Annotated in this window: 44 protein-coding genes, 3 rRNA genes, 1 pseudogene and 1 riboswitch (1 of these 49 only partly in view); of the genes and pseudogenes, 35 read left to right on the forward strand and 13 right to left on the reverse strand. The window is 38.9% G+C overall.

Going from position 1 to position 57,671, the window contains the following annotated elements; translation table 11 throughout:
* Positions 1–1,011, reverse strand: the 5' portion of a protein-coding gene (locus tag H8S40_RS00460; RefSeq protein WP_186864290.1) for a helix-turn-helix domain-containing protein. The gene continues 39 nt to the left of window position 1, outside the view; only the first 1,011 of its 1,050 coding nucleotides appear in the window; the start codon lies at positions 1,009–1,011; its stop codon lies beyond the left edge, outside the window.
* Between the two features lie 362 nt (positions 1,012–1,373).
* Here H8S40_RS00460 and H8S40_RS00465 point away from each other — a divergent pair, with 362 nt between their 5' ends.
* From H8S40_RS00465 to H8S40_RS00495, 7 genes are all read left to right on the forward strand, one after another.
* Positions 1,374–3,683 (forward strand): family 78 glycoside hydrolase catalytic domain, encoded by a 2,310-nt coding sequence (locus H8S40_RS00465; RefSeq protein WP_186864291.1) that lies wholly within the window; start codon positions 1,374–1,376, stop codon positions 3,681–3,683.
* Between the two features lies 1 nt (position 3,684).
* Positions 3,685–5,070: a family 43 glycosylhydrolase gene (locus H8S40_RS00470; RefSeq protein WP_186864292.1), complete on the forward strand. Its 1,386-nt coding sequence runs from the start codon at positions 3,685–3,687 to the stop codon at positions 5,068–5,070.
* Positions 5,071–5,514: 444 nt separating this feature from the next.
* Positions 5,515–6,423 (forward strand): Rpn family recombination-promoting nuclease/putative transposase, encoded by a 909-nt coding sequence (locus tag H8S40_RS00475; protein ID WP_186864293.1) that lies wholly within the window; start codon positions 5,515–5,517, stop codon positions 6,421–6,423.
* A gap of 377 nt (positions 6,424–6,800) precedes the next feature.
* Positions 6,801–7,049: a type II toxin-antitoxin system HicA family toxin gene (locus tag H8S40_RS00480; protein ID WP_118688460.1), complete on the forward strand. Its 249-nt coding sequence runs from the start codon at positions 6,801–6,803 to the stop codon at positions 7,047–7,049.
* A gap of 2 nt (positions 7,050–7,051) precedes the next feature.
* Complete coding sequence (locus tag H8S40_RS00485; protein WP_117991387.1) at positions 7,052–7,264, forward strand: type II toxin-antitoxin system HicB family antitoxin; 213 nt, start codon at positions 7,052–7,054, stop codon at positions 7,262–7,264.
* Positions 7,265–7,289: 25 nt separating this feature from the next.
* Positions 7,290–7,775 carry a PAS domain-containing protein gene (locus tag H8S40_RS00490; RefSeq protein ID WP_186864294.1) on the forward strand — a complete coding sequence of 162 codons (486 nt, stop codon included), beginning with the start codon at positions 7,290–7,292 and terminating at the stop codon, positions 7,773–7,775.
* Between the two features lie 181 nt (positions 7,776–7,956).
* Complete coding sequence (locus H8S40_RS00495; protein WP_117991393.1) at positions 7,957–9,024, forward strand: family 43 glycosylhydrolase; 1,068 nt, start codon at positions 7,957–7,959, stop codon at positions 9,022–9,024.
* Positions 9,025–9,073: 49 nt separating this feature from the next.
* Here H8S40_RS00495 and H8S40_RS00500 read toward each other — a convergent pair whose 3' ends face one another.
* A complete protein-coding gene (locus tag H8S40_RS00500) occupies positions 9,074–10,153 on the reverse strand; it encodes a helix-turn-helix domain-containing protein (protein WP_186864295.1) in 1,080 nt (359 codons plus the stop codon).
* Positions 10,154–10,318: 165 nt separating this feature from the next.
* Between H8S40_RS00500 and H8S40_RS00505 the strand changes: the two genes are divergently transcribed.
* The 5 genes from H8S40_RS00505 to H8S40_RS00525 all read left to right on the forward strand — a co-directional run bounded on the left by H8S40_RS00505 (position 10,319) and on the right by H8S40_RS00525 (position 16,812).
* Positions 10,319–11,698 (forward strand): MFS transporter, encoded by a 1,380-nt coding sequence (locus H8S40_RS00505; RefSeq protein WP_117991397.1) that lies wholly within the window; start codon positions 10,319–10,321, stop codon positions 11,696–11,698.
* An 83-nt stretch (positions 11,699–11,781) separates the two neighbouring features.
* Positions 11,782–14,061, forward strand: a complete 2,280-nt coding sequence (locus tag H8S40_RS00510) for a family 78 glycoside hydrolase catalytic domain (RefSeq protein WP_186864296.1) — start codon at positions 11,782–11,784, stop codon at positions 14,059–14,061.
* Positions 14,062–14,174: 113 nt separating this feature from the next.
* The gene (locus tag H8S40_RS00515; protein ID WP_117991403.1) at positions 14,175–14,480 is read left to right on the forward strand and encodes an AtuA-related protein; all 306 of its coding nucleotides are present in this window, start codon (positions 14,175–14,177) and stop codon (positions 14,478–14,480) included.
* Entirely contained in the window at positions 14,480–15,856 is a 1,377-nt protein-coding gene (locus H8S40_RS00520) for an acyclic terpene utilization AtuA family protein (protein WP_186864297.1), read from the forward strand. Before H8S40_RS00515 ends, H8S40_RS00520 begins: the two co-directional genes overlap by 1 nt.
* Positions 15,844–16,812: an alpha/beta hydrolase gene (locus H8S40_RS00525; protein ID WP_118738277.1), complete on the forward strand. Its 969-nt coding sequence runs from the start codon at positions 15,844–15,846 to the stop codon at positions 16,810–16,812. The genes H8S40_RS00520 and H8S40_RS00525 overlap by 13 nt, the downstream gene beginning before the upstream one ends.
* A gap of 116 nt (positions 16,813–16,928) precedes the next feature.
* Here H8S40_RS00525 and ftsH read toward each other — a convergent pair whose 3' ends face one another.
* Positions 16,929–18,782, reverse strand: coding sequence for an ATP-dependent zinc metalloprotease FtsH (gene ftsH / locus H8S40_RS00530; protein WP_186864298.1), 1,854 nt, complete (start codon positions 18,780–18,782; stop codon positions 16,929–16,931).
* 290 nt (positions 18,783–19,072) lie between these two features.
* On the opposite strand from ftsH, the gene H8S40_RS00535 reads away from it, so the two are divergent.
* The 3 genes from H8S40_RS00535 to H8S40_RS00545 are packed head-to-tail and all read left to right on the forward strand — an operon-like array spanning position 19,073 to position 24,518.
* A complete protein-coding gene (locus tag H8S40_RS00535) occupies positions 19,073–20,479 on the forward strand; it encodes a Wadjet anti-phage system protein JetA family protein (RefSeq protein WP_186864299.1) in 1,407 nt (468 codons plus the stop codon).
* 12 nt (positions 20,480–20,491) lie between these two features.
* Positions 20,492–21,163 carry a DUF4194 domain-containing protein gene (locus H8S40_RS00540; RefSeq protein ID WP_118724125.1) on the forward strand — a complete coding sequence of 224 codons (672 nt, stop codon included), beginning with the start codon at positions 20,492–20,494 and terminating at the stop codon, positions 21,161–21,163.
* A complete protein-coding gene (locus H8S40_RS00545; protein ID WP_186864300.1) occupies positions 21,141–24,518 on the forward strand; it encodes an ATP-binding protein in 3,378 nt (1,125 codons plus the stop codon). The genes H8S40_RS00540 and H8S40_RS00545 overlap by 23 nt, the downstream gene beginning before the upstream one ends.
* Before the next feature lie 234 nt (positions 24,519–24,752).
* On the opposite strand, the gene H8S40_RS00550 is transcribed toward H8S40_RS00545, so the two are convergent.
* The 3 genes from H8S40_RS00550 to H8S40_RS00560 are packed head-to-tail and all read right to left on the reverse strand — an operon-like array spanning position 24,753 to position 27,398.
* Positions 24,753–25,988 carry a Wadjet anti-phage system protein JetD domain-containing protein gene (locus H8S40_RS00550; RefSeq protein ID WP_186864301.1) on the reverse strand — a complete coding sequence of 412 codons (1,236 nt, stop codon included), beginning with the start codon at positions 25,986–25,988 and terminating at the stop codon, positions 24,753–24,755.
* A gap of 40 nt (positions 25,989–26,028) precedes the next feature.
* Positions 26,029–26,844, reverse strand: a complete 816-nt coding sequence (locus H8S40_RS00555) for a HipA domain-containing protein (protein ID WP_186864302.1) — start codon at positions 26,842–26,844, stop codon at positions 26,029–26,031.
* 5 nt (positions 26,845–26,849) lie between these two features.
* A complete protein-coding gene (locus tag H8S40_RS00560) occupies positions 26,850–27,398 on the reverse strand; it encodes a helix-turn-helix domain-containing protein (protein ID WP_186864303.1) in 549 nt (182 codons plus the stop codon).
* Between the two features lie 281 nt (positions 27,399–27,679).
* On the opposite strand from H8S40_RS00560, the gene H8S40_RS00565 reads away from it, so the two are divergent.
* The 7 genes from H8S40_RS00565 (at position 27,680) to mgtE (ending at position 37,550) form a co-directional block, all read left to right on the forward strand.
* Positions 27,680–28,540, forward strand: a complete 861-nt coding sequence (locus H8S40_RS00565; protein ID WP_186864304.1) for a zinc-ribbon domain-containing protein — start codon at positions 27,680–27,682, stop codon at positions 28,538–28,540.
* 57 nt (positions 28,541–28,597) lie between these two features.
* Positions 28,598–29,167, forward strand: coding sequence for a phosphodiesterase (gene yfcE, locus H8S40_RS00570; RefSeq protein ID WP_117991427.1), 570 nt, complete (start codon positions 28,598–28,600; stop codon positions 29,165–29,167).
* The gene (locus tag H8S40_RS00575; RefSeq protein ID WP_117991430.1) at positions 29,143–30,051 is read left to right on the forward strand and encodes an NYN domain-containing protein; all 909 of its coding nucleotides are present in this window, start codon (positions 29,143–29,145) and stop codon (positions 30,049–30,051) included. The genes yfcE and H8S40_RS00575 overlap by 25 nt, the downstream gene beginning before the upstream one ends.
* 726 nt (positions 30,052–30,777) lie before the next feature.
* Positions 30,778–32,310: ribosomal RNA gene (locus H8S40_RS00580) — 16S ribosomal RNA — on the forward strand.
* A gap of 73 nt (positions 32,311–32,383) precedes the next feature.
* A 5S ribosomal RNA gene (rrf, locus tag H8S40_RS00585) occupies positions 32,384–32,501 on the forward strand.
* Positions 32,502–32,777: 276 nt separating this feature from the next.
* A 23S ribosomal RNA gene (locus H8S40_RS00590) occupies positions 32,778–35,669 on the forward strand.
* The 16S, 23S and 5S rRNA genes sit together here, the layout of an rRNA operon.
* 486 nt (positions 35,670–36,155) lie before the next feature.
* Entirely contained in the window at positions 36,156–37,550 is a 1,395-nt protein-coding gene (mgtE, locus tag H8S40_RS00595) for a magnesium transporter (RefSeq protein WP_186864305.1), read from the forward strand.
* 276 nt (positions 37,551–37,826) lie between these two features.
* Here the strand turns inward: mgtE and H8S40_RS00600 are convergent, their stop codons facing one another.
* On the reverse strand, positions 37,827–38,849 hold the full coding sequence (locus tag H8S40_RS00600) for a sugar kinase (RefSeq protein WP_121056730.1): 1,023 nt from the start codon (positions 38,847–38,849) through the stop codon (positions 37,827–37,829).
* Positions 38,850–38,890: 41 nt separating this feature from the next.
* Complete coding sequence (locus H8S40_RS00605) at positions 38,891–39,529, reverse strand: bifunctional 4-hydroxy-2-oxoglutarate aldolase/2-dehydro-3-deoxy-phosphogluconate aldolase (protein WP_117992034.1); 639 nt, start codon at positions 39,527–39,529, stop codon at positions 38,891–38,893.
* 226 nt (positions 39,530–39,755) lie between these two features.
* On the opposite strand from H8S40_RS00605, the gene H8S40_RS00610 reads away from it, so the two are divergent.
* Positions 39,756–40,568 (forward strand): sugar phosphate isomerase/epimerase family protein, encoded by an 813-nt coding sequence (locus H8S40_RS00610; protein ID WP_186864306.1) that lies wholly within the window; start codon positions 39,756–39,758, stop codon positions 40,566–40,568.
* Between the two features lie 30 nt (positions 40,569–40,598).
* On the opposite strand, the gene H8S40_RS00615 is transcribed toward H8S40_RS00610, so the two are convergent.
* Entirely contained in the window at positions 40,599–41,486 is an 888-nt protein-coding gene (locus H8S40_RS00615; RefSeq protein ID WP_117992036.1) for an AraC family transcriptional regulator, read from the reverse strand.
* Positions 41,487–41,802: 316 nt separating this feature from the next.
* Here H8S40_RS00615 and dctP point away from each other — a divergent pair, with 316 nt between their 5' ends.
* From dctP to H8S40_RS00645, 6 genes are all read left to right on the forward strand, one after another.
* The gene (gene dctP, locus H8S40_RS00620) at positions 41,803–42,825 is read left to right on the forward strand and encodes a TRAP transporter substrate-binding protein DctP (protein WP_186864307.1); all 1,023 of its coding nucleotides are present in this window, start codon (positions 41,803–41,805) and stop codon (positions 42,823–42,825) included.
* A gap of 11 nt (positions 42,826–42,836) precedes the next feature.
* Positions 42,837–43,313, forward strand: coding sequence for a TRAP transporter small permease (locus tag H8S40_RS00625; RefSeq protein ID WP_117992038.1), 477 nt, complete (start codon positions 42,837–42,839; stop codon positions 43,311–43,313).
* The gene (locus H8S40_RS00630) at positions 43,314–44,618 is read left to right on the forward strand and encodes a TRAP transporter large permease (protein ID WP_022074708.1); all 1,305 of its coding nucleotides are present in this window, start codon (positions 43,314–43,316) and stop codon (positions 44,616–44,618) included.
* A 17-nt stretch (positions 44,619–44,635) separates the two neighbouring features.
* Entirely contained in the window at positions 44,636–45,754 is a 1,119-nt protein-coding gene (locus tag H8S40_RS00635) for a glycoside hydrolase family 88/105 protein (RefSeq protein WP_022074707.1), read from the forward strand.
* Between the two features lie 90 nt (positions 45,755–45,844).
* Positions 45,845–46,714 (forward strand): polysaccharide deacetylase family protein, encoded by an 870-nt coding sequence (locus H8S40_RS00640; protein WP_186864308.1) that lies wholly within the window; start codon positions 45,845–45,847, stop codon positions 46,712–46,714.
* A 56-nt stretch (positions 46,715–46,770) separates the two neighbouring features.
* Positions 46,771–47,412 (forward strand): L-rhamnose mutarotase, encoded by a 642-nt coding sequence (locus H8S40_RS00645; protein WP_186864309.1) that lies wholly within the window; start codon positions 46,771–46,773, stop codon positions 47,410–47,412.
* A 34-nt stretch (positions 47,413–47,446) separates the two neighbouring features.
* On the opposite strand, the gene H8S40_RS00650 is transcribed toward H8S40_RS00645, so the two are convergent.
* Positions 47,447–48,316 carry a helix-turn-helix transcriptional regulator gene (locus tag H8S40_RS00650; RefSeq protein WP_022074704.1) on the reverse strand — a complete coding sequence of 290 codons (870 nt, stop codon included), beginning with the start codon at positions 48,314–48,316 and terminating at the stop codon, positions 47,447–47,449.
* Between the two features lie 274 nt (positions 48,317–48,590).
* Here H8S40_RS00650 and kduI point away from each other — a divergent pair, with 274 nt between their 5' ends.
* A complete protein-coding gene (gene kduI, locus H8S40_RS00655) occupies positions 48,591–49,454 on the forward strand; it encodes a 5-dehydro-4-deoxy-D-glucuronate isomerase (protein ID WP_022074703.1) in 864 nt (287 codons plus the stop codon).
* Positions 49,455–49,552: 98 nt separating this feature from the next.
* Positions 49,553–50,347 carry a gluconate 5-dehydrogenase gene (locus tag H8S40_RS00660; protein WP_022074702.1) on the forward strand — a complete coding sequence of 265 codons (795 nt, stop codon included), beginning with the start codon at positions 49,553–49,555 and terminating at the stop codon, positions 50,345–50,347.
* 158 nt (positions 50,348–50,505) lie between these two features.
* Here the strand turns inward: H8S40_RS00660 and thiC are convergent, their stop codons facing one another.
* Both thiC and thiW read right to left on the reverse strand, forming a co-directional pair.
* Positions 50,506–51,816, reverse strand: coding sequence for a phosphomethylpyrimidine synthase ThiC (gene thiC / locus H8S40_RS00665; protein WP_118688953.1), 1,311 nt, complete (start codon positions 51,814–51,816; stop codon positions 50,506–50,508).
* A gap of 304 nt (positions 51,817–52,120) precedes the next feature.
* Positions 52,121–52,627, reverse strand: a complete 507-nt coding sequence (gene thiW, locus H8S40_RS00670; RefSeq protein ID WP_118724943.1) for an energy coupling factor transporter S component ThiW — start codon at positions 52,625–52,627, stop codon at positions 52,121–52,123.
* 141 nt (positions 52,628–52,768) lie between these two features.
* Positions 52,769–52,881, reverse strand: a riboswitch (TPP riboswitch).
* A gap of 177 nt (positions 52,882–53,058) precedes the next feature.
* Here thiW and H8S40_RS00675 point away from each other — a divergent pair.
* Both H8S40_RS00675 and H8S40_RS00680 read left to right on the forward strand, forming a co-directional pair.
* Entirely contained in the window at positions 53,059–53,958 is a 900-nt protein-coding gene (locus H8S40_RS00675) for a hypothetical protein (protein ID WP_186864310.1), read from the forward strand.
* 53 nt (positions 53,959–54,011) lie between these two features.
* A pseudogene (locus tag H8S40_RS00680) lies at positions 54,012–54,158 on the forward strand (MerR family transcriptional regulator); the annotation flags it as partial.
* Between the two features lie 67 nt (positions 54,159–54,225).
* On the opposite strand, the gene H8S40_RS00685 reads toward H8S40_RS00680, so the two are convergent.
* Entirely contained in the window at positions 54,226–55,071 is an 846-nt protein-coding gene (locus H8S40_RS00685; RefSeq protein WP_022074696.1) for a YitT family protein, read from the reverse strand.
* Positions 55,072–55,306: 235 nt separating this feature from the next.
* Between H8S40_RS00685 and H8S40_RS00690 the strand changes: the two genes are divergently transcribed.
* On the forward strand, positions 55,307–56,269 hold the full coding sequence (locus H8S40_RS00690; protein ID WP_186864311.1) for a leucine-rich repeat domain-containing protein: 963 nt from the start codon (positions 55,307–55,309) through the stop codon (positions 56,267–56,269).
* Between the two features lie 17 nt (positions 56,270–56,286).
* On the forward strand, positions 56,287–57,615 hold the full coding sequence (locus tag H8S40_RS00695; protein ID WP_366482101.1) for a vWA domain-containing protein: 1,329 nt from the start codon (positions 56,287–56,289) through the stop codon (positions 57,613–57,615).
* The last annotated feature ends 56 nt before the right edge of the window (positions 57,616–57,671 follow it).

Genomic DNA, 57,671 nt, shown 5'->3' on the forward strand with positions numbered 1-57,671 from the left:
AAAACACTTCTTGAATGCCTGTCTGAAATTACCGATATCTGAATAACCCAATTCCTCTGAAATTACCGCAATTGAAATATCCGGATTGGCGAGCAGGCGGGTAGCCTGGTTCATACGCAATTGCTGGATATTTTCGCTGAAACTCATACCTGTGCTGGATTTGATAATCCTTTGTAATTGTCGTTCGCTGTAATTGAAGAAAGAGGACAATTCTTTCAAAGTAACTGTAGCGAAATGCTCCTGTATATATTTCAAGATGAATATCAGGTTTTCATTCTGGTCATCTTCAGCCAGTGACGGAACGATAACATTTGCACCATGATTGCGAAGCAGTGTAATGAAAAATGCATCGATAATGGAATTGAGCATCCGGTTTTTGTATTGACGGTTTCCAATAAATTCTTCATAAGCATAGCCGACATAATTAAATAATTCGTGATCACCATGTGTACGGAATAGAAGGTAAGGGTGTGTCGGTGAATGATATAACATACGCATGAAAAAATCTGATAATACATCATTTTCCGATAAGGTCCCGAAGAAAGCGGTCTCAAAGGTGCTGGTTCTAAGTATAATATTGAATACGATACAGTCATCGGAAAATACACTGATAGCATGCTGTGTATTTGGTGCAATGATGCAAATATCACCGGACTGCATTTCCAATTTTTGCTCCTGAATATAGTTGGAACAAGACCCATGTAAAACACAGAGTACCTCCAAAAAAGAATGAGAGTGCCAGTTGCATGGAAGGTAACGAAAATGTTTATAGATTTCGCAATCTAAGTTTTTATGAAAAAATAAATCCTCTTCCAGATTGTCAACCAGGAATTTAGGAAATAAACAATCATCTGTGTGACTGGCTTTGACAAAAATATCTCGGCAATCCTTAATATCATGTGGTTTTTCTAAGTGTCGGTCTTGATTTTTGAAATATAAGTCTTTTAATCGTTGCTCTGTCTTACATAAATTTGTATCTATTTCATATTCGTAAGCATCATAAAATCGCATAAGGTATCCTTTCACTGTCCGATAGTGTTAATTTGTTATATCAGATGTGAGATGACTCCCACCTCTGTAGGTGGTGAGTAACAAATCAGTATCAGTGGTGGGAGTCAATCCCCATCTGATATAGCCTCCGGCAGGATTGCAGAGATGCGCAGAAGAAGTATGTCATGCATTGCATGACGCGCATCTCGCAGCAAGAATGCAGAGGCATTCTTGAATTATTATACCAAAGACAAATTTAAAATTCTTTAAAATTCATAGAAATGTCATCTTTGTAATGCAGGAGTGTCTGATTTGCAACTATGTTGTAAAATGAGGGATTGCTATACTATGAAATATAATAAAGCAGAAGGAGAATCTGGATAATGGGAATATTAGGAAATTGGATTACAAATAAAACAGCAAAACCATTTTATGCAAGAAGAATTATAAAAATATGTAAGCAAGTTTTACATGCAGAGGCAAAGGTATGTGGGCTTGGTCAGTTTCATTTTTATATAAATGGATGCAAGGTAGAAGATCATGAGTTGGACCCGGGATGGACGGATTATCACAAACTGATTGAATATGTAACATTTGATGTAACGTCATATTTAAAAGAAGGGGAAAATGTAATTGGAGCGGAGGTCGGAAATGGCTGGTTTTATAAGATGGACGAGCATTATACATTCAAATTTCCGGAGTTTATGCCGCCAAATCCGAATCCATATAAACCATTTGGTGAAGAACTTGTATTGGCAGTAGAATTAATGATTACTTATGTTGATGGAACAGTAGAAGTTATTCATGCAGATGAAGATTTTCTTGTAAAAGAGCATCCGGTTGTAATGAGTAATGTATATGGTTCGGAGACAATTGACGGAAGAAAGAATCCGGATGGATGGTGTACAGCAGAGTTCAATACGACAAGTTGGGAGAATGCTTCGATTGTTACAAAGGAGAAAGAGCCGACTGGCCGGATGATCGACCAGATACAGCCACCAGTGAAGGTGCTCCATTCTTATCAGGGAGAATATTTGAACAATGTACAGAGCAAAGACATCTATGATTTTACACAAAACATGTCCGGAATTTTAGAGTTTGAAGTGAAAGGAAAAGCGGGGGATGAAATTCATCTTTACCCTGCCGAGAAGCTTGCAAAAAATGGTGATGTAGACCAGATGGCAAAAGGCTGGGTAAATTTGGATTCATGTATTACTTATATTATCGGGCAGGACGATGAATGGGAAACATGCAGAATGAAATTTACTTATTTTGCAGGCAGATATGTTGCTGTTGAGAAGCCGGAGAATTGTGAGATGCGTAATCTTACAGCTCATGCAATCAGCAGTGCATATGAGACGGACGGAACATTTACATGTGATGACAAACGTTATGAGCAGATTTACAGTTTGGTGGAAAAAGCAGTTGAGGCAAATATGGTCAGTGTGCATACCGACTGTCCGACAATTGAGCGATTTGCATGGCAGGAGCCGAATCATCTGATGGCACCAGCTATCATGTATATGAAAAATGGATGTAAATTGTGGGAAAAATTCTTGTTGGATATGCGAACAGCGCAACATACAGCACAAGATTATTTTTATGATTTTGAAGAAAATAAAGTCTATCCGGGAGATGGATTGATGCCGTCACAGTGTCCATGTTATATTCCGAATGTACTTCCGGTTCCGGGGATGGGAAGTTTTTATGATATCATCGGTTGGGGAAGCACCTGTATTCTTGGAACATATTGGCATTATATGTTCTATGGGGATAAGAAGATCATTGAAGATAACTACGATGCAGGTATGAGATATCTGGAACATTTAAAAACAAAGGTTACAGAAGAAGGATTTATCAACCATGGCCTGGGTGACTGGGGCAATCCGAAAAATGAACTTGCAAGAGAAAATATCGAGACGGCTTTCTTATATGCAGATGCCGTAACGCTTGCGAAGTTTGCCGAGATTCTTGAGAAACTTGAGGATAAAAAGAAGCTGGAGGCTTATGCAGAGCAGGTAAAGAAAAACTACAATGAAAAGCTGCTTGTCTGGAATGCAGAAAAAGGATATTGGTGTTACCGTACATGGGATCATGCGGACGAGTTATTTATGACGCAGGCAGTAGAAGCGTTACCGCTTTATTGGGGATTAGTACCGGAGGACAAAGAAGTAGATGTTGTGAAAGCATTTTACGATGCTTTGGAAACAGAAGGTGCATTTGTCAGTGGAGAAATCGGACTTCCATATGTAATTCAGACAGCACGCAAATATCAGATGAATAACTTGATCTGTCAATTCATTTTACGAAAAGAGCATCCAAGTTATTATGCATTTGTATTAGATGGAGAGACGACATTGGGTGAATATTGGGAGACCAATCCGAGAAGCCACTGCCACGATATGATGGGACATATCGTAGAGTGGTATTATAATGGTATCGCAGGAATCCAAGCAGAGGAACCGGGATTTAGAAAGATAAAAATATGCCCGTATTTGCCAGAAAGTATACATGAGTTTAAGTGTATTTATCGTTCTGTGGCAGGGGAGATTTCAGTTCAGGTGAAGGAAGAGCAGGATGGAATGGTATTGCAGGTGAAAGTGCCAAAGGGCGTGGAGTATCAGATTGATACAACCAATCTGGAAAGTAGCAGAGAAATCACGGCAGAGAAGATTAAGATAGAGGTAGAATAACATGAGAGAGTTCAGTAACAGACGAAATCCTATATTGCCATTGGAATATCATGTGCCGGACAGCGAGGGACATGTAATGGCGGATGGAAAGTTGTATGTATATGGGAGTTTTGATGACAGAGAAGATGTTTATTGTAGTGAGAAATATCATGTGGTATCGACAGCCGATATGGAGCATTGGACGATTCATGAGGAATCGTTAAACGGTAATCAGATTCCTTGGTTCAATAACCCGGTTGCACCAAAATATTCAGGAATTGATTGGAGCCATCCAACACCATTTATCCAGAAAATGATTCAGCGAGACCTTGAGAATGGTGTCGATATGAAGGCAAAATTTGAAGAGGCAGAAAAAGAAGAAAAGGAAAAGCCGGCACTTCTCTTTGCACCGGATTGTCTGGAACGCAATGGAAAATATTATCTTTACTTTTGCATGCCGGATGACAGTGAAGGAGTTGCAATATCAGACAGACCGGAGGGACCATTTACAAATCCAATACAGCTTCCGTGTGGGGGAATTGATCCGGCAATATTTATTGATGATGATGGACAGGCATATTATTACTGGGGCCAATTATTTTCACATGGAGTAAAACTGAATGAAGATATGATTTCCTTCAATCGAGATGAGATAGTAGATGATCTGGTGACGGAAGAAGAACATTTCTTTCACGAAGGCTCTTCCATGAGAAAAATCGGTGATACTTATTACTATGTATATGCCGATATGGAACGTGGAAAACCAACTTCACTTGGATATTCTACAAGTAAGTCTCCGATGGGACCATTTACTTATCGTGGAATTATCATTGATAATGACGGATGTGATCCGGCGAGCTGGAATAATCATGGATCAATTGAATGTGTAAATGGACAGTGGTATGTATTTTATCATCGCTGCAGCCGAGGAGTACAGCAACACAGAAGACTTTGCATCGAGAAGATAGAGATATTGGAAGATGGTACAATCCCGGAGGTGAAGATGACCTCGCAGGGCATCGGAGAGCCATTTGTACCGAGAGAGGTCATCAAGGGATATCAGGCATGTGAAATGTCCGGTTCCGTGTATATCGGAGTGAATGAAGATGCAGGGAGTGCAGAGGAATATCCAGAGGTACTGATGAATATTTCTGTGGGAGATGAAGTGATGTTTCGCTATGTGAAGAGTGAGCAGGAGTGGAAGGAAATTTTCTTGAAATATCGTGGCAGCGGAAAAGTTAAAGTAAAAATGGATGGAACTTGTGCAGGCGAAATAACACTTACAGATAATAAGGATGTTACAAATACAACAAACCAGGAGATCTGTATGGAAGCTGGGGAATATGAGGTGGAATTGGAAATTGTAGAAGCAGATAAGCTGGAAATTATAGAAATTATGTTGGCATAATAAGGAGAACAAGAGAGGACTGATTTTATAAAAGTTTTCCACAGAATTGCCAACAAAAAAGAAGAGTTATCGACAAGAAACACATTGCGAATGTACAGATGATAGCTTAAGCTATATCTATACTCATTTCTAAAAATTAATCGATTAGTTAAGACTCTTGAAAGTCTAAGGTGCGGGATGAGAATTTTATAAGTTCTCATTCCGTACAGTTATCTATATTCATTTCAGAATATAACATGAGTTTTTTAAAGAACTTGAGTTCAGTAGCAAATCCAAAATGTAAAAATCCGAATAAATATTAATAAAAAACCAAGGATAAGACTGTTAAAATGGAAGTGGAAAATTTATCTTTTACAGAAAAATCAAATGTGATAAAATAAAGAAAAATAGGATTTTCTATTTCTGTTTGACAGATAATTGTCATGAGAAAAAGGAGAAAATTCTATGAAAAAAACAAAAGAATTAAAGGAAAAAGAAAATTTTATAATGTTTCCCACAGTGGATTTTTGTTTCAAAGAATTAATGCAGAATGAGAATGTAAGGAAAGGCATTATTGCAGCTTTATTGAATGTATCACCTGATGAGATTGAATCTACCATCCTTATACAGACAATATTGAGAAAAGAATATGAGGATGATAAGTATGGGATTTTAGATGTGCGTGTAAAATTGAAGAATGGAACACAGATAGATTTTGAAATGCAGGTGGCAGCATATGAATATTGGGATAAACGTTCCATTTTTTATTTGAGCAAAATGTATACAGACCCGATTAAAGAGGGAGAGGGCTATGATACATTAAAAAAATGTATTCATGTCAGTATTTTGAATTCAGTGCATTTCCCGGAGGATGATGTATGCTATCGTCGAATTGCATTTTGTGATACAGAGACGGGGAAAGAATATTCAGATCTTATGGAGATGCATATGTTGGAGTTGGCAAAATTGCCTCCGGAGGCTCAGAATGAAGAAGGCATTATTCTTTGGATGCGTTTCCTAGGTGGAAGGTGTGAGGAGGATTTTAGGCATATGGCAGAAAAAGATAAGTACATAGAAGAAGCATATGATACTTTGAAAAAATTAAGTGCAGATGAAGAGAAACGTCTTGAGTATGAGGCTCGTCAGAAAGTGATTCGGGACCATAATTCATTTATGAAAAGTGCGGAGAAAAGAGGACTGCAGCAAGGAATAGAGAAAGGAATACAGAAAGGAATACAGCAAGGAATACAGCAAGGAATACAGTACACTTTAAAGGCATTGGAATTGAAGAAACAAAATTTGAGTGCGGAGCAGATTGCAGAAGAACTTCAAATTTCATTAAACGATGTGAAAATGATTTTAGGAGAAAAGTAATACCATGCATGAAACCAGTGGGGACGGAGTTTTTGGCTTAATAAATGTCTCCTGTGGATAAGAAGAAACACTGATATATTTGCGAAAAATCTTTCCACAGAATTGCCAACAAAAAAGAAGAGTTATCGACAAGAAACGCATTGCGAATGTACAGATGCTAGCTTAAGCTATATCTATACTCATTTCTAAAAATTAATCGATTAGTTAAGCCGTGTGAAAGTCGGAAGTACGGAATGAGAATTTAAATCTTTTGAATTCTTATTCCGTACATTTATCTATATTCATATCAGGATATAAAATGAGTTTTTCAAAGAATTTAAGTTCAGTAGCAAATCTAAATTTCCAAATAAGAACAATTTAATAAAGGAGAGGATAAATTGTCATCAGTAGATAAAATATTGACTGCGGTAATGTGTGGAACAAGAGATAAAAATATTTTATTTTTGGATCTTCGAAAACTATTGGATGTTTTAGGATTTCGATGTAGAATAAAAGGGGATCATTTTATATATTATAAAGAGGGAGTTAGTGAAATTATTAATATTCAACCGGAAGGAAATAAAGCGAAGGCATATCAAGTTAAGCAAGTAAGGTACATTATATTAAAATATAAAATGGAGGTCTGAAATTGAATAAATATAAACAAATTATTTATTGGTCAGAGGAAGATAATAGATTTATTGTAGAAGTTCCGGAATTACCGGGATGTATGGCAGATGGAACAACGGAAACGGAAGCACTGAAAAATGCAGAGCAGGTTATTTCGGAGTGGATTGAGACAGCAAGAATTTTGGGGAGAGAAATTCCACAGCCTGAGGGACGATTGGTATATATGGGATAGTGAGTGTAAGGAGGACCTGAAAACCATGCACGTGAGAACAATTTTACAGTCATTACAACAAGGCATTCTGATTTGTAACAGAAATGCAAGAATCATATATTTTAATGATGCTTATGGGGAGTTCATTGGGAAGCGCCTTGAAGAAGTTCAAGGAGAGGAGATAACAAAGTATCGAAAGCATGCAATGGTTCCACAGGTGATTCAGTCGCAGATACCAATAGAAGGAATTGTACGTACGGAAGGAAATCAAGAGTATTTTGCAAGTGTCTATCCAATCATGGAGGGGGATATTCCTAATGGAACGATCTCAATTGTAACAACTCTTGCACAGCACCAGTTAAAAGTAAAACAAAAAACAGAGACGCTTGCAGAGAGGGTACGAAAATTTGAACGTGAAGAAATTCTGGCAGAAGTTGCATATTGCGGAGGTGGCGTAGAAGGGAAGAAAAGAGCGGCAGCCCGACTAGGCATATCGTTGGCGACATTGTACAATAAAATAAAAGAAGATTAGGGACGAGCGGTAATTTCTAAAATTTTAGAAATTATCGCTCGTTTTATCTGGGGTATAGCTATAATATAACACGTAACAAAGATGGAAAAATGTCATAAATGAACCTTTGATATGTCAGTTGAAATACTTTGGGCTGTATTTGAATCTTGCTACAATGATAAAAAAACAAGGAGAATGCAGAATGAACAATTCAATTAAACCAGGTCAGGTATGGCTTGATACAGAGGGAAAACGAATTCAGGCACATGGTGGAAGTGTAATCTGTGTGGAAGATACATTTTATTGGTATGGAGAAAACAAAGAAAATACTACTGGACAGGATAAGACATGGCATTGGGGAGTAAGATGTTATTCATCAAAAGATTTATACAACTGGAAAGACGAAGGAATTATCATTCCACCAAATCTGGAAGATGAGACATCACCATTACATCCTACATCGATGATGGACCGCCCTCACATTGTATACAATAAAATGACACAAAAATATGTGGCATGGCTTAAGATTATGAATGAGCCCCCATGTTTTACAGTTTTGACGGCAGACCACATTTTGGGACCATATAAATTGAAGAATGCACGAGTGAATCCGTGTGGAATGGCTGTTGGTGATTTTGATATTGCAGTAGAGCCGGTTGACAATAAAGCTTACTTAATCAGTGAACGTCCACACATTACGTTATATGTTGCGGATCTAAATGATGAGTATACTGATGTGACAGGGAATTACTCAGAACATTTTCCACACACGGCACCGCCGGAAACTCGAGAGGCACCAGCACATTTTGTGAGAAAAGGAATGCATTATTTGATTACATCAGGAACGACAGGATATCATCCGAATCCATCAGAAATAGCAGTGTCAAAATTATGGCATGGACCATATGAGATTCTTGGGAATCCGCATGTGGGGGATACATCAAAAACATCGTTCAACTGTCAAATTTCATCTGTATTTAAGCATCCGATGAAGAAAGATCTTTATATTGCTATTGGAGATCGCTGGCGACCTGAGATTCCAGAACTAGAGGGTGAGAAATTTATAACAGGTGAAGGCTACGAAGAAACAGCGCAAATGTTTCGGACAATTTTTGACCCAGAGGCGGAATTTATATTTGATGAAAATGCATCAAAGAATTTGTTTATAAATGCATCAATTGCAGATTATGTTTGGCTTCCACTTCGCTTTGATGGTGATAATGTTCGAATCGAATGGATGGATGAATGGAAAATAGAAGAATTTGAATAGTAGACTGAAAGGAGCTCAGCGCAGATAATATCTGGTGCGCTAGCTCCTTTTAAATTTCCTTATTTAGAGCTCGATATTCCGCTGGTGTCATTTGGTATTGTTGGATAAAGAGCTTTTTCAGGTGATTCGGATTAGAATATCCGACTCGAGAGGCAATCTGTTTTTGTGAAAGATCCGTTGTTATTAATAATTCAGCGGCATGTTTTAATTTTATCTTTTGAATATTTTGGGAAAAACTTTGCCCTGTATATTCCTTTAGCAGGCGGATCATATGTCTTTCACTGTAATGAAAGAAATGTGCCAGTTCTTGGAGTGTGACATTTTGATATCGCTGTTCCATATATTTGAGTATAAAAATAAAGTTGTTTTCTTCATCTGATCCATTTGGATTTGGAAGACATAAGTCTTTTTCATGATTTCGAAGGAGCAGGGAGAAAAATAATTCTACAAGTTGATTTTTAACTGCATTTTTGTATCTCTTATTATCACATTCCTCTTGATATAAGGCGGTAAGAATCGTAAATACCTCAGAATCAACAGACGTATGAAAGAGAAGGTAAGAGAATTTTTCATTATGATATAATGTGTTTTTGAAAAATTCGCTTAGAATTGTCTGATCTTTCAAAATATAAAAAAAGTTTGAATCAAAAGTATTGGAGCGAATCAAAAGATTTATAATAAGACTATCTTCATTTGTGTCCGAAATTGTGTGCATGGTTCCTGGAGCAATGATTAGAATATCCCCGGCTTGAAGCATATATGTTTGTCCACCAATGGAGTTTGAACAGCTGCCATTTAACACACACATGATTTCAAAAAAATCATGAGAGTGAGGGAAAGCGGGAAGAAATCTGGGGTGCCGTACAAGGAAGACATCATGATCAAAGTTCTTAAAAAAATCTTCAGAAAGAGTTTCCTCCAAGAAAATGTCAACATGAAATTGATTCAGGATTTCTTTGTGTAAAAAGCTACGTATTTCTTCGAGTGCGGAAACGTTGTACAGGTGAGCGTTTTCAGTATCATACTGCAGAAAGCATTCTTTTAGAAAGTCTTCTATTTTCAACATCGTCTCGCCTGAACAGGAAGATATCGTGCTTTTATTGTAGATGGCAGGTGAAAATAATTTCATGAATAGCGTCCCTTTCTCTTTTTATTGCTTGTAAACAGTATAACACAAAATGTCATGAAAAATAATACAGTGTCATTTATTGTTTTCACTATGTCACTTTTCTGACTATTCTACTCACCTACATTTTTTTATAATACATATAAATTTGAAAGGAAGGGTGTAAAGATGAATACGAAAGAAAATGGGAAACTAAAATTATCGGAACGTCTGGCATATGCAATTGGCGGACTTCCAGAGGTTGCAAATTCAATTATCGCGGCATTCTTAACAATGTTCTATACAGATAATATCGGATTGGCAGCAGGAATGGTTGGTACGATGTTCTTCATATCTAAGTTATTTGATGGAATCAGTGATTTAGTTGCAGGAACGATTGTAGACCATACGAGAACAAAATGGGGAAAAGCCAGACCATGGCTTTTATGGCTTTCAGTTCCAACGGGCTTATCACTGGCACTGATTTTCTTTATTCCTCAAAATGGATCAAGCACAATGCAATTGATTTATGCATTTGTTACATATAATTTATATACAACGATTATGTATACAATGACAGGAATCGCTAAAAATGCTTTGATGCCTCTTATGACACAGAATATGCAAGAACGTGGAATTTTATCAACATTCGCAATGTTTGTTGGATTAGGTGGAACAATTTTAGGATGCTCATTTACATTTCCACTTATCTTTTCTCTTGGAGGAGATATAAAAGCATGGCGAACATTGTTTATGATTTACGGAGCATTAGTAACAATTGGTCTTTTGATCGGTTTCTTCTTTACAAAAGAATATGTACAATCGGTTGAAAGTGTAACAAACGAAAAAGCAGAAGCAGTGAGTTTCTTAGAGGGGACAAAGATGTTTGTGAAGAACAAATATCTGGTACTTGCTCTTGTGATGACAGTTGTAGTAAATCTTATGGTACAGCTTGGAACATGTTCACAGACTTATTTTTATACTTATTCAATGGGCGATCCAATGCTTATGACTTCATTGAGTCTGGTTGGTGTTGTTCCAACACTTATTAGTATTGCAGTTCTTACAGGTCCATGCCTGATGAAATTTGGAAAGAAAAAATCAATGTATATAGGCGCAGCGGGACAGATGATAGGAAGTATTATTAAAGCACTTGCAGCGCTGAGCTTAAACGTACCGGTTTTGATCGTTGGAACAGTGATCGGAGGATTAGCAACGGGACCATTATCAGTACCTGTAGCAACATTGGCTTCCGATGGTATTGATTATGGTGAATTCCTTTTCAATAAACGAATTGAAGGTGTCGGATCTGCGATTACAAGTTTTTCGCAGAAACTTAGTTCAGGACTCGCAGCAGCAATGGTTGGATGGGTGCTTGCTTTAACTGGATATGTGGCAAACGGAGTACAGAATCAGGCAACAAACATAGGTATTATTTCACTGTTTGCTATTATACCGGCAGTTTTGGAAATCATCATCATTATTCTGTTAAAAGTATTCTATCATTATGATCAAGAGGCAGATAAAGTATTGGTAGAATTAGAAAGAAGAAAAGAACAAGTTAAATAATAAACGATAAGAATTTATAAATAGGCTGTAAGAAGAACTGCAAGATAAGTTGTTCTTTTTACAGCTTATTTAGGAGGATAAAAATGAACAGCTTAGGAAAATGGATTACAAATGGCAGTGAACGTCCATTTTATACAAGAAAGAATATAGAGATTACAAAAGAGATTACAAATGCAGTTGCATATGTATGTGGATTGGGACAGTTCAACTTTTACATTAACGGAGCGAAGGTTTCGGACCATGTCTTGGATCCGGGATGGACAAACTATGACAAACTGATCCAGTATGTTACATTTGATGTAACAAAGTATTTAAAAGAAGGTGTAAATACAATCGGTGCAGAGATTGGAAATGGATGGTTTATTATGAATAACGATCATTATACGTTCGCATTTCCAGCGTTTATGCCGCCGAATCCAAATCCATATCACGCATATGGCAAAAGTCTTGTATTTGCTATGTGCCTAGAGGTTGAATACAAAGATGGAACCAAGGATGTGATGACAGCAGATGATACATTTAAAGTGGCAGAACATATGGTGACTGTTTCGAATGTATATGGGTCAGAATATATTGATGGGCGAAAAGCACAGATTGGATGGAATACGATAGCATTTGATGATTCTAAGTGGGAAAAAGCGAAGATAGTAGCAGAGGAGGATGAGCCGAAAGGAGAGCTACAAAATCAAACTCAGCCACCAATTAAAGTAATTCATACTTATGAAGGAAAATATCTTCACGATTACGCGGATAAAGAGTCAGGGGAAATTCGTAAAATCTATGATTTTTCGCAGAATATGTCCGGTATGTTAGAAGTAAAGGTCAAAGGAAAAGCAGGAGATGAAATTCATTTTCTTGCAGCAGAGAAACTTTCACCAGAAGGTGATGTAGATCAGATGGCAAAGAACTGGATGATGATAGATAATTGTATTACTTACATTGTTGGAAAAGATGATGAATGGGAAACGTGTAAATTAGTTTTTACGTATTTTGCAGGGAGATTCATGGGTGTTGAAGCAAAATCAGATGCTGTTGAAATTGGTGAAATGAAAGGGCATGCAATTACAAGTGCTTATGAGGAAAGCGGAACATTTGAATGTGATGATGAGAGATATAATCAAATCTATGATATGGTGGAAAAAGCAGTTGAAGCGAATATGATGAGTGTGCATACGGACTGTCCAACGATTGAACGTTTTGCATGGCAGGAGCCAAATCATTTAATGGCACCGGCAATCATGTATATGAAAAACGGGAAAAAACTTTGGGAAAAATTTTTATTAGACATGAGAGTGCAACAGCATACAGCGGATGATTATTTCTATGATTATGAAGGAAATAAATTTTATCCAGGAGATGGACTCATGCCGGGACAGGCGCCATGTTATATTCCAAATGTACTTCCGGTTCCGGGGATGGGAAGCTTTTATGATATTATTCCATGGGGAAGTACTTGTATTATAGGAACGTATTGGCATTACATTTTCTATGGGGATCAGAAAATTATTGAAGATAATTATGATGCGGGAATGAAATATTTCAAATATCTTCAAACGAAAGTGACGGAAGAAGGGTTTATCAATCATGGATTAGGAGATTGGGGAAATCCAAGAAATGAACTTGCAAGAGAAAATATTGAGACTGCCTTTTTCTATGCAGACGCAAAAGTGTTGGCAAGATTTGCAGAGATGCTTGGAAAAGATGAAGATAAAGGAACATTAGAAACATATGCAGATGAAATTAAGAGTAACTATAATGAGAAACTACTTGTACAGAATGAGGAAGGATACTGGTGTTATAAAAACTGGGATCATCCGGATAAATTAGTTATGACACAGGCAAGTCAGGCACTTCCATTATACTGGGGGCTTGTTCCAGAAAATAAGAAAGACGATATAGTAAAGGCTTTCCGTCAGACACTTGTGAATGAGCAGGCTTTTATTGCCGGAGAAGTAGGCCTTCCATATGTAATTCAGACAGCGCGTGAAAATGGAATGAATGATTTGATTGCGCAATTTATATTAAGAGAAGAACACCCAAGTTATTATGCATTTATTTTAGATGGAGAGACAACTTTGGGTGAATATTGGGAAAATAATCCAAGAAGTCATTGTCACGATATGATGGGACATATTATTGAATGGTATTATAATGGTATCGCAGGAATTATTCCAGAGGAACCTGGATTTTCGAAGGTTACAATAAAACCTTATATGCCAAATACGGTGAACTATTTTATATGTACTTTCAATACACCGCAGGGTGAGATTAAGGTATCGGCAAGAAGAAGTGGAAAAGAAGTTGAATTGGATGTGAAGGTTCCAGAAACGATTGAGTATATAGTGGATAGAAGCAATTTATAAAGGAAGATTAGGGACGAGTGATAATTTCTAAAATTTTAGAAATTATCACTCGTTTTATTGTGGAAAGAATGCGAAATGGTAAGATTTGAGTATAAAAAGAAGGAGGCAATGAGATGAAATTGAGAGAAATTGCACACTCAAGAACCGGAGATAAAGGGGATATTTCCAATATTTCTGTAATTCCCTATAATGAGGCAGATTACGAATTTTTAAAAGAAGTATTAACAGAAGAAGTGGTAAAAGAATATTTTCAGGAGATATGCAAAGGAGAAGTTGTTCGATATGAACTGGATGGATTGCATGCTTTGAATTTTGTTCTGGACCATACACTGGGCGGTGGGGTAACACGTTCTCTGGCGATAGACCGACATGGTAAAACATTAGGCATGGCATTATTGGAAATGGAGGTAGAGCGATAATGAAGACGATTCGAATCGGAAGTGGAGCCGGTTATGCGGGAGATCGAATTGAACCGGCGATGGAATTGATTGAGAAAGGAAAGCTGGACTATATTATATTTGAATGTCTGGCAGAAAGAACGGTTGCAATCGGACAGCAGGATAAGGAGAAAGACCCAGAAAAGGGATACAATCAATTACTGGAATATCGTATGAAAAAGATATTGCCTTTGTTAGCAAAAAATCATGTAAAGATGATTACAAATATGGGTGCAGCAAATCCGAAGGCTGCGGCAAAACAGACGAAAAAAATTGCGGAAGAGATAGGCGTTTCAGGATTGAAGATTGCCTGCGTAACAGGGGATGATATAACAGATGAATTGGATAAATATAAGGATCATATAGTTCTGGAAAACGGGAAGCCATTGGAAGAATTAAAAGATTCTTTAATTTCTGCAAATGTATATATGGGTTCGGAAGGAATTCAGGAAGCGTTAAATGAACAGGCAGACATTGTAATAACAGGGCGTGTGTCAGATCCGGCACTCTCCATTGGACCACTGGTACATGAATTTGGATGGGATTTAGAAAACAATCCGGATCAAATGGGACAAGCTGTGCTGGTTGGACATTTGCTTGAATGCGCAGGACAGGTGACTGGCGGATACTATGCAGATACGGGAATCAAAGATGTGCCGGATTTATATAAATTAGGATTCCCTTTGATAGAAGTTCATGAAGACGGCAGCTTTGTCGTAACAAAAGTAGAAGGCTCCGGAGGTCTGGTAAGCGTAGATATCTGCAAAGAGCAGACAATATATGAGATTCATAATCCAAAAGCTTATCTGACACCGGATGCAACAGCAGACTTTTCAAATGTAGTATTTACACAAGTAGGAGAAAACAGAGTACTGGCACATAATGCGATAACGCATGGTCGTCCGGAAACTTTGAAAGTAAGTGTTGGATATAAGGATTGCTTTATCGGAGAAGGTGAGATTTCTTATGGAGGTGAGACTGCATTGGAGAGGGCACGTATGGCTGCTGATATTATAGAGAAAAGAATCAACTTAACAGGAATTCAGTTGGATGAATATCGTGCAGATTTTATAGGATATAATTCTTTGTATGGTGATTTGCTCACATCCAAGATGAATGCTGGAACTCCAACAGAAGTAAGACTTCATGTGAGCGGAAGAACGACAGAACGATTACAGGCAGAATTGCTTGCAAATGAAGTGGAAGCGCTTTATACGAATGGGCCGGCAGGAGGCGGTGGAGCAGAAAAGCGAGTAAAAGAAATCGTTTCAATCTGCTCGATATTTGTTCCGAGACAGGCGGTTCGGTATCAAGTTGAATATTTGGAAAGCGGGGATAAATCAGCATGCGAATTATAAAGAAAAAAATAGGTGAATATGCGGAACTGACGGGGTATCTTCACGAACTGAATGATGAGACGGACAATATTAAGGAGTATCCGGCAATTTTGATATTTCCAGGTGGAGGTTTTAGAACTTGTAGTTTTCTGGAGTCTGAACCGATTGCGTTAGCCTATCTGGCAGAAGGATATCAGGCATTTACATTAAAATATACAACAGTGACAGATAAGGAAAATGCTACAATAGAAGATCCCATGACGGATGCACAAAAAGCATTAGAATGGATTCGGGATTGCAGAGAGGAATACTGTATAGGAAAAGAACAACTAGCACTATTAGGATTTTCCGGAGGAGCACATCTTGCGGCAGCTACAGCAACACATGGACCACAGCGACCGGATGTGCTGTTACTGGGATATCCGGGAATTCTTCACAGTGAGTTACGTGCACTGGAGTGTCCGGATATTATAGAATGTATAGATGAGAAAACGCCACCGACATTTCTGTTTGGAACAAGAGATGATAAGGTGACACCGCCGAAACACATTCTGGTGTTTGCGCAATGTTTGGAACAGAAAAATGTGGAATTTGAAGTTCATATTTTCAGAAAAGGTGAACATGGATTTTCACTTGCAAAGCCATTAACCAGCGTGGGAGATAAAAACAGGGTAAATCCGGATGTGGCGCAATGGTTTCAACTGAGTGTGAGATGGCTGAAGGAAATGTTGGGTGAGTTTACGGTATATGGGGTGAATGATGGACGAATCGGCAAGTACAGTATAGATACAAGAGTATGTGAATTGTTAGAAAGTCCGGAAGCAAAAGAACTGGTTTTAACATATTTGCCGATGCTAAGTGAAGAACTTCCGGTGTTTATAAAGGATTGGATTACGCCGAGAATATTGAATAAAAATCAAAAATCTTTGTCACAGGAGAAGCTGGAAGAACTGGATCAAAAGTTGTTAACATTATAGTTATCAACAGAGCTATAAAAAGAAACCAGTGGGAACACATAATGAGCCGAAAACTCCGTCCCCACTGGTTTATGCCCACTGGTTTAAGCCATATGAAGGAAGCCTAATAAAAAATGCTATGCTTCGTCAGTCTCTTTCGCCGGAATCTCAACCGGTTTATTCAAAATCTCCATAAATTCTTCGCCGGTAATCGTTTCATGTTCATACAGATACTGAGCCAGTTCATGTAATTTACCAACATTATCTTCAAGTATTTTATAAGCTTTTGAATGTTGCAATTTTACAAGATCGCGGACTTTTTTGTCAATTTCGGTTTGCGTTTCGAGTGAACAAGTCATAGAACTGTCACCACCGAGATATTGGTTGGTCATAGTTTCCATTGCAACCATATCGAATTCTTCATTCATACCATAACGGGTAATCATTGCTTTAGCAAGTTTTGTGGCCTGTTCAATATCGTTGGAAGCACCCGTTGTGATTTGATGGAAAATCAGTTCTTCGGCAGCTCGTCCGCCGGTAAATGTTGCAATTTTATTTTCCAGCTCTTCCTTTGTCATGAGGAAATGCTCTCCGTCTTCAACCTGCATCGTATATCCAAGGGCACCGGAAGTTCTTGGAATAATGGTGATTTTGTGTACCGGAGCAGATTCTGTCTGTTTCGCGGCGACAAGTGCGTGACCGACCTCATGATAAGATACAACGAGTTTTTCTTTATTGGAGAGAACCCGGTTTTTCTTTTGATATCCGGCAATAACAACTTCTACACTTTCTTCCATATCTGCCTGTGTGACGAACTTACGATTGTCACGGACAGCACGAAGGGCAGCTTCATTTACAATATTGGCAAGTTCGGCACCGGAGGCACCTGCAGCAGCTTTGGCAACAGCAGCATAATCGACGTTATCTCCAACACGAATTTTCTTGGCATGTACTTTTAAAATATCAATACGTCCTTGCAGATCTGGGAGTTCGACCGGAATACGACGGTCAAAACGTCCTGGACGGAGGAGTGCAGGATCGAGAGAATCTGGTTGGTTTGTTGCGGCAAGAATAACAACTCCCTTAGAGCCGTCGAATCCATCCATCTCAGTAAGCAACTGATTTAAAGTCTGCTCACGTTCATCGTTTCCAGACATTTGTCCGTTACGTTTCTTTCCAATCGCATCAATCTCATCGATAAATACAATACAAGGAGCTTTCTCATTTGCCTGTTTGAACAGGTCACGCACCTTGGCAGCTCCCATACCGACGAACATCTCAACAAATTCAGAACCTGAAATAGAGAAGAACGGAACATTGGCTTCACCGGCAACTGCTTTGGCAAGTAATGTTTTACCCGTTCCAGGAGGGCCTACTAACAGCGCACCTTTTGGCATAGAGGCACCAATCTCACGATATTTTTCCGGGGTGTGTAAATAATCTACTAATTCAGATAAAAGCTCTTTTGCTTCGTCTTCACCGGCAACATCAGAAAATTTAATACCACTGGAAGATTTGACATATACTTTTGCATTACTCTTTCCGCCCATACCAAATTGCATGGAATTCATTCCGCCACCCATCTTAGACAGCATTTTTTTGGACAGCCATTGGCCAAGTGCAATCATGATCAACATTGGAAGAAAGCAGGCCATTAAAAAACTAATAATTGGAGATGTCGGCTCAATGATTTCGGATGAAAATTTAGCACCAGATTCGTGAAGCCGGGTTACGAGATCTGGATCTTCAATAATTCCGGTTTTATATACTGTATCTCCTGATTTATCTGTAAATATGATTTGATTTGATTCGATGTTTACAGAATCGATTTGTTTTTCATCAATCATTGTCATAAATGTGCCGTAATCTACTTCTTTGACCTGACGTTGTTCCAGCGCAGGAAGGAGAAGAAAGTTTATACAAAGAATGGCGACAAGTACAATAATATAATAAAAAATCATAGGTCGTTTTGGTGATTTTACTTCTTGCATAATATGTTTTCAATCCTTTCGTCTTTAGTAAAAGATAGTGTAGTACGAAATGTTAAGGAATTCAAGCGAAAAAGTCTGAAAAAACTAAGGAAATCATGAAATTTTTATAAAATGGAAAGATGAAAAAAATCTGTGTAGAAAATCTGCCGTCTGCTTTATACTGCATTTTTGTAAGCTCTCGTGTTATAATAAAGGGCAAAGTGATGATTGAGAGAAAATAGAAGAAATATAGAGTATATAAGATTCTTTGGACAATCATCCAGATAAGCACGAACAGATAAGGAGATTCTATGCAGTTACGTTTTGAAATTCCAGATAAATTCTGGGGGCTGTTCCGGTCGGTTAACCGGGAGGCTTATATGGAGGCGTTATTGAATATCAATGAAGAATATCAATACAGTAATTATTTCTTAACACGGGAAGTTTGTATTCAAGTGTTAAGTGATATGTATATAAAGAAACATTTTCAGTTAAAACAGGAAGAGGATGAAACAGAGTTCGATTTATTGGAGACACCGGCGAGCAGAACATTGAAATGGCTGCTTCGGACAGGATGGCTAAAAAAACTAGAAGACTATAATACGCTTGCAACCAATATTGTAATTCCGGATTATGCGGCGATTTTTATTGATGCATTTGAACGTTTGGGCTCAGAAGATATGGAAGAGACTGAGATTTATATTCAGAATGTATATGCGACACTATTTTCTTTTAAAAATGATTCCAGAGTAAACTTAAGTATGCTGCGGACTGCATTGGTTAATACAAGAAGATTGAATAAAGCACTGCAGGATATGCTTCATAATATGGATAAATTTTTTGGACGATTATTGGATCAGCAATCTTACCATGATCTGTTAAAAGAACATTTGGAAGGTTATGTAGAAGAAATCGTGCGTAAAAAATATCATATATTGAAGACATCTGATAACTTTTATATTTACAAGACGGATATTAAGAAATGTCTGCGTGACATGAGAGAAAATGAAGAGTGGATAGGGCTGGTCAGAGAGCGTTCTAAGGCAATGGGGGATACGAAGGATGACGTGGTAGACTTGTTGGATATGATTGAGAGAGGATTTGATGATATTGAACATCGGATTTCAAACATGGATAAGGAACATACCAAATATGTAAGAGCGACGGTTACAAGATTGAATTATCTGCTCAGTGGAGAAACAGATACGAAAGGTTTGGTTGTTCAATTGCTTAATCGGATGTCGGCAGCTGTGACAGAAGAACAGAATACACAGGTGGAAAATCGTGGAAATGGTTATTCTTATGAGGAAATGCTGCAGCTTACCGGGGAGCGGATGAATATGTCTCTATTGGAAATGTTGTCGGAGAAATCTTTGTATAAACGGAGAAAGCCAAGGGAAGATTTCATTAGTCAGATGGCAGAGGATGAGACGATAGAGGACTTGAACAGAGAAGATGTATTGAAACTGAACAGAATTTTGCAAAGATACAGCAAGCAGGAAATCGAAGCTTTTATTGAGGAACATATGAAGGATGATGTTATGGATGTAGAGAAATTGAAAATAGCAGATGAAGAGTCCTTCGAGAAACTGATATTGGCATATGACTATAGCACAAGAAGAAACAGCAAATATATTGTGCTTGAAGAGGATACGCCACAGATTGAAAATGGATGTTATAAGTATCCGGCTTTAAAATTTGTGCGAAGAGGAATATAAGAGGAAAAACAAATGATAGAATACTACGAACAATTGCTGCAGGAAGAGCAGGAAGCGATTACCGAAATAATCCAGACGCTTTTTCGTCAGACATTTATATTAGAACAAAAATTTGACCGCCGGGCAGGCCGACTGCAGTATGAAAAAGATTATCGCGTATGTACGCGACATTTCGAATTTCTAAAAGCATACTTTGCGATATCAGGAATTCAGTTATGTGAAAATGTGCACATGGGAATTATTTATATACAAGGCGAAACGCTGTGGGGAGAGAAATTACCGAAGCTGGCAACAATTTATTTATTATTATTGAAATTAATCTATGATGAGCAAATGGCAACGGTTTCATCAAGCAGCCATATTGTTACGACACTTGGGGCAATTAATGGAAAAGCAGGAGAGTTCCGGGTTTTGAAAGGACTGCCATCTCCGACGGAGATGAAACGTACAATAGCAATGCTGAAAAAATATCAGATTGTTGAACCGTTGGATTCATTGGAAGAATTAAACGAAGCTACCAGGGTGGTAATTTATCCAAGCATTCATGCGGTATTGCTAGGGGATGATATCCGCGAACTGCTGACAACATTTGAGGAAGCAAAAGAACTGAAATCCCAGCAAAGCGTTTTTCATAAAGAGGTAGAGAGTGAGGAGGAACATCGTGGAGAAACAACAGCCATTTGAGGCTCTTTCAAAAATATGCCTGAATAACTGGCATTATATAGATAGAAAGATATTGACACTTAGTGAGGGAATCAATTTTTTTACAGGACATTCCGGAAGTGGAAAATCAACAGTGTTGGATGCGATGCAGATAGTGCTTTATGCAGATACGGATGGTCGTCGATTTTTCAATAAAGCAGCGGCAGATGATTCTGACCGCTCACTCATCGAATATCTTCGTGGAATGGTCAATATCAGTGAGAATAATGAATCGCAGTATTTGAGAAATAAAAATTTTTCCAGTACAATAGTTTTGGAATTTGAGCGTACAGATACAAAAGACAAACAATGTGTCGGCGTTGTATTTGACGTAGAGACAGCAACAAATGAGATTAGCCGTCAGTTCTTCTGGCATACAGGCGGACTTTTGGAAAACCAATATCGTGCGGAAAAACGGTGTCTTACAACGGTAGAGATGAAAGAATATTTGAGCAGAACATTTACAAAAGAGCAGTATTATTGCGGGTCAAGTAATGAACGATTCCGCCGACAGTTGTATGATGTATATCTTGGCGGGTTGGATATTGAAAAATTCCCGCGATTGTTTAAACGCGCGATTCCATTTAAAATGAATATCAAATTAGAAGATTTTGTGAAAGAATACATTTGTATGGAGCAGGATATTCACATTGAAGATCTTCAGGAAAGCGTTATGCAATATGGACGTATGCAAAGTAAGATTGCGGAGACAATGAAAGAAATCCGTTATCTGACGGACATTCGGGAAGCGTATCAGTCTTATGAAGAAAAACAGCAGGCGGCCGAGAGTTGTGATTATCAGGTTGAACGTTTGGAATTGCTACAGCTGCAACGGAAAAGTCAAGAGTTGCGGGAACGGATTATAGACCGGACAGAGGGAATCAAACAGCAACAGACACAACAGGAAAAATTGAATAAAGAGCTGAGAGAACTTCAAAAGGATTACGAGGATATTCTGTATCATATTGCAAAAAGCGGATATGATTCGTTGCAGATGGAGCTCGGTAATTTAAATGAAGTGTTGGAACGGCTGGAAAACAGCAAGGCAAGAATACAAAAGTTGTCTAAGAAATTGAATTTGTGGAAAGATAAAGAAGTTACTCCAAATCAGACAATATGGGACATTGAGAAGTTTGAAAAAGGAACAATTACAGAGGGGGAACTGGAACGTCTGCAAAAAAGCCTTTTGGAAATCCGGGATAGTCTGGAAACAGAGCGTACTGATACGGTGACAACATTAAATCGTATTAAAAAAGAAGAAAAAGAGATAAAAGAAGAATTAAAAGAATTAAAGCAGGGTAAGAAAGCATATCCACGCGAGCTGGAAGAAGCACGTTTTGAATTGCGTAATCGTCTGCATGAACGTGTTGGAAAACTGGTAAATGTACAGATTCTTGCAGACCTTCTGGATGTGAAGGATGAGCGTTGGCACAATGCGGTGGAAGGATATCTTGGAAATAATAAGCTTTTATTGATTGTAGAACCGAAGTATGCAAAAGATGCGATGGAAATTTATCGAGAGATGGATAAGAGAAAATTCTTTAGAGCAGCAGTGTTGGACACAGAGCGTGTCAATGAAGAAGAATTTACAGTGCAAAAAGGAGCTTTGGCGGAGGAAGTGCAGGCAAAAGAAAGTTATGTGCAGGCTTATATCCGATTTGTGTTGGGAAATGTTAAGAAATGTGAATCGATTGAAGAATTGCGAGAATGTAAAATCGGTATTACATCGGATTGTGTGCTTTATAAAGGCTTCCGTATGCAACATATCAATCCGGATAACTATACAAGACGAGCTTATATCGGTGAGACAAGTATGCGTAAACGTATTCAGCAGCTGGAAGGAAAAAGGGATGAACTGCAGAACGAACGCTTTCCGTTACAAGAGATGCTGGAAGAAATCAAGCGCATTTTAGAATTTGAAATGTTGTTGCAGCCTACAGCGGATTATATGCAGTGGCAGAATGAAGCAGGTCAGATTTCAGAAAAAGAGAAACGAAAAGCGCATGTCATTGAACAGATGAAAAAGCTGCGCGAAGAGTCTGTAGATATGTTGGAGAAACAGAAGTTAGATATTATGCGCCGACAGGAAGAAAAAAAGGAGTCTATAGATTCGGTAAAAAAAGCAATCTGGCAGAATGAGCAGGATATAGAAAAGTTTAACAATATGATTATTACAACAGAAACTGAACAGCTGGAACGAGAAAAGATATTGACAGAAGAGAACAAACGGCGTTCAGAAGAACGAACACAGATGCTGGAAAGTCAATTTCAACAATATCTTGAGAAAACAAAATCGCTTAATTATGATTATATGAAACGACAAAAACAGATGGAACAAAACCCGCTGAAAGATCAGATGGATCGTTTTTATCAGAAGCTGGTTGATGTTCGAAGTGTGTATAACCAGCAATATCCAAATCGCTCATTCTCAACCAGTGTGAAGGATAATAAGATGTACGATAAACTGTTGGATAGTCTTACTTGTGAGGATTTGGAACGATACCGGGCATCTGCACAGGAGCAGGCAAAATCAGCGGTAGAACATTTCAAGGACGATTTTATTTTCAAAATCCGAAGTGCTATCCGAGAGGCTTATCAGCGAAGAGATGAGCTCAATCGTATCATCAGCCGTCTGGACTTTGGTAAGGATAAATACCAGTTTGTAATCACAAAAAACAAAGGTGCGGATGGCAAATACTATAAGATGTTCATGGATGATGCTCTCCAGATTGACCCGCATCAGTTAAGCGGTTCAATGGACAATCAGATGAACATGTTTACGATGGAACATGAAGAAGAATATGGGGAAATGATGAATGAGTTGATCCATATCTTTATACCACCGGAGAATGCAACGAAAGAAGAGCAGGATGAAGCGAGAAAGAATATGGAAAAATATGCGGATTACAGAACGTATCTTTCTTTCGATATGCAGCAGATTGTTCATGGTGAAAAAGATATGAAGATCGGGCTTAGTAAGATGATTAAGAAAAATTCCGGAGGAGAAGGACAGAATCCGTTGTATGTGGCACTTTTGGCAAGTTTTGCGCAGGTGTATCGAGTGAATCTGTCGCCTAAATTGCGTCGTAATCCAACATTGCGTCTTGTCGTGTTGGATGAGGCATTTTCCAAAATGGATGCGGAAAAAGTGGCAAGTTGTATTTCGTTAATCCGAGGACTTGGATTTCAGGCAATTATCAGTGCAACAAACGATAAGATTCAGAATTATCTGGAAAATGTGGACAAGACATTTGTGTATGCCAATCCGAATAAGAAACATATTTCCATTCAGGAGTTTGAGAAGACGGAGTTTGGACAGTTGACGGAAGAGGCGTAAGATATATCAGATGTGAGATGACTCCCACCTCTGTAGGTGGCGAGTAACAAATCAGTATCAGTGGTGGGAGTCAATCCCCCATCTGATATAGCCTCCGGCAGGATTGCAGAGATGCGCAGAAGAATGCAGAGGCATTCTTGAATATAATGATATTTTAAGAGAACCAGGAAGTGTGCAGGCACATTTCTCTGGTTCTCTAATTATACAAAAGATGGAGCCGAGAGTTGTTACTGTTTACAGATGTCCTATAAACGATAACAAAATTTCCTGTTCCAGTCCCTTTTCTTCTTGTATCAGTTTGTCTATCAAATCTTGTAAAATCGGTATTTTAGTCTTTTCTAATTTCACTAGTGTCTGTGGTTCTAATGGCTCTGCAAAGTCTTTATATTTTTCATATATCTCTACATCCATATACAATGGCTGTAATTTAGGAAAGATCCGATTCTGAATATATTCAAAAATTTTGACTCCACCATAATCCAAATCTCCGGAGTGAAAATATTCCATCTGTTGATTCGCATCCAGAATTTCCGCAAGTTTTTGTAAAAAAGACCGCTCATACGGACCATAGTAACCATGGCTATATACATACAAGGTGTCATCAGAATAAGTCATTGCTTCAAAATTTGCCTTATTTTCGATAGAGACAATACGTTGAAATGGTACAACTTCATTCTTAATAGTCATATGTTGTAATGTTTGTGTATTCAATACGAATCCATATTTGAAATTTGATGTATCAATTTCTTGTTCAGTTCCATTCGGTTCTTGAATCAGTAGTTTCAAGGGACCCTTCAGCGCCATTTCCTGTCCGTATTCTTTAATCAGGAGCTGTTCCAACACAGATGTATCATCCATATCTTCCGTTACATCATTGCAATAATTTTTAGCAATTGTAATAATATGCGCTTGTACTTCTTTTTCAAATTTCTTTGTGTTTCCAAGATATCGCTTGCTAAAAACACGTTTGAATATCGCTTCGGTAAGTGCATTGATTCCTCGCAGACAATCCCGATAAAGTTCGAATTTTTCTAATTCTTTTGGAATCTTTCCATCACCAATGTTGTGTAATTTTTGCAACAATGAATCATAGTAGCTTCGAATCCATACATTCTGCCAGCCTTGTTTTTGTTCTGCTTCAATTTTATTCTGATATTGTTGTACCAAACGATATTTCGGAACAAATGTATCTCCATTCTTTTGAGCTTCTTGTTCTGCTAATTGATAAAGTTGGGGAAGTTGTTCTAACGAATATTGAATTTTTTCTATATCACTATAACGAAGGATCCATTTTACTTGAATTAATTTTTGATTTTCTAAATCGCGAACTTCATTTATTAATTCTGTTTTACCACATTTGGTATAATCCTTCTGCTGAATTGTAATTGTCCGATTGCCTGTTTCACCCGGTTTCCAATCTTTAGCACTGTGGTATTCGCATTTTTCTATGATTTTATTTAGAATGTACATCGTTTTCCTCTTGATCAAATATTTTAGTCTATTATAATTCCTATATCGGCGAAAACAAATAAGTATATTTTCGCATCTGTGCAAATATAACGGTCTCCACCCGGTTGCGTATCTCTTCTGGATATGCTCCTGCATTTACGAGTAATTCGTTTACATCTTTTTTAGTAAAGTGAAACTTTAGATTCATGTTATATAAGGATTTGGAAATATCCAATTGTTCGTCAAATTCACTGCATATTGTTTTGGGTTGAACATTATCAATTAGTGAGTAAGTATCTCCAGACAGAGGATAATCCATTGTTGTATCTGACAGAAGCCCCGCTCCATTATCAAAAATTGGACAGTACATATAATCTCCGTTCCCATTCATCAGAACCGCTATATTATGCGTGTGCCGGTCTTCGTTTAGGAAAAATGCGTCAATTGTCAGAAGTTTATTCATATAAATACCAAAATTCTGAAGGCCAGTTATGCGTTCCACCTGTTGTACTAAGAAATGCAAGCGCTCCTTATATTCTGGTATTCTATACAAGGTTTTATATAGGCTTTCTCCAAAAAAATTTTTGAATAGCCGTTCCAAGGTGATAATCTGCCAGTCTTCATTCAGGAAATTTTTACTTTTTACCCCATTATAAATTACAGAACCGTATTTTATTTTTTCAAGGTCATAACATACAAATTCATTTTCGGTCAATGTTGATTTTTTCAGAAGATGCGATATCATGTATTCAGCTAAGCCTTCATATCCTGTGTAATCAGCTTTGTACCATATTCCTTTATTCTCCCATTTTAGTTGGTTTCCTTTCGATGACTGACGATCATTTGTACGGATATTCTGCTCAAATAATTCTATCATTCCAGCTACCTCTCTATACGAATCCAAAAATCATCTTCCGCCATTCTACCTTCGGTTTTTTCTATAATCATAATCGGATCGTAAAATGGCAATCCTAAATCTTTGAGTATCAACTTCATCTTATCTCTGCTTTTGGGGAAGCATCTTGATTCCAGAAATTCTTGATATTGATTATAATTTGGAGTTTCTACAACACCGAAGGCACGGAACATAATCTTATCAGTATAATTTTTTATTTTTACTTTTTGTTCCTGTTCATTCACATCAATTAAAGTACATACATTCGAACTATACATATACCAAAGTCTGAGCGGCCATATTTTTTCGGGAACTCGGACTTCCTGTTCATATTCAGGATATCTTTGTAGCATTTTAAGAAATGGAACAATTGGTCCGTGAATAGCTTCCTTACTTCGCTCCCAGCGCTCTACAGTTGGCTTTGAACAATTGATAAATTCTGCAAACTCCTTCTGTGTCAAATGTAGTTCCTTACGAATTTGTTTGATTTCCGTTGCGGTTGTATATTCGGGGATTATAAATAATTTTTCTTTCATAGATTCACCTTCTGTTTTTAGGAATATCCACTTTTTGTTTATTAAATCATATAAATTTGTATTTGTAAATAAAAACCATTATTTTAATGGTTTATTTGAGCTAAAAACAATCAAATTGATGGTTTTGGTGAAGCTGTCAGAAGAGTATAAAGGAAATATCCTTTATACTGCATTTTTTACAAGAGCATGTTATAATAAGGGAACAAGCGTAAATTGGTTGTCGCTTACAATATATTGTACCCGATAATCGAAAATCTGCAAAAGAGAAAGAAGGGCTGATGATGGCTGTTTACGATAGTTTAGGTAATATGCTTACAAGATTCGGGCGCTGGATTGTGCGACAGACAAAAGGAAGCTATAAATCTGCAAGATTATCCCATGTGATACGGGAAGAAGAACGAAAACAGGATGATTTATTTCGCCAGATTGGGGAATATTATTATCAGATGTATGGCAAGGATGCAGATGGGCAGATGAAAATCTGGTGTGATGCAATCTGGAATAATAAGATGATGGTGATTCAGTACCAGAGCCAAAAAAGGCTGGTGAAAGGGGTTGCTTATTGTCCGAATTGCAGTCAGGAAGTGCCGATGCATTCAAAATACTGTAATCATTGCGGGGCAAGAATAATTACAACTCCAGAGATACAAATAAAAGAAACAGCACCATTTTCAGCAAAAATATGTCCCGGATGTGGTGCAGTGATTGCAGACGGAGATGTTTTCTGTGCAAATTGCGGAGGAAGAATTCCGGAGAAGAAAAGTTTGAAGGATTTTGTGAAAACGAAAGTGGCAGAGCATAAGGAAAAAGCAGAATTAGAGCGACAGGAAGAAGAAAAAGAGTTTGAAAATGTTGAGAAGGAAGTTGTTGCGGAGGTAGAGGCGAAAGAAGCTATTTTGGAAGAGGAAACTGAAACAGGAAAAGACGTGGCTACAGAAGACAAGGCAGTAGAAGTCGTGGAAGAACAAGAAGTACAAAAGTCACAACCTGACCAGACAGACGAAGCAGAACAAGCAAACGTGACAGATGATTCTCAAAATGAGCAGAATGAAGAAACTGAGCTTCAAAGAACTTGCCATGAATGTGGCAACCCAATCGAATACGGACAGAATTTTTGTCCAAAGTGTGGAGTGAAATTGTAGTTGCAGGTCACAGTATTATATGACTTGTAACTAATTATAGTAAGGGAGAGATTTATTATGAAATTAATAATTGCATCAGACATACATGGATCAGCATTATATTGTAGAGAATTAATGGAAGCCTGGAAACGAGAAGCAGCAGATCGGATGTTGATTTTAGGAGATATTTTATATCATGGTCCGAGAAATGATTTGCCGGCAGAGTATGCCCCGAAAAAGGTCATCTCTATGCTAAACCCATTGAAAGAAAATTTGTTATGTGTACGTGGGAATTGTGATACAGAAGTAGATCAGATGGTGTTGGATTTTCCGATATTGGCAGATTATTGTTTCTTAGATTTGGACGGACAGACTATTTTTGCGACACATGGGCATGTGTACAATCCACAGAATCCGCCAATGTTAAAAGATGGAGACATTTTGTTGAATGGACACACTCATATTCCTGCCTGTAAAAGGTTTACAACTGAAAGCGGAGCAAAATGCACATATATGAATCCAGGCTCGGTTTCTATACCAAAAGAAAAATCGCAGCACAGTTATATGATTGTAGAAAATGGCGTATTTGAATGGAAAAATATGGAAGGAAAGGTATACCATACATGGAAGAAAGATACGCATTGTTAATTGACGCGGAAAATGTTTCTGCAAAATATATTAAACCGATATTAGATGAACTGTCGAAATATGGAAATGTGACATATAAGCGTATTTACGGAGACTGGACAAAATCGCAGAGTGCGAGCTGGAAAGAAGTCTTGCTTCAAAATAGTATTACGCCAATTCAGCAGTTCAGTTATACATATGGAAAGAATGCTACAGATTCAGCCATGATCATAGATGCAATGGATATGCTGTATACAAATGATCTGGAAGGATTTTGTCTTGTGTCAAGCGACAGTGATTTTACCAAATTAGCGAGTAGATTGCGTGAAAGTGGAAGAACTGTAATAGGAATGGGAGAAAGCAAAACACCGACACCATTTCGTAAGGCTTGCGACATTTTTACAGAATTAGAGCTGCTATTGGATGATATCAAAGATGGCAAGAAAAATGAAGTGACAAAAGGACAGATTGAAGAGTCGGTTATTAAGATTATTACAGAAAATCAAAATAATGATAAAGAGACCGGACTAGGTGAAGTGGGAAGCCGTCTTGTAAAATTGTATCCTGACTTTGATGTAAGACGCTATGGGTACAGTTTGTTGTCTAAATTTTTAGAGACATTTCCGAAGCTGAAATTAAAACAGGATGGTACGCAGGTTACCGTTATGTTATATGAAGATAAGAGTAAGAAGGAAATGTTGGAGGAATTTATTGTACAGCAAATAAAAGATTCCGGTGCACAAGGGATTCTGTTAGGAACGCTAGGTAATAGAATCCATAATAAATTCAAAGATTTTAAGGTTCGTGATTATGGCTACTCTCAGTTTAAGCAATATGTACAGAGTCTTCATAATGTAGAGGTTGAAGAAGAGGACGAGAGATACTGGGCTGTTTATAAGAAATAAAAAATAGGCTGGATTGCGAGTCCAGCCAAAAAGGAAAAAGTTTATGAAAAAGAAAATATATATCAAAAGGTTATTTGCTTTTGATGTATATAACTATAGAAGAAAAATGTGATGATTTTGTGATAAACTTTTTAATAAATTATGGAAAGTATCTAAAGGAAATGTGAAAAGCAAATTTCAATAGTAACTACTTATAGAAAGAACGTATAAAATTATTATATATACAGAAAGAAAATAACAGTAGAATTGTCTGAATTGTGCGAAATAAATAAAAAACAAGAAAAACGTTGACAATTTAAAAACGAGATGATAAGATAGTCTTCGTCGCTAAGACAACCGATGCAAAATAGAAAACACTGGACAGCCCTGGCGGGATATGGAAAGTGTAAGATGAAAAATGCAAAGAAAAAACTTGAAAAAAGTTCTTGACAAAAGGTTGTCGGATGTGATAAAGTAAACAAGCTGTCGCTTGAAAGTGATTGATAAAATTACAAAAGCGAAACAGAAAAAATAAAAAAGTTGTTGACAAACGACAAAAGATGTGATAATCTATTAAAGCTGTCGCTTGAGACGACAACAAAACAAAGAACATTGATAACTAAACAATAGACAACAGATCCTTGAAAATTTCTTTAAGAGAAAATTTTTTAAGAACGGTTTATAACAAACCAAAACAACAGTAAAAGGATAGATTAGCTAGAGTTAATCTTGACTAGAACAAACACTTTTAACGAGAGTTTGATCCTGGCTCAGGATGAACGCTGGCGGCGTGCTTAACACATGCAAGTCGAGCGAAGCACTTTACTTGGATTTCTTCGGAATGACGAGTATTGTGACTGAGCGGCGGACGGGTGAGTAACGCGTGGGTAACCTGCCTCATACAGGGGGATAACAGTTAGAAATGACTGCTAATACCGCATAAGACCACAGCACCGCATGGTGCAGGGGTAAAAACTCCGGTGGTATGAGATGGACCCGCGTCTGATTAGCTAGTTGGTGGGGTAACGGCCTACCAAGGCAACGATCAGTAGCCGGCCTGAGAGGGCGACCGGCCACATTGGGACTGAGACACGGCCCAAACTCCTACGGGAGGCAGCAGTGGGGAATATTGCACAATGGGGGAAACCCTGATGCAGCGACGCCGCGTGAAGGAAGAAGTATTTCGGTATGTAAACTTCTATCAGCAGGGAAGAAAATGACGGTACCTGACTAAGAAGCCCCGGCTAACTACGTGCCAGCAGCCGCGGTAATACGTAGGGGGCAAGCGTTATCCGGATTTACTGGGTGTAAAGGGAGCGTAGACGGAGAGGCAAGTCTGATGTGAAAACCCGGGGCTCAACCCCGGGACTGCATTGGAAACTGTTTTTCTAGAGTGTCGGAGAGGTAAGCGGAATTCCTAGTGTAGCGGTGAAATGCGTAGATATTAGGAGGAACACCAGTGGCGAAGGCGGCTTACTGGACGATGACTGACGTTGAGGCTCGAAAGCGTGGGGAGCAAACAGGATTAGATACCCTGGTAGTCCACGCCGTAAACGATGACTACTAGGTGTCGGGTGGCAAAGCCATTCGGTGCCGCAGCAAACGCAATAAGTAGTCCACCTGGGGAGTACGTTCGCAAGAATGAAACTCAAAGGAATTGACGGGGACCCGCACAAGCGGTGGAGCATGTGGTTTAATTCGAAGCAACGCGAAGAACCTTACCTGCTCTTGACATCCCGGTGACCGCTCCGTAATGGGAGCTTTTCTTCGGAACACCGGAGACAGGTGGTGCATGGTTGTCGTCAGCTCGTGTCGTGAGATGTTGGGTTAAGTCCCGCAACGAGCGCAACCCCTATCTTCAGTAGCCAGCGGTTTGGCCGGGCACTCTGGAGAGACTGCCAGGGATAACCTGGAGGAAGGTGGGGATGACGTCAAATCATCATGCCCCTTATGAGCAGGGCTACACACGTGCTACAATGGCGTAAACAAAGGGAGGCAAACTCGCGAGGGTAAGCAAATCCCAAAAATAACGTCTCAGTTCGGATTGTAGTCTGCAACTCGACTACATGAAGCTGGAATCGCTAGTAATCGCGAATCAGAATGTCGCGGTGAATACGTTCCCGGGTCTTGTACACACCGCCCGTCACACCATGGGAGTCAGTAACGCCCGAAGTCAGTGACCCAACCGTAAGGAGGGAGCTGCCGAAGGTGGGACCGATAACTGGGGTGAAGTCGTAACAAGGTAGCCGTATCGGAAGGTGCGGCTGGATCACCTCCTTTCTAAGGAAGAATGAAGTAAAGAGAACTGCTGTCTATTGTTTAGTTATCAAGAAACAACTTGATAATGAAGCCTTTTGGTGGCGATGCGTTTAGGGGTAACACCCGTTCCCATCCCGAACACGATGGTTAAGACCTAAACGGCCGATGGTACTGCACTGGAGACGGTGTGGGAGAGAAGGTGGCCGCCAAATCTAAAAAAAGAAAACTGGATTTACCAGTGATCAGAGATAAAAAATGATTTTTGTTTCTGATGACTGATAAACATCAGTCAGAATTGTACCTTGAAAATTGCATACAAAGAAATATAGATGATAAGATTAAAAAATATCTAATCAAGACATCCGAGGTAATGTTAACAAACATTAACTAAAGTCTGAAGAAAACAGACTGAAAAGAAATTGACCTATTACCAACGCATACACGCTAGTATGTGTCGATGAGAAACCAACCCGTGTTTCTTGTCTGTTGGTTATGCTGATAAGAGCGTATGGTGGATGCCTTGGCACTAAGAGCCGATGAAAGACGTGATAAGCTGCGAAAAGCTTCGGGGAGGAGCAAATATCCATTGATCCGGAGATTTCTGAATGGGGAAACCTACTTGAGCAAACCTCAAGTATCCTAACGCCAATCCATAACGTTAGGAAGGGAACCCGGTGAACTGAAACATCTAAGTAGCCGGAGGAAGAGAAAACAACATGTGATTCTGTGAGTAGCGGCGAGCGAAAGCGGAAGAGCCCAAACCGGAGTGCGTGCACTCCGGGGTTCGGACCGCAGAATTGATTCAATAAGTCTAGCAGAATGGTTTTGGGAAAGCCAGCCAGAGAGGGTGAAAGCCCCGTAAGCGAAAGACGAGTTGACATGGCGGTATCCAGAGTACCACGAGACACGAGAAACCTTGTGGGAATGAGCGGGGACCACCCCGTAAGGCTAAATACTTCTTAGTGACCGATAGCGCATAGTACTGTGAAGGAAAGGTGAAAAGGACCCCGGGAGGGGAGTGAAAGAGAACCTGAAACCATATGTTTACAAGCTGTGGAACATCTTTATATGATGAACCGCGTACTTTTTGTAGAACGGTCCGGCGAGTTACGCTGGCTGGCGAGGTTAAGCACTGAAGGTGTGGAGCCGAAGGGAAACCAAGTCTGAATAGGGCGTGAAGTCAGTCAGAGTAGACCCGAAACCGGGTGATCTATCCATGTCCAGGTTGAAGTTGCCGTAAAAGGCAATGGAGGACCGAACCCACATCCGTTGAAAAGGGTGGGGATGAGGTGTGGATAGGGGAGAAATTCCAATCGAACCCGGAGATAGCTGGTTCTCCTCGAAATAGCTTTAGGGCTAGCCTCATACGAGTCTTGCGGAGGTAGAGCACTGAATTCTTAAGGGGGCGTCAAAGCTTACTAAGAGATATCAAACTCCGAATGCCGCGTAGATGATGTATGGGAGTCAGACTGCACGAGATAAGTTGGGTAGTCAAAAGGGAAAGAGCCCAGACCTACAGCTAAGGTCCCAAAATGTGTGTTAAGTGGAAAAGGATGTGGGATTTCGAAGACAACTAGGATGTTGGCTCAGAAGCAGCCATCCATTAAAAGAGTGCGTAATAGCTCACTAGTCGAGAGGTCCTGCGCCGAAAATGTCCGGGGCTGAAACACACTACCGAAGCTTAGGAATTAACGAATGTTAATTGGTAGAGGAGCATTCTTAAAGAGACGAAGCTGTACCGAAAGGAGCAGTGGATTTTTAAGAAGAGAGAATGCCGGAATGAGTAGCGAGAGGAAGGTGAGAATCCTTCCGGCCGAATATCTAAGGTTTCCAGCGTAAAGCTGATCTGCGCTGGGTAAGTCGGGGCCTAAGGCGAGGTCGAAAGACGTAGTCGATGGATAACAGGTTGAAATTCCTGTACTATGATATAACAGAACTGTGGGGACGCAGGGAGAGAGCGCGAGCCGGGAACGGAAAGCCCGGCGCAAGCGAGGTACCGGTCTGTCAGGAAAATCCGGCAGGCAACGGGAAGACGTGATGCGGACCGAAAAAGAGTAGGGAAGAGCGTGAGCTAACTGCCAAGAAAAGCCGCTATTGTTTATATCATACCCGTACCGTAAACCGACACAGGTGGATGAGGAGAGAATCCTAAGGCCGACGGGAGAAGCATTGTTAAGGAACTCGGCAAAATGACTCCGTAACTTCGGGAGAAGGAGTGCCATGCGAATGGCCGCAGAGAATTGGCCCAAGCAACTGTTTAGCAAAAACACAGGTCTATGCAAAACCGAAAGGTGAGGTATATGGGCTGACGCCTGCCCGGTGCTGGAAGGTTAAGGGGAGAGGTTAGCGCAAGCGAAGCTTTGAACTTAAGCCCCAGTAAACGGCGGCCGTAACTATAACGGTCCTAAGGTAGCGAAATTCCTTGTCGGGTAAGTTCCGACCCGCACGAAAGGCGTAATGATTTGGGCACTGTCTCAACAATGCACCCGGTGAAATTGAAATACCAGTGAAGATGCTGGTTACCTGCGCCAGGACGGAAAGACCCCATGGAGCTTTACTCCAGCTTGATACTGGGATTCGATATTGCATGTACAGGATAGGTGGGAGACTAGGAGACGGTAACGCCAGTTGCCGTGGAGTCGATGTTGGGATACCACCCTTGCAGTATTGGGTTTCTAACCAGCAGCCGTGATCCGGCTGGGGGACAATGTCAGGTGGGGAGTTTGACTGGGGCGGTCGCCTCCGAAAGGGTATCGGAGGCGCTCAAAGGTTCCCTCAGAATGGTTGGAAACCATTCGAAGAGTGCAAAGGCAGAAGGGAGCTTGACTGCGACACCGACGGGTGGAGCAGGTACGAAAGTAGGACTTAGTGATCCGGTGGTATAAAGTGGGATTGCCATCGCTCAACGGATAAAAGCTACCCTGGGGATAACAGGCTTATCACTCCCAAGAGTTCACATCGACGGAGTGGTTTGGCACCTCGATGTCGGCTCATCGCATCCTGGGGCTGAAGTAGGTCCCAAGGGTTGGGCTGTTCGCCCATTAAAGCGGTACGCGAGCTGGGTTCAGAACGTCGTGAGACAGTTCGGTCCCTATCCGGCGTGGGCGTAGGATATTTGAGAGGAGCTGTCCTTAGTACGAGAGGACCGGGATGGACTGGCCGCTGGTGTACCTGTTGCATCGCCAGATGCATGGCAGGGTAGCCAAGCCGGGAAGGGATAAACGCTGAAGGCATCTAAGCGTGAAGCCCCCCTCAAGATAAGATATCCCATAACGTCAAGTTAGTAAGACCCCTTGAAGACGACGAGGTAGATAGGGCAGAGGTGGAAGTGTGGTAACACATGGAGCTGACTGTTACTAATAGGTCGAGGGCATAACCAGAACAGGTGATAGGAACAAGATGGATGAAAAAAACTTTGTATGCAGTTTTGAAGGTACATGATATACGGATATGGAATGAGAGACGCGCTTGAGAAGATTTCTTAAGCGCGTTTTAATATTAATTATGTTTGTACAGAATGCGTTACTGGTCACAGGTACTGTGAACAGTAACCAGAATACTTTTCTTTAACATTTTTTTACTTGAATTGCGTTTACAAAATTCTTGCATTATGTTATAAATAGATGAACTATAAAATAAGGAATAAGAAGGAGGCGAATTATATGGACAGTTGTGATAGTCGAAGTCGAAGTACATCTAACGATGGAAGAACACTTGGAATATCTTTCAAGTGTCTATAGGTGCGCCAATTATAATAATTATAATCTAAGCCTTTTCCATCGTTACTAGAGTGTCACAACCGAAGCGTTGTATTGCATTTAGCGGTGGATTTTTTATGCCCTTTTTTGGGGAGAAGGAGGCTTAAGGTGAAAAAAGAAGTATTAAAAGAACCGATATATGTAGAAGAAATTGTCGATATTATCAGGTCAGGATTATCGAATGAAGAGATAAAAGAAAAACTTAATGATTATCATGACAATGACATTGCACAGAGTTTAGAGTTGCTTAATAAGTCAGAAAGACTTCATCTTTACAATATACTTGGTTCTGAATGGATGTCGGAGATTATTTCATATGTTGAAGATCCCGATGATTATATTAAAGAATTAGGAATCTACAAGCTGGCAGAGATTATTAATGAAATGGATGCCGACGATGCGGTAGATCTTCTGGAAGATATTGATGAAAACGTAAAGGTTAAATTGAGATCAATACTTGATGAGGATGTACAGGCAGATATTAGATTGATCAATTCTTATGATGATGATGAAATAGGTAGTCTGATTACAACTAATTTTATATGTATCAAAGATAATCTTACAATACGTCAGGCAATGCATGAACTCATACAGCAGGCAGGAGAGAATGATAATATTGCAACGATATATGTAGTCGATGAAGAGGATCGTTTTTGTGGAGCGATTGATCTTAAAGATTTGATTATCGCACGAGCAGGAATGGCATTGGAGTCGCTGATAAGTTATTCTTATCCTTATCTTCGTGACCACGAAAAAATTTCTGAAAGTATTGAAAAGATAAAAGATTATGCTGAGGATTCACTTCCTGTGCTTAATAGTGAAAACAAGATAATCGGTATTTTGACAGCTCAAGACGTTATCGAGGCAGTTGATGATGAATTGGGTGAAGATTATGCAAAATTAGCCGGATTGTCAGCAGAGGAAGATCTTCAGGAAAGTACAAAAGACAGTATGAAAAAGCGTTTACCGTGGCTTATTATATTACTTTTCCTCGGAATGCTTGTATCTTCTGTGGTGGGTGTATTTGAAGATGTTGTAGCAATATTACCAATCGTTATATGTTTTCAGTCATTAGTTCTTGATATGGCTGGAAATGTCGGTACACAGTCACTTGCTGTTACAATCCGTGTGCTTATGGATGAAAATTTAAGCGCGAAAGATAAACTGCATTTGACATTTAAAGAAGCAAAAGTAGGATTTAGTAGTGGATTGTTATTGGGAATGCTTGCACTTGTATTTCTAGGGGTGTATATATACTTATTTAAAGGATATTCATTGGGACATGCATTTTTAATATCCGGCTGTGTAGGAGCATCGCTGTTTTTAGCAATGATAATATCAAGCTTAGTTGGAACATTAATACCATTGTTTTTTAACAAAATTAAGATTGACCCGGCAGTTGCATCAGGTCCGCTTATTACTACAGTAAATGATTTAGTGGCAGTAGTTACTTATTATGGTCTTGCATGGATTTTATTAATAGAGATTATGCATATAGTATAGTAGATAATATATCAGATGTGAGATGACTCCCACCTCTGTAGGTGGCGAGTAACAAATCAGTATCAGTGGTGGGAGTCAATCCCCCATCTGATATAGCCTCCGGCAGGATTGCAGAGATGCGCAGAAGAAGTATGTCATGCATTGCATGACGCGCATCTCGCAGCAAGAATGCAGAGGCATTCTTGAAAAAAGTAAGCAGTCGAATTTAAAAAATTTCCACTGCTTACTTTTTTAGTAATATGATATGAAAAGAGTGTATTTGAAAGGGATAGGATATTATCGTTTCATTTCCAGTCCATTGTCACCTTCTTGATGAGTTTTAATCATTTCTTCTACTTCGCAAAGTGTCATAGAGGGAAGGTCTCCCGGAACAGTATTTTTTAAAGCACTGACAGCGTTACCATATTGCAAAGCTTTTCGCGTATCATTTTCAGAAGTAAGCAATCCGTAAAGAGCACCGGAAATATAAGCGTCTCCGCTTCCGATACGGTCGACCACTTCGATGTCTTTGTACATTTCTTCCTTAACAAAAGTCTGTTTTTTTGCATCATAAATAACAGAGCCAAAGGAATGTCTTTTTGGACTGTGAACGATTCGTTGTGTGGCTGCGACAACGGAAATCGGATATTCATCGGCGAAACTTTTCATAACCTCTTCAGGAGTGCCTTCTTTTAAGAAAGTCAGGCGTGCAGTACTGTCAGAGCAGAAGAAAATGTCTACGATAGGAAGAATTTCTTCTATACAAGCCTTGGCTTTGGCACCGCTCCAAAGATTTCCACGAAAGTTTACATCAAATGAAATTAAAGCACCGGCTTTTTTGAAACGCTTCATCATTTCAATAGCAGCTTTGCGTACTTGTTCATTTAAAGCAAGTGTGATTCCACAAGTATGGAAACAACGGGTAGATGAGTACATTTCCTCCGGAAAATCATCAATTGAGAGGCTTGTCATCGAACTATGTTTTCGATCATAGACAATCCCTGGTTTACGAGGTGCGGCACCAGTTTCGTAATAATATACACCGAGACGGGCATCAGCACTGTTATCATGAGACAAATATTCATCAGATACATTTTGAAAATGCACTTCATTTCTTGCAAGCTGACCGATTGCATGAGCTGGAATTTTTCCTACCAAACCTGTTTTCAGTCCAAGCTGTGCAGCTCCGGCAGCAACATTAAATTCTGCACCACCAATATTTTGTTCAAAAATCTTTGTTCTTGACATTCTTTCGTTTGCCTGTGGAGAAAGACGAAGAAGAAGTTCTCCAAGTGTGAGCAAATCATATTTTTTAGACATTGTGTTAACCTCTCTTAAAATAATTACCTGTGTGTTATAACTTATCCGCGGATAGATTTTGCAATTGTGACTGCTTCTTTAGAAAGCTCGCAGATCTTATCAAATTCTTGATTTTCTACCAATGTATTTTTTACCATCCAGCTTCCACCACATGCAAAAATTTTATTAAATGCAAGATAGTCTTTTACATTTTCCGGATTAATACCGCCGGTTGGCATAAATTTAACCATAGTGTAAGGTGCAGCCATAGCTTTGATCATTGGAAGTCCGCCGGCCTGTTCTGCAGGGAAAAATTTCACAACTTCAAGCCCGCGTTTTACAGCTTTGGCAACTTCAGATGGAGTAGCACATCCAGGAAGAACTGTGATTCCTTTTTCCAGGCAGTAATCTACGATTTCTTCATCAAATCCAGGACTTACAATAAACTTTGCTCCTGCATTAACAGCTCGGTCTACCTGCTCTGTAGTGAGAACTGTTCCCGCTCCGACAAGCATTTCAGGAAAGCTTTCGCTCATAATGCGAATAGATTCTTCTGCTGCTTCTGTACGGAAAGTTACTTCAGCACATGGAAGACCACCGTTACAAAGGGCTTCGCCCAGAGGCTTTGCATCTTTAGCATTTTCTAAAACAACGACAGGTACGATCATACATTTTTCAAGCTGATTTAAAATATCATTCATATTCTTAAAATCCTCCAAAATCATTTATTCTGATTTTCTTATTCTGAGTTCATCTTACTGATTTCAATTAAAAAAAACAATATGATTTGAAGAAATGTTCATAATATTGCATGATAAGGTCAAAATATTCAAGATTTTCTATAAGAAAGAACAAGAAGCCAGAAGAAGAGAGGTGGTAAAATACGATTACATTGGAAAGACTAACTATTAACGAGGAGAAGAGACAATGAAAATCGGAGTAAGAGCCCATGATTATGGAAAAATGAAAATTGAAGAACTCGCACAGACATTACATGAACGAGGATATAACTGTGCACAGTTGGCATTACCAAAAGCATTTGCAGAAATTGACAGCTATGACGATATTACAGTGGCACATCTTGATAAAATACGTACAGAGTTTGAAAAGCATGAGATTGAGATACCGGTGTTTGGATGTTATATGGATTTGGGAAATCCAGACGATATGGTCAGAGAAAAGGCAGTAGAGACATTTAAAAAGTGCCTGGCATACAACAAGGAGCTTGGAGCAACAGTTGTAGGAACAGAGACAGCATATCCACATCTGAGTAAAGAAGAGAAAAAAATATGGTATCCGTATATGATGGATAGTGTAAAAAGAATTGTGGATGAAGCTGCAAGATTAGATGTAAAAGCTGCAATAGAGCCGGTGTACTGGCATCCACTTGAAAATCTGGAGGCAATTTTAGATGTAATGAATCAGATTCAGGATGAAAAACATTTGCGAATGATTTTCGATGCATCTAATTTGCTGGAATTTCCAGATACTACAAATCAGTATGCATATTGGAGTGAATGGCTTAATGAGGCTGGAAAATATATTGAAGCAATGCACATTAAAGATTTCAAATTAGATGAAAACGGACAGTATTGCCCGACACTTCTTGGAGAAGGTGTGATCCAGTATCAGGCAATATCCGAATGGCTGCATAAGAACAGACCAGATATGTATCTGTTAAGAGAAGAGATGAATCCACAGACAGATAAAAAAGATATCGAATACCTTAAAAATCTATAAACAGAGTTGTTTAGGGTATAAAGTATCCGTTTACGGATTTATCGGTAATTCGGAAGGTGCAAAAATATGACCGGATTTACGATATTTTAAAGGAGTCATAGTTGTATAGGTTTTAAATATTTTTTCAAAATGTGTCATACTTCCAAAACCTATCCGGCCGGCAATTTCAGAGATGCTTAAGTCGGTCTCTGTAAGATACCACTGGGCTTTCTGAACACGATGAATATTTATATATTCATTGATAGAATAGCCAGTGACTTCTTTAAATAATCGGCAGACATAATATTTACTCAAATAGAACCGCTGAGCAATTTCTTCCAATGACAATTGCTGTTCACAATTCTGAGAAAGATAATCGGCAATTTCATAAACATGTTTGTATTTTCCATCAGTTGGAACCTGCGGCTCTTCACCATGGCTATTTCCCAAGTCACGGGTAAGGGAAAGTAAGTAGTTGATGACTGCAAGTTCTACGGCATGTTTGTATGCGTGTTGGCGCTTTGCACATTCCTGTTTAAAATAGTAATACAACTTCATAAAATTATCTTGTTGTGCCGGAGTCAGATGGAAGACTCCGGTATGTTTATGAAAAAATTTCACCAGCTGCAGGGATGGATAAGTATTATCAATCTCCTGCATTTTTTCACTTGTCACATATAAAATAATTCGATTATGACCGGAAGTATCGTTGGAAAAGGACTTGGTCATATGAATCAGATTACTGTCGACCAAGATTAAATCTCCTTTTTTGGCAGCGAAGCTTCGGTTATTAAAGAAAAAAAGTCGTTCGCCTTCTAAAATGTAAAAGATTTCATATTCATCGTGAAAATGTTTTACCCTCATATCAAATTTCCCATATCGAACCATGTGCTCAAGAGAAATTCCATCAATTGAACAATAAGATGTTAGCTTTTCCAAAAAAATGTACCTGCTTTCTAAAGAAAAAGAGTCTATAATAGTTTCAAAATTGTTAATATGCTGTATATAAACAGTGATAAAAAATTCTGTCTAGAATCATCTTACAACAAAAGAATGATAAATTCTAGACAAAAATGAGTGCAATATAAATTGAAAAAATGGATATAACAGCAATATTTGAGTAAAAATGCACCTATGTATGTGCTAAAATGCAAGCCATGAAAACGTGCACAAGATAAAAAAACCATTCATTCTTATGACCGGTTAAAAAGAATGAGGGCAAAGTTAGGAAGGCTTTAGAGAAAAGGAGAGTAACATGGGAAGCATAAAGAAAAAGATTGGGATCGCAGTATCCGCAGTCGGATTGTGTATAGTTGCAGCAACATTTGTGTCGGTTGTAAGTGCTAACAGCACAGATAAGGTTGAAATCAGACTGGCTCATAACCAGGCAGCAGGTTCAGAAATTGCAGATTCTATTGCAAAGTTTTCTGAGTTTGTAGCAGAAGATGATTCTATGAATCTGGATGTAAATATTTACGCAAGTGGTGTTCTTGGATCTGAAAAAGAAGAAATTGAGATGGTTCAGGCAGGAATCCTGGATATGGCGAAAGTAAGTTCAAATACATTGGGACAGTTTGAAGATCGTTATTCTATTTTTGCAGTACCATATTTGTTTGTGGATCAGGATCATTACTACACAGCAATGGAAAAAAGTCAGGCAGTAAAAGACTTATTCATGTCAACAGAAGATCAGGGCTACATTGCAATTGGATACTATGCAAACGGTGCAAGAAACTTTTATTTGAAAGAGGATGCGGTTTGTGATAACCCATCTGTGTTAAAAGGTAAAAAGATTCGTTCTATGCCAAGTTCAACATCTATGGAAATGATTCAGGCAATGGGTGGTTCTCCGGTGCCGATGGCAGGAAGTGAAACATATACAGCACTTCAGCAGGGAATTGTAGACGGAGCTGAGAATACAGAGCTGGCATTGACAGTAGATGCACATGAAGATTTGGTTTCATCTTATACATATACAGAGCATCAGTATTCACCGGATATTTACATTATCAGTACAAAGAAATGGAATAGCCTGACAAAAGAGCAGCAGGATTATCTGATTGAGTGTCTTGAGAAGACAAATGAAAACTTTAAGAAGCTGTACAATGGAATGATGGATGAGGCTATGAAAGAAGCAGAAGAACATGGTGTTCATGTTTATCGAGACATTGACAAGAGTGCTTTCATTGAAGCAGTACAGCCAATCCACGAGGAGTTCTGTGGAAAAGGCAAGGATTACCAGGCACTTTATGATGACATTCAGAGTTACGCAGAATAGGGGGATGAACAATGAAGAAATTAAATAAAGTTTTGGAATACATTCTGGCATTCCTTGTTGTAGTAATGGTTGTCGGATGTTTCTGGCAGATTTTTACAAGATTTGTTTTAAATAATGCAAGTTCATGGACAGAAGAACTTTTGAGATACGCACTAATCTGGCTGACAATGCTGGGAGTTCCATACGCATACGGAAAAGAACAGCACATTTCAATCGGATTTATTACAACTACATTTACAAAAAAAGGAAGTTTAAGAAATAAGATTTTTATTGAGATTCTGGTTCTCTTCCTCAGCGCATTCGTGTTAATCGCAGGTGGAATCATGGTAACAATAAATGCAGTCGGACAGTTGTCACCGGCTATGGGAATTCCAATGCAGTTTTATTATGTCGGAGCACCAATCTGCGGAGTATTGATGATCATTTATTCCGGAGAGCGTCTGATCCGTTTTGTGAAAGAGTTAAAAGAGACAAAGGAGGAGAAATAAATGCAGATAGAAGCAGCAATCGTACTGGTTATCGTATTCTTTTTCCTGTTGGCAATGAGCGTTCCAGTATCGTTCAGTATTATTTCAGCAGCACTTGTTACTATTGTTATGTTCCTAAATCCACAGTTTGGAATGTTTATTTCCGCACAGAAGCTGGTAAGTGGAATTGATAGTTTTACATTACTTGCAGTACCGTTTTTTATCCTTGCAGGTCAGTTGATGAGTAGTGGTGGTATTGCGAAACGTTTGATTAATTTAGCAATGTTGATTCTTGGAAGAGTTCCGGGTTCACTGGCTCTGACAAATGTTGCTGCAAATGCAATGTTTGGTTCTCTGTCAGGATCAGGTATCGCTGCTGCAACAGCAGTAGGTGGAGTTATGGGACCTCTTGAAAAAGAAGAAGGTTATGATGAAAAATTCTCAGCAGCATGTAACATTGCAACAGCACCTGTTGGACAGTTGATTCCTCCAACAAATGCATTTATCGTATATTCAGCAGCAAGTGGTGGAGCAGCAGTAGCTACATTATTTATGGCAGGATGGATTCCAGGATTATTATGGGCATTCCTTTGCATGATCGTAGCATTCATTTATGGTAAAAAACATGGTTATGTAGTTAAGAGAGAAAAAATGACAGCAGCTGTTGTCGGCAAAACAATTTTAGATTCTATCCCAAGTTTATTGTTGATCGTAATTATTATCGGAGGTATTTTATCAGGATACTTTACACCAACAGAGGCTTCAGGAGTAGCTGTAATTTATGCATTTATTTTATCAGTATTTGTTTATAAGAGCATTAAATTATCAGAGATTAAAGACATTCTGGTAAATGCGGCAGTGACAACAACGATCGTTATGTTAATCATCGGTGCGTCTTCTGTATTGTCATTTGTACTGTCCTTTACAGGACTTCCACAGGCAATCAGTAACCTGATGCTTGGAGTTTCAGATAACAAGATTGTGATTCTTCTTATGATCAATGTAATTCTCTTGATCGTAGGAACATTCATGGATATGGCACCTGCACTTTTGATCTTCACACCAATTTTCCTTCCGGTTATCACAGCAATCGGTATGGATCCGATCCAGTTTGGTGTAATGATGGTAATGAACCTTTCAATCGGTACAATCACACCTCCTGTTGGAAGCGTATTGTTCGTTGGATGTAGTGTGGCAAAATTAAAAGTAGAAGATGTTATCGGAAAATTGATCCCATTCTTTGGTGCAATTGTAGTAGCATTATTATTCGTTACATTTGTACCGGCAATCAGCACATGGCTGCCAACAGTTCTGGGACTCATGTAAAAGGAGTTTTATAAAATATGAATATTAAAGAAACAGAGTTGAGAAAAAAATTAGATCTTGTGATTGAGAAGCTTTTAAATCTGGAAGGACCGGATAATGAGAAGGAACTTTCAGATGGAGGCGAAGCAATCGGATTTTTCAAACGAGACTTTGGAATCCGTGAGTGGGACTGGCCGCAGGGTGTTGGATTGTACGGATTGTTAAAAATCATGGAATATGATAAAAATGAGAAATATAAAGAATTTCTTCAGGATTGGTTTGTGGAGAATATGGAGCAGGGACTTCCATCCAGAAACATCAACACAACAACACCGCTTCTGACTTTGGCAGAGCTCAACGAGTATTGTCATGATGCAAAGTTTGAGAAACTTTGTCTCGATTGGGCTGATTGGCTGATGAACTGTATTCCAAGAACAAAAGAAGGCGGATTCCAGCATGTGACAAGTGCAAACGGAGATCGTCAGGGTGTGCGTCTCAATGAAAATGAAATGTGGATAGATACATTATTTATGACAGTTCTTTTCTTAAATAAAATGGGACAGAAATATCAGAACGAAGAATGGATCAACGAAGGAATCCATCAGGTATTGATGCACATTAAATATCTGTATGATAAAAAGAGCGGATTATTCTATCATGGATGGACATTCAATGGAAATAATAACTTCGGTGGGATTTTCTGGTGCCGTGGAAACAGTTGGTTTACATTAGGAATCCTGGATTACATTGATATGTTTAAAGGAACATTGAATCCTGGAGTAAAGACAATTATTGTTGATACATATAAAGCACAGGTAAAAGCTCTTAAGAAATTGCAGGCTCCGAGCGGACTGTGGCATACAGTCCTGACAGATGCAAGCAGTTACGAGGAAGTATCCGGTTCAGCAGCGATTGCATGCGGTATTTTAAAAGGAATCCGTATGGGAATTCTGGATGATTCTTATCTTCCATGTGCAGAGAAAGCAATTAAGGGAATTATGAAAAATATAGACAAAGACGGAACAGTTTTGAATGTATCCGGTGGAACAGGAATGGGAATGAATGCAGAGCATTATAAAAATATTCTTATTGCACCAATGGCATACGGTCAGTCGTTGACAATCCTTGCACTTGCAGAAGCATTGTTACACTTATAAAAATAGAAAAGATTTTCAGCCATACAGCATTTTGTCTGTATGGCTGAAGTGCATTGTAGAGATTCAAAATCAGACAGGAGGAGTGGAGATATGCTGAGATTAAGAAGAGATGTCATGTTATTTCCGGGAGGAAAGAAAAAGGCATTCACGATGAGTTACGATGATGGAGTTACGCAGGACGAGCAGTTGATTGCATTAATGGAACGATATGGAATCCGAGGAACATTTAACTTGAATCCAGGACTTATGGGAGATAATGACTGGCTTGTTCAGGGAGGCACCGGAGTAAATCATAATAAATTTTCTAAAGACAAAATTGCGGAAATATACAAAAATCAGGAGATTGCAGTACACAGCATGACACATCCGGATTTGACGAAAGTTCCTGTTGGAATGGTATCCTACGAGATTGCAGAGTGTAGAAAAGAACTGGAAGAACTGGTGAAACATCCGGTGACCGGTATGGCATATCCTTTTGGAACCTGGAGTACCGAGGTAGAGCAGGTGGCAGGACTTTGTGGAATCACATATGCAAGAACAACAAAACCAACATATGCATTTTCCATGCCACAAGATTTTCTGGCGTGGCATCCGACCTGTCATCATACCGATGAAAAAATGTTTGAGTTATTAGATAAGTTCTTAGAACCGATTAATCAAGAGAGATATATGGAGCCATGGTTATATTATCTATGGGGGCATGCGTATGAATTTGATTCCTATAATCAATGGAATGAAATTGAGAGATTTTTAAAGACAGTGGGAAACCGTGAGGAAATCTGGTATGCGACAAATGGAGAAATCTGTGAATATATCAATGCCGTGAAATCATTAGTATATTCTGCGACAGGCGACTATATTTACAATCCGACTTGTGTGGACGTATGGATGCAGGTGGATGGAAAAGCATATGAGATTAAAGCAGGAGAAACAATTGAAATTGAATATGAACATCGATAAGAAGTAGGTTGATTTTTACGAGAGAGAATTCAATCGCAATAGGGAAGGAGTAGAATATGGAACGTCATGCGGCAGCAGTAGCAATAAATGAAGGAAAAATGAATGAGTTCAAGAAGAAACTAGGAGAAATCTGGCCTGATTTGACAGCATGGCTAGATAAGAATAAAGTGGGGAACTTTAGTATCTGGAATGCAGAAAACTTGATGTTTGTATATGGAGAGTGGCAGGATGGCGCAGCGTATTGTGTCGATGACGAGATACGGGAGATTGTGTCAAAGCTCGATGATACATTTACATGGATATCGACACCGGGGGAAGACATGCGATTAATGTATCACAACTTTGGAATCGTTCGTGAGAAGAAAGAACTTATCCGTCACAGAGTATTTATGACAAAACTTCATGATGGCTGCGAGGAAGAATATAAGCGTCGTCACGATGCACTGATTGCACAGCGAGGGGATACGATTGATCCGGGACCGGACAGTAATTTTAGTATCTGGAGTGCCGGCGGATATATTTTTGGATATGATGAGATCGATATTACGATGGAAGAAGAGGAAACAAGCGAGGCTCATGCAAATGCAGTTGTATGGGAGACACGCCAGCTTGAGATTATGGACTGGATCACAAATGATGTGGACTGGCTGACAGGGGAGCATCATGTGAGTAGCGTGAGGTTGGCGTGGCATAATTAAAAAATTATGGGTAACTATCCAGTCACCCATAATATTATGAATTAAACTGGGCATATTTCTTCGGAGATATGCCCACTGCTTTTGTAAATGCCTTTAAGTAATTGCTATAGTCATTAAATCCGCACATCTCGCATGCTTCAGTCACACTGTATCCCTGACTAAGCAGAGATTTTGAAAGGGTCAGTCGTTTTGCAGTGATGTATTTATTGATCGTCGTTCCGGTAGCTGCTTTAAAAATACGACAGATATAGGAACTGCTCATATAAAAATGTGCCGACAAATCTTCTAAAGTCAGAGGTTCTTTTATATGAGAATTAATATAAGAAAGAATTTCATCCACTTGCGTATGATATTTGGATGTTGATTTTTCAGCATCATTTTTTATAGTAGCGGCACCTCTGTTTTGGAATGTCTGATTTAAAAATACCATCAATTCAAGAAAAACTGCTTTATCTAATAAATCTTCACCAATTCCTTCGTTTGATTGAAATTTATGAATAAAATAAATGAATCTATTCTGCTCTTCCGGTGTTAAATGGACACAGTGAGGCATATGGGTATCTCGAAAACTGAAGCAATGGTTTAGGTCGGTGTTTGGGGTAGAAAGTTGTGTCAGGTAATCCGGGTCAATAGATAAAATAATTCTTTCATGAGTTTCCTGATCAATCTGAGTTAAATGATGGCTTTCAAATTGATTAATCAAAAAAATATCACCGGGATGGATATCATACAGACAATTATCAATCAAAAATTGTTTGCCACCGGAGATCGAATAATAGATTTCATAACAATTGTGAATATGCATATCCATAATTTTTTCATCACTATATAAGTGAGCAAATGCAAAAGAATGTGTGTCGATACAATTTTTCATAGATTCTTTGCATGTAGAACAAGCTTTCATTGGGTTAAACCTCCTTTTCTTTTGAATAAATATACGAATAATATTGCAATGTTTGAACAAATTGAGTCTATAAAACATGCAAATTTTGAACTCTTATTTTGATTATACGAGGTATGTTCAAAATATTCAACATTTACATCAACATTTCACAAGAAAAGGAATAAAGCGAATGGTATAGTATAGTTAAGAGATGAGAAAAAACTCATTAAAAAAGCAGAACTTCATTGTTTAGACAAATCAAATAGCTATTACAAAAAATAACAGGAGGATTATCATGGAAGTAAGAACAGCAGCATCACCAAGAGATGTAAAACACTACACAACAGACAGATTGAGAGAGGAATTTTTAATTCAGAATCTGTTCCAGGCAGACAAGATCAATCTGGTTTACAGCCACATTGACCGTATCATCACAGGAGCAGCAGTACCGGTTCAGGAGAAACTTGCACTGACAGCAGGGGATGAACTGAGAGCAGAATATTTCCTTCAGAGAAGAGAAATGGGACTGATCAACATTGGTGGAGACGGAATTGTGACAGTTGATGGACGTGTTTACGAAGTAAATGCAAGAGATGGAATGTATATCGGACGTGGATCAAAAGATATTACATTTGAAAGCAAAGATGCTTCATGTCCGGCTAAATTTTATTTGAACAGTGCTCCGGCACACGTTGCTTACCCAACAGTACATATCAAACTTGAGGGAGAACCTGAAGAGGGTGTTGTGATTGTAAAAGATGAGAACAAAGTGGAAATGGGAACACTTGAAGATTCTAACCACAGAGTGATCAACAAATATATCGTGACAGGTCAGGTGGATAGCTGCCAGCTTGCAATGGGTATGACAAAACTTCTTCCGGGAAGTGTATGGAACACAATGCCAGCTCATACACATGACAGACGTATGGAAGTTTATTTGTACTTTGATATGGAAGATGATGCATTTGTAATGCACTACATGGGAGAGCCGCAGGAGACAAGACACATCATTATGCATAATGAAGAAGCTGTTATCTCTCCAAGCTGGTCAATTCACTCAGGATGTGGATCAAGAGCATACACATTTATCTGGGGAATGTGCGGAGAAAATCAGGACTACGGCGATATGGACAATATCGAGAATAAAGATTTGAGATAATAACAGAAGGGCTTTAAAAGCTCACGCATTTAATATACAAATAATAATCCTTAACATATAAACCCAATTATAAATAAGAAGAAAGAGAGGAATTTAACATGGTTAATTTTTCACTGGAAGGTAAAATTGCACTCGTAACAGGAGCATCTTATGGAATCGGATTTGGAATCGCATCTGCTTATGCAGAAGCAGGAGCAACAATCTGCTTTAATGATCTTAGTCAGGAAAAAGTAGATAAAGGAATTGCTGCATACAAAGAAATCGGTGTAGATGCACATGGATATGTATGTGATGTAACAGATGAAGCACAGGTTCAGGCAATGGTTGCTAAAATCAACGAAGAAGTTGGAATCATCGATATTCTTGTAAATAATGCAGGTATCATCATGAGAAAACCAATGCTTGAAATGGAAGCTGATGAGTTCAGAAAAGTAATCGATGTAGATTTGAATGCTCCATTCATCGTTTCTAAAGCAGTTATTCCGGGAATGAAAGAAAAAGGACACGGAAAAATTATCAACATCTGTTCTATGATGAGTGAGCTTGGACGTGAGACTGTATCTGCTTATGCAGCAGCAAAGGGTGGATTGAAAATGCTTACAAGAAATATCTGTTCTGAGTATGGTGAGTACAATATTCAGTGTAATGGTATCGGACCTGGATATATTGCAACACCACAGACAGCACCACTGCGTGAGAGACAGGCAGACGGAAGCAGACATCCATTTGACCAGTTCATCGTTGCTAAAACACCGGCTGCTCGTTGGGGAACACCGGAAGACCTTCAGGGACCGGCAGTATTCCTGGCATCTGATGCATCTGACTTCGTAAACGGACATATCTTGTATGTAGATGGCGGAATCCTTGCTTATATCGGCAAACAGCCACAATAAGAATTCTTTAAAATATCATAAATTGATAATATAGAAAAACAGCTCATTTTGTCTTGTTATGTACAAAATGAGCTGTTTTTTGTTCAAACACGAAAAAGTTAATTAAAATTAGAAGTTTTTAAGGTTTAACCTGAAAAACTGTTGAATAACAAATAGTTTTACAATATATCAATATATTCTCCGGCAAGTGCTTTGTTCATACTTCTGACAGCGCAGAATTTTCCACACATGCTGCAAGTGTCACTGTGATCATCTTCCGGTTTTCTGCTGTCGCGGATCGCTTTGGCAGTTTCAGGATCTAAAGCACATGCGTACTGAGCATCCCAGTCGAGAACGCGACGGGCATCGGCCATCTTGTCATCAATATCACGTGCACCAGGAATTCCTTTTGCAATATCGGCTGCATGAGCTGCAATCTTAGAAGCAATGATTCCCTGTTTTGTATCTTCTACATTTGGAAGAGCAAGGTGCTCAGCAGGAGTTACATAGCAGAGGAATGCAGCACCACTCATAGCAGCTACGGCACCACCGATGGCAGCTGTGATATGGTCATAACCAGGAGCAATGTCTGTTACAAGAGGTCCAAGTACATAGAAAGGAGCTCCCATACAGATGCTCTGCTGTACTTTCATATTGGCTGCAACCTGATCAAGCGGCACATGTCCAGGACCTTCTACCATAACCTGTACATTGTGATCCCAGGCACGTTTTGTAAGTTCTCCCAAACGAACAAGTTCTTCAATCTGGCATACATCTGTTGCATCTGCAAGACATCCAGGACGGCAGGCGTCGCCAAGAGAAATTGTTACATCATACTCTTCGCAGATATCAAGAATTTCATCATAGTATTCATAGAATGGGTTCTCTTCGCCTGTCATACTCATCCATGCAAATACAAGGCTTCCGCCACGGCTTACGATATTCATTTTTCTTTTATGTTTTTTAATCTGCTCGATTGTTTTTCTTGTAATTCCACAGTGAAGTGTGACGAAATCAACACCATCTTCTGCATGCATACGGATAACATCGATAAAATCATGAGCTGTAAGTGTTGCAAGGTCACGCTGATAGTGGATAACACTGTCATAAACAGGAACAGTTCCAATCATAACAGGACATTCGCTTGTCAGTTTGCGGCGGAAAGGCTGAGTATTTCCATGGCTTGAAAGATCCATGATTGCTTCGGCACCTAAATTTACCGCGCTCATTACTTTTTGCATTTCTACATCATAATCTTTACAGTCACGTGATACACCAAGATTGACATTGATTTTTGTGCGGAGCATACTTCCGACACCCTCAGCACTTAAGCAAGTATGGTTTTTATTTGCACAAATGGCAACCTTACCCTCAGCAACAAGTGTCATAAGTTTATCAACATCCATATGTTCTTTTTCAGCAACAAGTTTGATTTCAGGAGTGACAATTCCTTTGCGGGCTGCATCCATCTGGGTTGTGTAGTTTCTCATGTTATTTTGCCTCCAATCATTTTAATAAAAAAATAAATTATATTTATGACGTCAGCAAAATACGGACAGCGTACATGAAAGATGAAAGTCTGTAGTGATACAGATCGTTCATCGAAAAACCAACACGTCCAGTGAATGAGCATAGAAGAAATAAGAAAAAATATTTCTCTATGGATATGAAATATTTTTGCTAACGCCTACATCAGAGCAATCTGATGATATACAAAATCATAAAGCGATTTGCTTTTTTATAGCGGTACAAGGTGGTGTCCCCAATGTATCGCTTTTGGGTCAAACAAAAAAATTATGCTGTAGTGAGCTGTGACATCACTCCACTTTTCTGAAGGATTGAAATCAGGATAAATGCAAGAATACTTCCAGCCACAGTAGAAATAAGGAATGGTATTACATAAACGAACAGTCCTGCAGGTGCAGCACCCATAAGGAAACGGGCAACCGGGTAAGCTGCGATACCACCAAGAATACCGGTACCGATAGCTTCAGCAAGACAAGTCAGGCTTAAGACTTTACATTTTTTGTAAACCAGTCCACAGCACAATGCACCGACCATACTTCCAGGGAATGCCATAAGGCTTCCAAGACCAAGTATATTACGAAGCAGGCTTGCACAGAAAGCAATGCCAACTCCCCAACCAGGGCCAAGTGTAACAGCTGCAAGAATATTGACCATATGCTGAACCGGAGCACATTTACTTCCGGCAACGGGAACGCTCAAAAAACTTCCTACAACTGCAAGAGCAGTAAGAACTCCGGCAAGTGCTAATTTTTTTGTTTTATTTGTTTCATTCATAATCTGAGTCTCCTTTTCTTTTTCTTCGGAAATGCGTTTGTCATTTTGAAAAAATTGAGATGAAAAAAGGATCCTCACCTGAAGTGAAGATCCTACCAGCTGTCCGAAATAAAAGAAATGAGATGCGAGGGCATCTCAATCAATTACATGGTATACATTCCCTCCGTTGGCATTATCCAAATCAGGTTTAAGTGGGTCGAAACGGAATTACGTTTCCTCTCAGCCGGCTTTCGCCAGCTCCCCAGTGACAATATAAAATTGTTGTCTAGTGATATTATGCATCTATATGTATGAAATTGCAAGGGGAATCTTAAAAAATGGAAACTTTGAGTGAACAGTAACAATTTGAAAATTAATATATTATATTATATATTCTAAGTAGTAAGTGGAATATAGATTTCGCAGATAAATTGAAAGAGAGGAAGAATGTTATGAAAGAGCTTATATTATCTCAGCAATATGCGTTACTTGCGTTAAACGGACAGGAGAGCCTTCATCCAAGCGTGGCAAAAAATGCGGTGCTGCGTGCGGTTGCTGCGGCACAGGTGTTGGAAACAGAGTTTGGGAGAGATATAAATTCATTTTCAGAATTTTCTGCAGCATTACAGAAAGCAGTGCAGATAGCAAAGACTTTGAAGAAAAAAGAAACATCTCAGATTGAGCAAGAAGTGGTAAATGCTCTGAAAGCAGAAGAACTTTTAAAGGAAGTTCCGGATCTTCTGGGATGTGATATGGATTATGATACATCAGGTGTTGAACTGAAGGCATATCTTAGTGATGAGATAAGTTATGTTAGAATAAAAGAAGGCCTTCGTGCAGAGATTTTAGAGGATGGTCCAATTAGTTTGGAATATGCAGTCTTATTATGGCTTCTTCGTGAGAGTGGTTGTATTCATGATTTGTTTTCTGTATCAGAGCAGAGTCGTGTAGAAGAGCGTATGACAGAGGCTGCCACGCAGGATGAGCAGTATCGTACACTATGGGAAGCAGAGTTCCACAGTATTTTCGAAGGAGTTATGAATCGTTTTATAAAGACAAAGAGTAAGTTGTTCAAGAATCCATATTTAGAAGGTGTAAATCTTGCGTTCCCTTATCTTGATAGAAGGAAATCTGTATTTATAGATATGGTTATTTGGGGGACAAATGTAGCAGATAGAAGGGCTGCGGCAGTAGAATATCTGGATAAAAAAGGATTTACAGTAGAAGAAATAAGAATAGGCAGTGAGACATTGCTGAAAATAGGAAATATATATTATCGCATATTCCCAATGACAAAAACGGCGTATAAAGTACCGATTCAGGGAGTTAATCTGGTACCGGCATACTGGTAGTAAGAAAAGGGTATTGACATAACAAGTATGTGAATAGTGGAAAAGGTGAGCAGATGTCAAGACAGAGAAGTATGGAAGTAATAGAACAGGCGGAATATGTGACAATCGGAGAACTTGTGCGGCTTACGGCAGTACGCTACAGTACTTTGAAGTTCTATACGGAGGAAGGTATGCTGCCTTTTGAGCAGGCAGAAGAGAACGCCTATCTTAAAAGAGAACCAGCCCGACTCAAAATTTAAGTTGAGTCGGGCTGGTTCTCTTTTTACTTTACACACTATGAAATCCCTTACCAATAATCTCGCTTGTATTCGATATCAAGATAAAGGCTGTTGGCTGATTCTCCTTGATATAGTTACGAAGTTTAATTGCCTGAGGGCGGTTGAGTGCAGTGAAGATAATATATTTTTCATTTCCGGTAAATGCACCCTGGGCATCTACAACAGTTGCGCTGCGGTTTAGCTCATTTACAATGAAATCACAAATAGGTTGTGGATCATCGCATACAACATTAAAATATTTCGAAAGATTAAAGCTTTCAATAAAGTTGTCGATCATGAAAGAACGAACGGCAAGTCCGAGGAAGGAGTACAGTCCGGTTTTGATGTCAAATACAAAGCATCCGGCAACTGTGATCAGAATGTCGGATACGAGCAATGCTTTTCCGATATCGAAACTGCTGTATTTTTTAATAATCATAGCAATGATATCCGTCCCGCCACTTGATGAGCCGATATTAAAAAGAATGGCAGAGCCAAGTGCAGGGAGTGCGATTGCAAAGCAAAGTTCTAACATCGTCTGGTCTGTCAGAGGATGGGTCATTGGACAGACACGTTCTAAGACAGAAAGTGCAACAGAAAGCAGAATACTGCAGTAGGCAGTTTTTGCTGCAAATTTTTTACCCAGTACAAAAAATCCAAGTAACAGCAACAGCATATTCATGATAAATGAAAAATCACTGGCGGATATTTTCCCGGTTTTGGCAACCAGTACGGCAAGACCGGTGATACCACCAAAAGTAAAATTGTTTGTAAATTTGAAAAAATAAGTTCCAACTGCCATAATGAGTGTGCTGACAGTCAGTAAAGTAAAGTGTTTTAGCTTACTTATATTCATATGAATCCTCCTGAAATTTGCTTATGTTACCTATAAGAATTCAAAAGAAAATTCTTTTAATTACTGTTTATAAAATGCCATGTGAACAGTAATTTTTTTCCATATACCAACCGAATTGTAACGCGAGGATATTTATTTGTCAACGCAAAATAAAATCGTACAGATAAAAGTGCAGAAAAAGAAAAAAATTTTATGCTATAATAAGAAAAGTGAAAAATTTCGAGGGTGTAAAAGTATGAAAATAGAGTATCGAATTCAAAAAGATTATATAGAAATTGTCCGTTGCTATGGCGTGGATTCCTGCGTAACGCTTCCGGCACAAATTGACGGATATCCGGTAAAAAAAGTAGCTGCATACACATTTTCGGCGAGAAAATCACAGGAAGATGAGGATGTGCTTACGTATGAAAGTGAAGACGGTCTTCTGCTGGAAGAAAATAATAAATTGCTTGCGGGAGTAGATGTGGAGAAAGTTATCTTTCCAGAGACTGTTGAAGAAATCGGTAATTATATCTTTTATGGCTGTAAGGAATTGCGATATCTGGAATTTTCCAATACATTAATGAGTATAGGCAGTGGAGCATTTACCGGATGTGGCAAATTGAGTGGATTGAAAGTGCATATGAAGCGGGGAGAGAAATCTTGTGTAAAAGAGATTCTTGGAGATTTGTGGCAGCGGATAGATGTTACTTTTATATATGAAGAAGCAGGGAAAGAGGCAAGATTAGTATTCCCGGAACATTATGAGGAAGCGGTGGAAAATACACCGGCAAGAATTTTGTTTACACAACATCATGGAACGGGCAATAATTATCGACAGTGTTTCTATAATAAGGAAATGGATTATCGAAAATATGATGAGTTGTTTGTTTTGGCAAAAGCACAGGATAAACAAGAAGTATTGGTCGATATGGTGTTTAACAGGTTAGAATATCCGTATGATTTGACAGATAAAAACAAAGATGAGTATAAAGATTATATGTTGGAACATTTTGCAAAGTGGTCAGAGATTTTAGTGGAGCAAGATGCGATTGAACGATTGCAATTTTTGAGTAAACAAAATCTTTGGAGCCGGGAGATGTTGGACATAGCTATTATGGAAGCCTCTGAAAAAAAGAGGGGAGAAACATTAAGCTTTCTTATGAACGAAAAACAGAGCTTGTATCCGGAGCGGAAGAAGAAAACGTTTGAATTATAAAAGAGGAGGGGATGCAGATGGACAATCAAGGATTAGGAACGCTGGATGCGACCGGTGAACTTGCTGAACAATTAGAGCGGATCGGGACACAAATTTTGAATGCATCCCGTGCAGAATTATATTTCGGTATGCGTTTTTTGGATGTGGCTTTAAGCAGTTTTGATTATCAGATGAATACGGAGGTTGCACCATTTGGAACGGACGGAAGAAGTATCTTTTATCATCCGCAATTATTGGGTGGAATGTACCGAAGAAATCGAATTCAGGTTAATCGGGGATATTTGCATATGGTATATCATTGCATTTTTCGTCATATCGTAAAACCTGTAAATGGAAATGTGTGGGAGCTAAGCTGTGATATTGCGGTAGAACATCTGGTGGATGCCAATTATCACAGATCGGTGAGGGCGTCTAAGAGTTTGCTGCGGCGTGAAACATATAGGCGGTTGGAGCAGGAAACAAATGGAAAAGTGCTGAATGCGGAACGCATTTTCAAGATTCTGCAAAGCTGGAGTCTCGGAGAAAAGGAACGGGAGAAATTAGAACAGGAATTTTATGTGGACGATCATCGATATTGGGAGAGTCAGAAACCAAACCGACAGCCAGATCCAATATTGAATCAGAAGTGGCAGGACATCAATGAACAAATGGAAACAGATTTGGAGACATTTTCTAAAGAAGCATCACAAGAAAATGGTGATTTCATTGGACAGATAAAAATAGAGAATAGAGAACGGCATGACTACAAATCATTTCTTAGAAAGTTTTCTGTGTTTAGGGAAGAAATGGGAATCGACCCGGATTCTTTTGATTATAATTTTTATAGTTATGGATTATCATTATATGGAAACATGCCTTTGATAGAACCGCAGGAAACAAAAGAAGTAAAGAAAATAGAAGAGTTTGCGATTGTTATAGATACTTCCATGTCGTGCTCCGGTGAACTGGTACAAAAATTTCTGGAGGAGACGTATAGCGTTCTGAAGGAAAATGAAAGTTTTTTTAAGAAAATAAATGTGCATATTATTCAGTGTGATGAGCAGGTGCATTCTGACTGTAAGATTACAAGTGAAGAGGAATTAAAAGAATACATGGAACATATGGAATTGTATGGTCAGGGAGGGACAGACTTTCGTCCGGCATTTGAATATGTGGAGCAGCTGGTCAGGGAAAAAGAGTTTCATGACTTGCGTGGATTGATATATTTTACAGATGGGTACGGCATTTATCCAAATAGAATGCCGCCATTTAAAACAGCATTTGTTTTTATGCAGGAAGATTATACAGATGTAGATGTTCCTGTGTGGGCAATCAAACTAATATTAAGTGAGGATGAATTAGGATAAGTTTCTATCGTATCAGTAGTTACATTGGCTGATTTGATAGAAATAAAGTAAGAGGA

It is taken from the genome of Ruminococcus hominis (assembly GCF_014287355.1).
Classification (GTDB): Bacteria; Bacillota; Clostridia; order Lachnospirales; family Lachnospiraceae; genus Schaedlerella; species Schaedlerella hominis.

Coding starts and splice junctions, on each gene's coding strand:
- H8S40_RS00465 (WP_186864291.1), top strand. CDS start 1,374: ATGGGAATATTAGGAAATTGGATTACAAATAAAACAGCAAAACCATTT.
- H8S40_RS00470 (WP_186864292.1), top strand. CDS start 3,685: ATGAGAGAGTTCAGTAACAGACGAAATCCTATATTGCCATTGGAATAT.
- H8S40_RS00475 (WP_186864293.1), top strand. CDS start 5,515: ATGAAAAAAACAAAAGAATTAAAGGAAAAAGAAAATTTTATAATGTTT.
- H8S40_RS00490 (WP_186864294.1), top strand. CDS start 7,290: ATGCACGTGAGAACAATTTTACAGTCATTACAACAAGGCATTCTGATT.
- H8S40_RS00495 (WP_117991393.1), top strand. CDS start 7,957: ATGAACAATTCAATTAAACCAGGTCAGGTATGGCTTGATACAGAGGGA.
- H8S40_RS00500 (WP_186864295.1), bottom strand. CDS start 10,153: ATGAAATTATTTTCACCTGCCATCTACAATAAAAGCACGATATCTTCC.
- H8S40_RS00505 (WP_117991397.1), top strand. CDS start 10,319: ATGAATACGAAAGAAAATGGGAAACTAAAATTATCGGAACGTCTGGCA.
- H8S40_RS00510 (WP_186864296.1), top strand. CDS start 11,782: ATGAACAGCTTAGGAAAATGGATTACAAATGGCAGTGAACGTCCATTT.
- H8S40_RS00515 (WP_117991403.1), top strand. CDS start 14,175: ATGAAATTGAGAGAAATTGCACACTCAAGAACCGGAGATAAAGGGGAT.
- H8S40_RS00520 (WP_186864297.1), top strand. CDS start 14,480: ATGAAGACGATTCGAATCGGAAGTGGAGCCGGTTATGCGGGAGATCGA.
- H8S40_RS00525 (WP_118738277.1), top strand. CDS start 15,844: ATGCGAATTATAAAGAAAAAAATAGGTGAATATGCGGAACTGACGGGG.
- ftsH (WP_186864298.1), bottom strand. CDS start 18,782: ATGCAAGAAGTAAAATCACCAAAACGACCTATGATTTTTTATTATATT.
- H8S40_RS00535 (WP_186864299.1), top strand. CDS start 19,073: ATGCAGTTACGTTTTGAAATTCCAGATAAATTCTGGGGGCTGTTCCGG.
- H8S40_RS00540 (WP_118724125.1), top strand. CDS start 20,492: ATGATAGAATACTACGAACAATTGCTGCAGGAAGAGCAGGAAGCGATT.
- H8S40_RS00550 (WP_186864301.1), bottom strand. CDS start 25,988: ATGTACATTCTAAATAAAATCATAGAAAAATGCGAATACCACAGTGCT.
- H8S40_RS00555 (WP_186864302.1), bottom strand. CDS start 26,844: ATGATAGAATTATTTGAGCAGAATATCCGTACAAATGATCGTCAGTCA.
- H8S40_RS00560 (WP_186864303.1), bottom strand. CDS start 27,398: ATGAAAGAAAAATTATTTATAATCCCCGAATATACAACCGCAACGGAA.
- H8S40_RS00565 (WP_186864304.1), top strand. CDS start 27,680: ATGGCTGTTTACGATAGTTTAGGTAATATGCTTACAAGATTCGGGCGC.
- yfcE (WP_117991427.1), top strand. CDS start 28,598: ATGAAATTAATAATTGCATCAGACATACATGGATCAGCATTATATTGT.
- H8S40_RS00575 (WP_117991430.1), top strand. CDS start 29,143: ATGGAAGAAAGATACGCATTGTTAATTGACGCGGAAAATGTTTCTGCA.
- H8S40_RS00600 (WP_121056730.1), bottom strand. CDS start 38,849: ATGTCTAAAAAATATGATTTGCTCACACTTGGAGAACTTCTTCTTCGT.
- H8S40_RS00605 (WP_117992034.1), bottom strand. CDS start 39,529: ATGAATGATATTTTAAATCAGCTTGAAAAATGTATGATCGTACCTGTC.
- H8S40_RS00610 (WP_186864306.1), top strand. CDS start 39,756: ATGAAAATCGGAGTAAGAGCCCATGATTATGGAAAAATGAAAATTGAA.
- dctP (WP_186864307.1), top strand. CDS start 41,803: ATGGGAAGCATAAAGAAAAAGATTGGGATCGCAGTATCCGCAGTCGGA.
- H8S40_RS00625 (WP_117992038.1), top strand. CDS start 42,837: ATGAAGAAATTAAATAAAGTTTTGGAATACATTCTGGCATTCCTTGTT.
- H8S40_RS00630 (WP_022074708.1), top strand. CDS start 43,314: ATGCAGATAGAAGCAGCAATCGTACTGGTTATCGTATTCTTTTTCCTG.
- H8S40_RS00635 (WP_022074707.1), top strand. CDS start 44,636: ATGAATATTAAAGAAACAGAGTTGAGAAAAAAATTAGATCTTGTGATT.
- H8S40_RS00640 (WP_186864308.1), top strand. CDS start 45,845: ATGCTGAGATTAAGAAGAGATGTCATGTTATTTCCGGGAGGAAAGAAA.
- H8S40_RS00645 (WP_186864309.1), top strand. CDS start 46,771: ATGGAACGTCATGCGGCAGCAGTAGCAATAAATGAAGGAAAAATGAAT.
- H8S40_RS00650 (WP_022074704.1), bottom strand. CDS start 48,316: ATGAAAGCTTGTTCTACATGCAAAGAATCTATGAAAAATTGTATCGAC.
- kduI (WP_022074703.1), top strand. CDS start 48,591: ATGGAAGTAAGAACAGCAGCATCACCAAGAGATGTAAAACACTACACA.
- H8S40_RS00660 (WP_022074702.1), top strand. CDS start 49,553: ATGGTTAATTTTTCACTGGAAGGTAAAATTGCACTCGTAACAGGAGCA.
- thiC (WP_118688953.1), bottom strand. CDS start 51,816: ATGAGAAACTACACAACCCAGATGGATGCAGCCCGCAAAGGAATTGTC.
- thiW (WP_118724943.1), bottom strand. CDS start 52,627: ATGAATGAAACAAATAAAACAAAAAAATTAGCACTTGCCGGAGTTCTT.
- H8S40_RS00675 (WP_186864310.1), top strand. CDS start 53,059: ATGAAAGAGCTTATATTATCTCAGCAATATGCGTTACTTGCGTTAAAC.
- H8S40_RS00685 (WP_022074696.1), bottom strand. CDS start 55,071: ATGAATATAAGTAAGCTAAAACACTTTACTTTACTGACTGTCAGCACA.
- H8S40_RS00690 (WP_186864311.1), top strand. CDS start 55,307: ATGAAAATAGAGTATCGAATTCAAAAAGATTATATAGAAATTGTCCGT.
- H8S40_RS00695 (WP_366482101.1), top strand. CDS start 56,287: ATGGACAATCAAGGATTAGGAACGCTGGATGCGACCGGTGAACTTGCT.